This window comes from Pseudomonas sp. LBUM1664, assembly GCF_059695895.1.
The window spans coordinates 3834166-3889003 of the sequence record NZ_CP166791.1 but is presented as its reverse complement, the minus strand read 5'-3'; the positions used below and the strand labels follow the sequence as shown (position 1 = coordinate 3889003).

At 57.4% G+C, this 54838-nt stretch carries 61 protein-coding genes and 7 pseudogenes (2 of these 68 running past the window's edge); 31 read left to right on the top strand and 37 right to left on the bottom strand.

Annotated features, from left to right (window positions below):
* From ACA047_RS18060 to ACA047_RS18010, 11 genes are all read left to right on the top strand, one after another.
* Nucleotides 1-128 carry the final stretch of an acetyl-CoA carboxylase biotin carboxyl carrier protein gene (locus tag ACA047_RS18060; RefSeq protein WP_497351565.1) on the top strand. The gene continues 295 nt to the left of window position 1, outside the view, so the window shows 128 of its 423 coding nt (coding positions 296-423); its start codon lies beyond the left edge, outside the window; its stop codon occupies nt 126-128.
* 31 nt (nt 129-159) lie between these two features.
* Nucleotides 160-1512 carry an acetyl-CoA carboxylase biotin carboxylase subunit gene (gene accC, locus ACA047_RS18055; protein WP_497351563.1) on the top strand — a complete coding sequence of 451 codons (1353 nt, stop codon included), beginning with the start codon at nt 160-162 and terminating at the stop codon, nt 1510-1512.
* The gene (gene pxpB, locus ACA047_RS18050; protein ID WP_497351561.1) at nt 1509-2180 is read left to right on the top strand and encodes a 5-oxoprolinase subunit PxpB; all 672 of its coding nucleotides are present in this window, start codon (nt 1509-1511) and stop codon (nt 2178-2180) included. The genes accC and pxpB overlap by 4 nt, the downstream gene beginning before the upstream one ends.
* On the top strand, nt 2177-3148 hold the full coding sequence (locus ACA047_RS18045) for a 5-oxoprolinase subunit C family protein (protein ID WP_497351559.1): 972 nt from the start codon (nt 2177-2179) through the stop codon (nt 3146-3148). Before pxpB ends, ACA047_RS18045 begins: the two co-directional genes overlap by 4 nt.
* Before the next feature lie 12 nt (nt 3149-3160).
* Complete coding sequence (locus tag ACA047_RS18040) at nt 3161-3559, top strand: biotin/lipoyl-containing protein (protein ID WP_497351557.1); 399 nt, start codon at nt 3161-3163, stop codon at nt 3557-3559.
* 16 nt (nt 3560-3575) lie between these two features.
* Nucleotides 3576-4343, top strand: coding sequence for a LamB/YcsF family protein (locus ACA047_RS18035; RefSeq protein ID WP_497351555.1), 768 nt, complete (start codon nt 3576-3578; stop codon nt 4341-4343).
* A gap of 131 nt (nt 4344-4474) precedes the next feature.
* Complete coding sequence (locus ACA047_RS18030; RefSeq protein WP_497351553.1) at nt 4475-5227, top strand: SDR family oxidoreductase; 753 nt, start codon at nt 4475-4477, stop codon at nt 5225-5227.
* Nucleotides 5228-5345: 118 nt separating this feature from the next.
* On the top strand, nt 5346-6047 hold the full coding sequence (locus ACA047_RS18025) for an amino acid ABC transporter permease (RefSeq protein WP_497351551.1): 702 nt from the start codon (nt 5346-5348) through the stop codon (nt 6045-6047).
* A gap of 6 nt (nt 6048-6053) precedes the next feature.
* Complete coding sequence (locus tag ACA047_RS18020; protein WP_497351549.1) at nt 6054-6797, top strand: amino acid ABC transporter permease; 744 nt, start codon at nt 6054-6056, stop codon at nt 6795-6797.
* A gap of 23 nt (nt 6798-6820) precedes the next feature.
* Nucleotides 6821-7549 (top strand): amino acid ABC transporter ATP-binding protein, encoded by a 729-nt coding sequence (locus tag ACA047_RS18015; protein ID WP_497360430.1) that lies wholly within the window; start codon nt 6821-6823, stop codon nt 7547-7549.
* 56 nt (nt 7550-7605) lie between these two features.
* Nucleotides 7606-8439, top strand: a complete 834-nt coding sequence (locus ACA047_RS18010; protein WP_497351547.1) for an ABC transporter substrate-binding protein — start codon at nt 7606-7608, stop codon at nt 8437-8439.
* Between the two features lie 317 nt (nt 8440-8756).
* Here the strand turns inward: ACA047_RS18010 and ACA047_RS18005 are convergent, their stop codons facing one another.
* The 12 genes and pseudogenes from ACA047_RS18005 to ACA047_RS17950 form a co-directional block, all read right to left on the bottom strand.
* Nucleotides 8757-9488, bottom strand: coding sequence for a TIGR03747 family integrating conjugative element membrane protein (locus ACA047_RS18005; protein WP_497351545.1), 732 nt, complete (start codon nt 9486-9488; stop codon nt 8757-8759).
* A gap of 90 nt (nt 9489-9578) precedes the next feature.
* The gene (traD, locus tag ACA047_RS18000) at nt 9579-11684 is read right to left on the bottom strand and encodes a type IV conjugative transfer system coupling protein TraD (protein ID WP_497351543.1); all 2106 of its coding nucleotides are present in this window, start codon (nt 11682-11684) and stop codon (nt 9579-9581) included.
* A 9-nt stretch (nt 11685-11693) separates the two neighbouring features.
* Nucleotides 11694-12209, bottom strand: coding sequence for an integrating conjugative element protein (locus tag ACA047_RS17995; protein ID WP_497351541.1), 516 nt, complete (start codon nt 12207-12209; stop codon nt 11694-11696).
* Nucleotides 12206-12754: a lysozyme family protein gene (locus ACA047_RS17990; protein ID WP_497351539.1), complete on the bottom strand. Its 549-nt coding sequence runs from the start codon at nt 12752-12754 to the stop codon at nt 12206-12208. Before ACA047_RS17990 ends, ACA047_RS17995 begins: the two co-directional genes overlap by 4 nt.
* Entirely contained in the window at nt 12736-13455 is a 720-nt protein-coding gene (locus ACA047_RS17985; protein ID WP_497351537.1) for a TIGR03759 family integrating conjugative element protein, read from the bottom strand. Before ACA047_RS17985 ends, ACA047_RS17990 begins: the two co-directional genes overlap by 19 nt.
* A gap of 9 nt (nt 13456-13464) precedes the next feature.
* Nucleotides 13465-14136: a chemotaxis protein gene (locus ACA047_RS17980; RefSeq protein ID WP_497351535.1), complete on the bottom strand. Its 672-nt coding sequence runs from the start codon at nt 14134-14136 to the stop codon at nt 13465-13467.
* A pseudogene (pilL2, locus tag ACA047_RS17975) lies at nt 14133-14674 on the bottom strand (PFGI-1 class ICE element type IV pilus protein PilL2). The gene ACA047_RS17980 and the pseudogene pilL2 overlap by 4 nt, the downstream one beginning before the upstream one ends.
* A 106-nt stretch (nt 14675-14780) precedes the next feature.
* Entirely contained in the window at nt 14781-15527 is a 747-nt protein-coding gene (locus ACA047_RS17970; protein ID WP_497351533.1) for a DUF5983 family protein, read from the bottom strand.
* Nucleotides 15528-15579: 52 nt separating this feature from the next.
* Entirely contained in the window at nt 15580-16074 is a 495-nt protein-coding gene (gene radC / locus ACA047_RS17965) for a RadC family protein (protein WP_497351531.1), read from the bottom strand.
* 100 nt (nt 16075-16174) lie between these two features.
* Nucleotides 16175-16432, bottom strand: coding sequence for a hypothetical protein (locus tag ACA047_RS17960; protein WP_497351529.1), 258 nt, complete (start codon nt 16430-16432; stop codon nt 16175-16177).
* Nucleotides 16433-16503: 71 nt separating this feature from the next.
* Nucleotides 16504-17085, bottom strand: coding sequence for an STY4534 family ICE replication protein (locus tag ACA047_RS17955; protein ID WP_497351527.1), 582 nt, complete (start codon nt 17083-17085; stop codon nt 16504-16506).
* Between the two features lie 902 nt (nt 17086-17987).
* Complete coding sequence (locus tag ACA047_RS17950) at nt 17988-18329, bottom strand: helix-turn-helix domain-containing protein (RefSeq protein WP_003174109.1); 342 nt, start codon at nt 18327-18329, stop codon at nt 17988-17990.
* Nucleotides 18330-18538: 209 nt separating this feature from the next.
* On the opposite strand from ACA047_RS17950, the gene ACA047_RS17945 reads away from it, so the two are divergent.
* Nucleotides 18539-18796 carry a hypothetical protein gene (locus ACA047_RS17945; RefSeq protein WP_497351524.1) on the top strand — a complete coding sequence of 86 codons (258 nt, stop codon included), beginning with the start codon at nt 18539-18541 and terminating at the stop codon, nt 18794-18796.
* A 43-nt stretch (nt 18797-18839) separates the two neighbouring features.
* Here ACA047_RS17945 and ACA047_RS17940 read toward each other — a convergent pair whose 3' ends face one another.
* From ACA047_RS17940 to ACA047_RS17895, 10 genes are all read right to left on the bottom strand, one after another.
* Nucleotides 18840-20789: a DNA topoisomerase III gene (locus ACA047_RS17940; RefSeq protein WP_497351522.1), complete on the bottom strand. Its 1950-nt coding sequence runs from the start codon at nt 20787-20789 to the stop codon at nt 18840-18842.
* A 214-nt stretch (nt 20790-21003) separates the two neighbouring features.
* A complete protein-coding gene (locus tag ACA047_RS17935) occupies nt 21004-21474 on the bottom strand; it encodes a single-stranded DNA-binding protein (protein WP_497351520.1) in 471 nt (156 codons plus the stop codon).
* Complete coding sequence (locus ACA047_RS17930) at nt 21471-21989, bottom strand: DUF3158 family protein (RefSeq protein WP_497351518.1); 519 nt, start codon at nt 21987-21989, stop codon at nt 21471-21473. The genes ACA047_RS17935 and ACA047_RS17930 overlap by 4 nt, the downstream gene beginning before the upstream one ends.
* Entirely contained in the window at nt 21986-22741 is a 756-nt protein-coding gene (locus ACA047_RS17925; RefSeq protein WP_497351516.1) for a PFL_4669 family integrating conjugative element protein, read from the bottom strand. Before ACA047_RS17925 ends, ACA047_RS17930 begins: the two co-directional genes overlap by 4 nt.
* A 242-nt stretch (nt 22742-22983) precedes the next feature.
* Nucleotides 22984-24171, bottom strand: coding sequence for an STY4528 family pathogenicity island replication protein (locus tag ACA047_RS17920; protein WP_497351514.1), 1188 nt, complete (start codon nt 24169-24171; stop codon nt 22984-22986).
* Nucleotides 24168-24716 (bottom strand): DUF2857 domain-containing protein, encoded by a 549-nt coding sequence (locus ACA047_RS17915; RefSeq protein WP_497351512.1) that lies wholly within the window; start codon nt 24714-24716, stop codon nt 24168-24170. The genes ACA047_RS17920 and ACA047_RS17915 overlap by 4 nt, the downstream gene beginning before the upstream one ends.
* Nucleotides 24713-26272, bottom strand: coding sequence for a ParB family protein (locus ACA047_RS17910; protein WP_497351510.1), 1560 nt, complete (start codon nt 26270-26272; stop codon nt 24713-24715). Before ACA047_RS17910 ends, ACA047_RS17915 begins: the two co-directional genes overlap by 4 nt.
* Before the next feature lie 14 nt (nt 26273-26286).
* Nucleotides 26287-26496, bottom strand: a complete 210-nt coding sequence (locus ACA047_RS17905; RefSeq protein ID WP_497351508.1) for a hypothetical protein — start codon at nt 26494-26496, stop codon at nt 26287-26289.
* 84 nt (nt 26497-26580) lie between these two features.
* Complete coding sequence (locus ACA047_RS17900) at nt 26581-27423, bottom strand: ParA family protein (RefSeq protein WP_497351506.1); 843 nt, start codon at nt 27421-27423, stop codon at nt 26581-26583.
* A gap of 4 nt (nt 27424-27427) precedes the next feature.
* Nucleotides 27428-27658 (bottom strand): AlpA family phage regulatory protein, encoded by a 231-nt coding sequence (locus ACA047_RS17895; protein WP_497351504.1) that lies wholly within the window; start codon nt 27656-27658, stop codon nt 27428-27430.
* 220 nt (nt 27659-27878) lie between these two features.
* Here ACA047_RS17895 and tnpA (ACA047_RS17890) point away from each other — a divergent pair, with 220 nt between their 5' ends.
* From tnpA (ACA047_RS17890) to ACA047_RS17850, 9 genes and pseudogenes are all read left to right on the top strand, one after another.
* Nucleotides 27879-28196 carry an IS66-like element accessory protein TnpA gene (gene tnpA, locus ACA047_RS17890; RefSeq protein WP_497351502.1) on the top strand — a complete coding sequence of 106 codons (318 nt, stop codon included), beginning with the start codon at nt 27879-27881 and terminating at the stop codon, nt 28194-28196.
* Entirely contained in the window at nt 28169-28528 is a 360-nt protein-coding gene (tnpB, locus tag ACA047_RS17885) for an IS66 family insertion sequence element accessory protein TnpB (RefSeq protein WP_497351500.1), read from the top strand. Before tnpA (ACA047_RS17890) ends, tnpB (ACA047_RS17885) begins: the two co-directional genes overlap by 28 nt.
* 50 nt (nt 28529-28578) lie before the next feature.
* Nucleotides 28579-30104 (top strand): annotated as a pseudogene (gene tnpC / locus ACA047_RS17880) (IS66 family transposase).
* A 146-nt stretch (nt 30105-30250) separates the two neighbouring features.
* Nucleotides 30251-31084, top strand: a complete 834-nt coding sequence (locus ACA047_RS17875; RefSeq protein WP_497351498.1) for an oxidoreductase — start codon at nt 30251-30253, stop codon at nt 31082-31084.
* Between the two features lie 22 nt (nt 31085-31106).
* Nucleotides 31107-32045: an AraC family transcriptional regulator gene (locus tag ACA047_RS17870; protein ID WP_497351496.1), complete on the top strand. Its 939-nt coding sequence runs from the start codon at nt 31107-31109 to the stop codon at nt 32043-32045.
* A gap of 955 nt (nt 32046-33000) precedes the next feature.
* Nucleotides 33001-33612 (top strand): hypothetical protein, encoded by a 612-nt coding sequence (locus tag ACA047_RS17865; protein ID WP_237235708.1) that lies wholly within the window; start codon nt 33001-33003, stop codon nt 33610-33612.
* Nucleotides 33613-33844: 232 nt separating this feature from the next.
* Nucleotides 33845-34099, top strand: coding sequence for a helix-hairpin-helix domain-containing protein (locus tag ACA047_RS17860; protein WP_497351493.1), 255 nt, complete (start codon nt 33845-33847; stop codon nt 34097-34099).
* Nucleotides 34092-34805 carry a helix-turn-helix transcriptional regulator gene (locus ACA047_RS17855; protein WP_497351491.1) on the top strand — a complete coding sequence of 238 codons (714 nt, stop codon included), beginning with the start codon at nt 34092-34094 and terminating at the stop codon, nt 34803-34805. The genes ACA047_RS17860 and ACA047_RS17855 overlap by 8 nt, the downstream gene beginning before the upstream one ends.
* 44 nt (nt 34806-34849) lie before the next feature.
* Nucleotides 34850-35158, top strand: coding sequence for a hypothetical protein (locus tag ACA047_RS17850; protein WP_019579374.1), 309 nt, complete (start codon nt 34850-34852; stop codon nt 35156-35158).
* A 130-nt stretch (nt 35159-35288) separates the two neighbouring features.
* Here the strand turns inward: ACA047_RS17850 and ACA047_RS17845 are convergent, their stop codons facing one another.
* Nucleotides 35289-35696 (bottom strand): DUF3224 domain-containing protein, encoded by a 408-nt coding sequence (locus tag ACA047_RS17845; protein ID WP_265028914.1) that lies wholly within the window; start codon nt 35694-35696, stop codon nt 35289-35291.
* Between the two features lie 195 nt (nt 35697-35891).
* Between ACA047_RS17845 and tnpA (ACA047_RS17840) the strand changes: the two genes are divergently transcribed.
* The 3 genes from tnpA (ACA047_RS17840) to tnpC (ACA047_RS17830) all read left to right on the top strand — a co-directional run bounded on the left by tnpA (ACA047_RS17840) (nt 35892) and on the right by tnpC (ACA047_RS17830) (nt 38185).
* Nucleotides 35892-36224 carry an IS66-like element accessory protein TnpA gene (tnpA, locus tag ACA047_RS17840; protein WP_207203826.1) on the top strand — a complete coding sequence of 111 codons (333 nt, stop codon included), beginning with the start codon at nt 35892-35894 and terminating at the stop codon, nt 36222-36224.
* The gene (gene tnpB / locus ACA047_RS17835) at nt 36221-36556 is read left to right on the top strand and encodes an IS66 family insertion sequence element accessory protein TnpB (RefSeq protein ID WP_201189253.1); all 336 of its coding nucleotides are present in this window, start codon (nt 36221-36223) and stop codon (nt 36554-36556) included. Before tnpA (ACA047_RS17840) ends, tnpB (ACA047_RS17835) begins: the two co-directional genes overlap by 4 nt.
* Before the next feature lie 81 nt (nt 36557-36637).
* Nucleotides 36638-38185, top strand: coding sequence for an IS66 family transposase (gene tnpC, locus ACA047_RS17830; protein WP_201189251.1), 1548 nt, complete (start codon nt 36638-36640; stop codon nt 38183-38185).
* A 973-nt stretch (nt 38186-39158) separates the two neighbouring features.
* Here tnpC (ACA047_RS17830) and tnpC (ACA047_RS17825) read toward each other — a convergent pair.
* The 11 genes and pseudogenes from tnpC (ACA047_RS17825) to ACA047_RS17775 all read right to left on the bottom strand — a co-directional run.
* Nucleotides 39159-40745 carry an IS66 family transposase gene (tnpC, locus tag ACA047_RS17825; protein WP_497351488.1) on the bottom strand — a complete coding sequence of 529 codons (1587 nt, stop codon included), beginning with the start codon at nt 40743-40745 and terminating at the stop codon, nt 39159-39161.
* Nucleotides 40746-40806: 61 nt separating this feature from the next.
* Nucleotides 40807-41103 (bottom strand): IS66 family insertion sequence element accessory protein TnpB, encoded by a 297-nt coding sequence (tnpB, locus tag ACA047_RS17820; protein WP_497351486.1) that lies wholly within the window; start codon nt 41101-41103, stop codon nt 40807-40809.
* A gap of 35 nt (nt 41104-41138) precedes the next feature.
* The gene (gene tnpA / locus ACA047_RS17815) at nt 41139-41456 is read right to left on the bottom strand and encodes an IS66-like element accessory protein TnpA (protein ID WP_497351484.1); all 318 of its coding nucleotides are present in this window, start codon (nt 41454-41456) and stop codon (nt 41139-41141) included.
* Between the two features lie 59 nt (nt 41457-41515).
* Complete coding sequence (locus tag ACA047_RS17810; RefSeq protein WP_497351482.1) at nt 41516-41716, bottom strand: transposase; 201 nt, start codon at nt 41714-41716, stop codon at nt 41516-41518.
* A 106-nt stretch (nt 41717-41822) separates the two neighbouring features.
* Nucleotides 41823-42572 carry a hypothetical protein gene (locus ACA047_RS17805; protein WP_497351480.1) on the bottom strand — a complete coding sequence of 250 codons (750 nt, stop codon included), beginning with the start codon at nt 42570-42572 and terminating at the stop codon, nt 41823-41825.
* A 441-nt stretch (nt 42573-43013) separates the two neighbouring features.
* Nucleotides 43014-43353, bottom strand: a pseudogene (locus ACA047_RS17800) (type II toxin-antitoxin system RelE/ParE family toxin).
* 17 nt (nt 43354-43370) lie between these two features.
* Nucleotides 43371-43661, bottom strand: a complete 291-nt coding sequence (locus tag ACA047_RS17795) for a type II toxin-antitoxin system ParD family antitoxin (protein WP_497351478.1) — start codon at nt 43659-43661, stop codon at nt 43371-43373.
* A gap of 206 nt (nt 43662-43867) precedes the next feature.
* On the bottom strand, nt 43868-44083 hold the full coding sequence (locus ACA047_RS17790; RefSeq protein ID WP_497360428.1) for a hypothetical protein: 216 nt from the start codon (nt 44081-44083) through the stop codon (nt 43868-43870).
* Between the two features lie 51 nt (nt 44084-44134).
* Nucleotides 44135-44740 (bottom strand): annotated as a pseudogene (locus tag ACA047_RS17785) (transposase); the annotation flags it as partial.
* Between the two features lie 150 nt (nt 44741-44890).
* On the bottom strand, nt 44891-45058 hold the full coding sequence (locus ACA047_RS17780) for a hypothetical protein (RefSeq protein ID WP_497351476.1): 168 nt from the start codon (nt 45056-45058) through the stop codon (nt 44891-44893).
* An 11-nt stretch (nt 45059-45069) separates the two neighbouring features.
* Nucleotides 45070-45354: pseudogene (locus ACA047_RS17775) on the bottom strand (pectate lyase family protein); the annotation flags it as partial.
* A gap of 121 nt (nt 45355-45475) precedes the next feature.
* On the opposite strand from ACA047_RS17775, the gene ACA047_RS17770 reads away from it, so the two are divergent.
* The 4 genes from ACA047_RS17770 (at nt 45476) to ACA047_RS17755 (ending at nt 49860) form a co-directional block, all read left to right on the top strand.
* Nucleotides 45476-46738, top strand: coding sequence for a serine hydrolase domain-containing protein (locus ACA047_RS17770; RefSeq protein WP_497351474.1), 1263 nt, complete (start codon nt 45476-45478; stop codon nt 46736-46738).
* A 118-nt stretch (nt 46739-46856) separates the two neighbouring features.
* On the top strand, nt 46857-48194 hold the full coding sequence (locus ACA047_RS17765; RefSeq protein ID WP_497351472.1) for an alginate export family protein: 1338 nt from the start codon (nt 46857-46859) through the stop codon (nt 48192-48194).
* Nucleotides 48195-48234: 40 nt separating this feature from the next.
* On the top strand, nt 48235-49338 hold the full coding sequence (locus tag ACA047_RS17760; protein ID WP_497351470.1) for a polyamine ABC transporter substrate-binding protein: 1104 nt from the start codon (nt 48235-48237) through the stop codon (nt 49336-49338).
* Nucleotides 49339-49380: 42 nt separating this feature from the next.
* The gene (locus ACA047_RS17755) at nt 49381-49860 is read left to right on the top strand and encodes a DUF3237 domain-containing protein (protein ID WP_497351468.1); all 480 of its coding nucleotides are present in this window, start codon (nt 49381-49383) and stop codon (nt 49858-49860) included.
* A 19-nt stretch (nt 49861-49879) separates the two neighbouring features.
* On the opposite strand, the gene ACA047_RS17750 is transcribed toward ACA047_RS17755, so the two are convergent.
* The 3 genes and pseudogenes from ACA047_RS17750 to ACA047_RS17740 all read right to left on the bottom strand — a co-directional run bounded on the left by ACA047_RS17750 (nt 49880) and on the right by ACA047_RS17740 (nt 51410).
* A complete protein-coding gene (locus ACA047_RS17750; RefSeq protein WP_497351466.1) occupies nt 49880-50491 on the bottom strand; it encodes a TetR/AcrR family transcriptional regulator in 612 nt (203 codons plus the stop codon).
* A 172-nt stretch (nt 50492-50663) separates the two neighbouring features.
* Nucleotides 50664-50834: pseudogene (locus ACA047_RS17745) on the bottom strand (serine hydrolase); the annotation flags it as partial.
* Nucleotides 50835-51194: 360 nt separating this feature from the next.
* Nucleotides 51195-51410, bottom strand: a complete 216-nt coding sequence (locus tag ACA047_RS17740) for a hypothetical protein (RefSeq protein WP_497351464.1) — start codon at nt 51408-51410, stop codon at nt 51195-51197.
* A gap of 1031 nt (nt 51411-52441) precedes the next feature.
* On the opposite strand from ACA047_RS17740, the gene ACA047_RS17735 reads away from it, so the two are divergent.
* The 3 genes and pseudogenes from ACA047_RS17735 to ACA047_RS17725 all read left to right on the top strand — a co-directional run.
* Nucleotides 52442-52822: a Chromate resistance protein ChrB gene (locus ACA047_RS17735; protein ID WP_497351462.1), complete on the top strand. Its 381-nt coding sequence runs from the start codon at nt 52442-52444 to the stop codon at nt 52820-52822.
* 67 nt (nt 52823-52889) lie between these two features.
* Nucleotides 52890-54056: an MFS transporter gene (locus tag ACA047_RS17730; RefSeq protein ID WP_497360426.1), complete on the top strand. Its 1167-nt coding sequence runs from the start codon at nt 52890-52892 to the stop codon at nt 54054-54056.
* A 148-nt stretch (nt 54057-54204) separates the two neighbouring features.
* A pseudogene (locus ACA047_RS17725) lies at nt 54205-54838 on the top strand (IS1182 family transposase) (it continues 798 nt past the right edge of the window).

Genomic DNA, 54838 nt, shown 5'->3' with positions numbered 1-54838 from the left:
TGGCGGTCCTCGAAGCGATGAAGATGTTCCACCCGGTCAAGGCCAAAACCGCCGGCCGGATCACCGCGATCCTGGCCCAGGGTGGCGCCGAAGTCGAAGCCGGTCAGTCGCTGTTCCGCCTCGGTTGATCCCCAGCTTTTTCTCTTTCAGGTGAATTCAATGTTCGACAAAGTGCTGATCGCCAACCGCGGCGAAATCGCCCTGCGCATTCAGCGTGCCTGCCATGGCCTGGGGATACAGACCGTGGTCGTACACTCCGAGGCTGATCGCCACGCGCAGTACGTGCAAAACGCTGATCAGGCCCTGTGCATCGGGCCTGCGTCACCTGGCCAAAGCTATCTGAACCAGGCAGCGTTGTTGTTTGCCGCCAAGGTCAGTGGCGCTCAGGCGATCCATCCGGGTTATGGCTTTCTGTCGGAGAACGCCGGGTTCGCCGAGCGTATCGAAGCCGCCGGCCTGACCTTTGTTGGCCCGAGCGCGGCGTGCATTCGGACCATGGGCGACAAGGTCGCCGCAAAACGGGCAATGCGTGAAGCCGGCGTTCCGTGTGTGCCGGGGCCGGACTCTGTGATGCCCACCGACGATGCCAGCATTCAGGCGATTGCCCGTGACATCGGTTACCCGGTGATCGTCAAGGCGGCTGGCGGCGGCGGCGGGCGCGGCATGCGCGTGGTGAAAGAAGAAGGCGAGTTGCTCGACGCCATCGCCCTGACCCGTGAAGAAGCGCGGCTCGCGTTTGGCAATCCCGAGCTCTACATCGAGAAATTTCTCGGCCATCCACGGCATGTGGAAATCCAGGTGTTGTGCGATGCCCATGGCCAAGCAATCTGGCTCGGCTGCCGCGATTGCTCCTTGCAACGTCGGCACCAGAAAGTCCTGGAAGAAGCGCCGGCGCCCGGCATCGATCCCGAACTGATCGCTAAGGTCGGCGAACGCTGCGCCGCCGCTTGCCGGCAGATCGGCTATCGCGGCGTCGGTACGTTCGAGTTTCTGTACGAGGACGGTGAGTTCTTCTTCATCGAGATGAACACCCGGCTGCAAGTTGAGCACCCGGTGACGGAGATGACCACCGGTATCGATATCGTCCAGCAGCAACTGCGCATGGCACGCGGCGAAGTGCTTGAGCTGCGCCAGCAAGACGTGCAGCTCAACGGTCACTCGCTGGAATGCCGGATCAATGCCGAGGACCCGATCACCTTTATGCCGACGCCAGGGCTGATCCAGCGTTGGGAAGTTCCCGGCGGTTTTGGGGTGCGGGTCGACTCTCACGTCACCACCGGGTACCGGGTGCCGCCGTATTACGACTCGATGGTGGCCAAGGTCATCACCCATGGGGCGACCCGCGATGAGGCCATGGCCCGTATGCGCCTGGCGCTGAGTGAACTGTGCGTCGAAGGCATCTCGACCAACATTCCCTTGCACCGCGACATTCTCGACGACCCGGCCTTCTGTGCCGGTGGCGTGGATATCCATCACCTGGAGCGTTGGCTGCAACAAAGGAGTCCGACATGAGTATTGCTTCTGTACCGCTGCGCCCGCGCATCAGCCTGCTAGGTTCGACCGCGCTCTTGTTCGAAGCCCCAGGTGAACTCGATCTGGCGCCGCAACAACGGATTTGGAGCCTGGCCTTGCAGGCTGGCGAATGGGCTGAGATCCACGAAGCGGTTCCCGGCATGAACAACCTGATGCTGACGTTCATCAAGCCGCCGCGTGACCTCAACGGGTTGTGCGAGCGCCTGCTGCAGGCCTGGGAAACCAGTCAACCGCTGCCGCTGGAAGGACGCATCGTTGAGCTGCCGGTGGTTTACGGTGGTGAGTTCGGCCCGCACATGAATGACGTGGTGGCGCACACAGGGCTCGACATCGAGACCATTGCCAACCTGCATTGCGAGCCGTTGTACCCGGTGTACGCCTTGGGCAGCCATCCGGGCTACTGCTACCTCGGCGGCATGGATTCGCGTTTGGTCACACCTCGACGGCAAGTGCCGGTGATCAGCATCGCGGCTGGTTCGGTGTCGATTGGCGGGGTGCAGACCGGCGTCTCTGCCTCCGCTGGCCCCAGCGGCTGGAACACCATCGGCCGCACCGAAATGTCCTTTTTTGACCCGACCCAAAACCCGCCGGCGATGCTCAGGCCGGGCGATATGTTGCGCTTGCGCATCGAGAGGATCATTCGATGATCGAGATTTTATCGGCCACAGCACTGGCCACAGTGCAGGACTTCGGTCGCTTCGGCAGTCTCGGCTACGGCGTCGGCACTTCCGGCGCAATGGATCATTTGGCGCTGGCGCTGGGCAATCTGTTGCTGGGTAATCCCGAAGACGCGGCAGCCATTGAGATTCCGTTGTTCCCGTTCGAAGTACGGTTTACCCACGATTGTGCGTTCGCGTTCACCGGTGCGGCTTGCGAAGCGACTCTTGATGGTCAGCCATTGTTGCCGTTCTGGGTGGCGCAGGCTCGGGAAGGCCAGGTACTGAACCTCGGCTATCCAACCTCCGGCAGTCGGGCTTATTTGTGCCTGGCCGGCGGTGTCGACGTGCCATCGGTGCTCGGTTCACGCAGCACGCAATTACGCGGCGAGTTCGGTGGTTTGCAGGGCCGTGCCTTGCAACAGGGAGACCGGATATCGGCGCTGCGTCCGGGCGTCAGTGTGCTGCCGACGGATTTCGGTGTCGTGCCGCCGAGCCAGGCGTTGCCCATGCAACGCGATGGCCTGCCAGCGATGCGCGTACTGCCGGCGGCGGAATACGAGTGCTTTCTGGAGGAATCCCGTGCGGCATTTTGGGCTGGTGAGTGGAAGGTCACAACCCAGAGCAATCGCTACGGCTACCGCCTCGAAGGCGCGCCGATATTGCCCAAGGCGCCGATGGAAGTTCGCTCCCACGGCATCGTCCCCGGCGTGATCCAGGTGCCTCACGGCGGCCAGCCGATCATCCAGATGCGCGACGCGCAACCGAGTGGCGGTTACCCGAAATTCGGCACGGTGATCGAGGCCGACCTGTGGCGTCTGGGTCAGGCTCCGACTGGCAGCAAGGTACGGTTTATCGAGTGCAACTACGCCGAAGCTGTTACGGCCCTGGAAGACAATCAGTGCTATCTCGCGGAGGTCAGCCGCTTGGTTGACCTTCACGGGCTGGCCTCGCGTTAAGGACATTCAACCATGACAAATCAGGAAATCCGCCAGTTGGCGGTGTGGCTCAGGGAGAAGCACCTGGCTGGCGCGGAGATACGTCGTCCGGGTCTGCATCTGGTGCTCAAGCGCAGTGTCGATGAATTCGCGGCCCCCATCGCTATTCCGGTGGCAGCACAGGCTACGGAAGAACAGCTACTGAAGACTCCAAACCTGGGCCGATTGCTGCTCACACACCCGCTACAGAGTGAGGCGCTGGCATCGGTCGGTAGCCAAGTGGAACAAGGCCAACTGGTGGCGTTGCTGCAAGTTGGCGACCTGCTGTTGCCGGTCCGCAGCCAGAAGTCCGGACGAGTGGCAGCAGTGTTGGTGCCTTGTGGCACGACAGTCGGTTATGGCGAGACGTTCATGCGTCTGGACGCAGCATGACGAGGGAGGGCAAGTGATGAAGATCGATTTAAACGCTGATCTGGGCGAGGGCTTCGGCCCGTGGCGCATGGGCGAGGATGAAGCGTTGATGAGCCTGATTTCATCGGCCAACGTGGCGTGCGGTTTCCATGCCGGTGATCCGCTGATCATGGACAACACCGTGCGCCTGGCCAAGGCCGGTGGCATCGATCTGGGCGCTCATGTGGGTTTCCCTGATTTGATCGGCTTCGGTCGGCGGCAGATGAACATCGAAATCAAGGAGCTGACGACTTACGTGATTTACCAGCTCGGTGCGCTGGCCGGGATGGCCGCGGTCAATGGCCATCGCATGACGCACATGAGCTTCCACGGGGCGCTGGGCAACATGGTTGCAGCCGATGCAGCGCTGGCCGAGCCATTGGTGTGTGCGGTCGCCGCATTTGATCCGACACTGATCATCAGTTCATCAAGCAGCCGGGCCATCGAAAATGCCGCTGATAAATGTGGGTTGCGGGTTGCGACGACGTTTCTCGCCGACCGCGCCTATGACGATGACTGCCTGCTGGTGCCGCGCAAGGTGCCGGGCTCGGTGATCAAGGAACCGGCGGCCGTGCTGCAACGGGTTCGGCAGTTGCTGGAGGAGGGCACCGTGACCAGCCTGAACGGCAAGCAACTCACGGTGCAGGCGCATTCGATCCTGTTGCACGGCGACACGCCGGGCGCTGTGGAACTGGCGCGCACCATCCGTCGAGAAATCGAGCTGGCAGGCGGGTGCATCACACCGATTTCGCAGCTTTTGGCGTAACGGTTGCACGGTCATAAGCAGGGCTTATTGCCACACAGTCATTCCGTCTTGGTCCACGGCTTCAGGGCTGGATAGAGTCGAAGTCATCGCGATCACCGAGTGATCCGCACACGTAATACGAGGACAACTTCATGCCATTTTCAGATTACAAAACCGCGCTGGTGACCGGTGCCTCTTCCGGGATTGGCGCCGCCGTCGTCGAGCGCCTGTGTCAGGAAGGCGTGCAGGTGCATGCCTTGGCTCGCAGCGCTGACAAGCTCGAAGAGCTGGCCGCGAAAACCGGTTGCATCGCGCACGCCATTGATGTCATTGACCTGGCCGGGCTGACCCGTCTGTTTGAAACCCAGCAGTTCGACATTCTGGTGAACAACGCAGGGGTCGATAAACCGGGTTCGATTCTCAAGGCGGACGCCGAAGGCATCGACTTGCTGATCGACGTCAACCTGCGGGCGGTCCTGCATCTGGCGCGTCTGGCGTTGCCGGGGATGGTCGAGCGTGACTGTGGCCACATCGTCAACATCAGTTCGATTGCTGCCGCGTACAACTTCGGCGGCAACTCCACTTATCACGCAACCAAAGCCGCGGTGAGCATGCTGTCGCGGCAGTTGCGTATCGACGCCTTTGGCAAGCGGGTTCGGGTCACCGAAATTTGCCCAGGCCGAGTGGCCACCGATATCTTCGCCCACGTCCACGGTGACTCCGAAGAGACCTACAAGCGCTTCGTCGAAGGTTTCGAGCTGCCCCAGGCCAAAGACATCGCCGACGCCATCGCGTTTGCCATCGCCGCACCGATCGCAGTCAACGTCGGGCACATGGAAATCACCCCGACCCTGCAAGTGCCCGGTGGTCTTTCCACGGCTCGCCCGCAGGATTACCAGGGCTGAGATTTTCCCTGCGAAGCACGCACCAGAAGAACGGATCAATCCGTCATGCGGTACCCACGTCATGGCTCGCCAGACGCTTTTTATTTCTGCCCTAGCCCAATGCCCGTAGGGATTGACCATGAAGCATGACTTCGATTTGGCCGCGGTTCTGCAAGGCGAATATGCCGAGCTGATCGTCAAGGGCATCGAAACGACTCTACAACTGGCGCTGTTCGCCTGGCTGCTGGCGATGGCCCTTGCGCTGTTGCTGGTGACCGTGCGCCTGACGGGCAGCAAGCTCGCTGATCGTCTGGTGGCCGGTTACGTGTCCTATCACCGCAACGTGCCGACGCTGGTGCAACTGATGCTCTGGTACTTCGGCGTACCGACTTTGCTGAGCGAGTCCACTCAGCTGTGGCTGGCCAACTACAGCACCGAATACCTGTTCTCGGTGATTGCCTTGGGTTTGTGTCAGGCCGCGTATTTTTGTGAAGACATCCGCAGTGGCCTGCGCGCCATACCGACCGGGCAGACCGAAGCGTCCCGAGCGCTGGGGCTGGGGTATGTGCGTTCGATGCGCTACGTGATCCTGCCGCAAGGCGTGCGTAATTGCCTGCCATCGCTGATCAACCACACGGTGCTGTTGTTCAAGAACACCAGCCTGGCCATGGCCATCGGTGTGGTCGAGCTGACTTACGCCACCCGCGAAGTCGAGAACTACACCTTCCGCACGTTCGAGTCCTACCTGGTCGCCACGGTGTTCTACTTGGTCTTTTCACTGCTGTTGATGGGGCTCGGCGCGCTGTTGGCACGACGCTTCAATAAAGCGCTGGCGAGGTAGACGGGCATGTTCGATCTCTTCTCGATTGTGCAAAACAACTGGACCCTGTTTCTGATCGGCCAGTACCCGCACGGCCCGCTGGGCGGTTTGGCCAGCACCTTGATTCTGGCGGCACTGGCGTTGTTGCTGGCATTCCCGTTTGGTTTGCTACTGGCGCTGGCTCGGGTTTCTCCGTGGCAGGGCCTGCGGTGGGCGGCCACGGTGTGGGTCTATGTGCTGCGGGGTATTCCGCTGCTGATGGTGATTTTCTGGACCTACTTCCTGGTGCCCTTGCTGATCGGCCACAACATCACCGGGTTCGTCACCATGCTCTGCACATTGGTGATCTACCAGAGCGCCTACCTGTGCGAAATCATTCGCGGCGGTATCCAGGCGTTACCGCCGGGTCAGTACGAAGCGTCCCGCGCACTGGGCCTCGGTTACCTGCGCACGACGATCTGGGTGATCTTGCCGCAAGCACTCTACAACGCGCTGCCCAGCCTTATCAGCCAGTTCATCTCGATCATCAAGGAAACCTCGCTGGGCTATGTGATCAACGTCCAGGAAGTGACCTTCGCTGCCAACCAGGTCAATAACCAGCTGCTGACCAAGCCGTTTCAGGTGTTTTTTATCCTGGCGATCATCTACTACCTGCTCTGTTTTGGCCTGACCCATCTGGCCGGCTGGGTGGAGCGCCGTATCGCTCGCAAGCGTCTGGGCAACGGCGGTCCGGCCGTGGCTGCCGACCCCTTGCTGGCCATCGATAATTGAAGAGGGTTGCGTTCATGCATCCAATGATCATGTTTTCGAACATCAACAAATGGTACGGCGAGTACCACGCACTGACCGACATCACAGCCGAGGTGAAACCCGGCGAAGTGGTGGTGTTGTGCGGCCCGTCAGGGTCCGGCAAGTCGACGTTGATCCGCACGGTCAATCGTCTGGAAGATATCCAGAAAGGCCAGATCCTGTTCGACGGCCAGGACGTGCACGGCACGGATGCTCACATCAATCGACTGCGCAGCCGTGTGGGGTTCGTGTTCCAGAGCTTCAATCTGTTTCCACACCTGTCGGTGCTGGAAAACATCACCCTGGCGCCGAGCAAAATCCGCAACCTGAAAGGCTCGGTCGCCAAGCAACAAGCCATGCAATTGCTGGATCGGGTTGGCCTGGCCCACAAGGCCGGGGCCTATCCGGCGCAGTTGTCCGGCGGTCAGCAGCAACGGGTGGCGATTGCCCGGGCGCTGGCGATGGAGCCGCCAGTGATGTTGTTCGATGAACCCACCAGTGCCCTTGACCCGGAAATGGTCGGTGAAGTGCTGAGTGTGATGAAAGGCTTGGCCAAGGAGGGCATGACCATGATGTGCGTGACCCACGAGATGAACTTTGCCCGTGAAGTCGCCGACACCATCTGGTTTATGGACGCGGGTCAGATTCTGGAAAAGAGCACGCCCGAGAGTTTCTTCAATCAGCCCGCGCACCCACGAGCACAACGCTTTATCGCCGATCTGCGGGCTCATTGAGTCGCAGCGGTTTTGCTCACTCTGCCATCCGACTTTCCCATTCCCGGAGTTTTTCCATGCGTATGAAGCATCTGTTTGTCACGCTGGCGTTAGGTCCTTTGGCTGTTGCGGTCGCTCAGGCCGATCAACTGAGCGACATCATGGCCAAGAAGTCGTTGAGCTGCGGCGTATACGCCGACGTGCCGCCGTTCTCGGCGCCGGATCCGAAGACCCGCGAACTGGTGGGCATGGACGTCGATTTGTGCAAGGCCCTGGCCAAGACCATGGGCGTCGAGTTGGAGCTCAAGCCGCTGTCGGTAGAGGCACGGATTCCTGAAGTGAAAATGGGCCGTGTCGATGTGATCTTCGCCAACCTGGCCTACACCAAGACCCGGGCCGAGCAGATCCAGTTCAGCGACCCGTACTACATCGCCAAGGAAACCCTGGTGGTGCGCGCGGTCAACGCCGATCAACCGAAAAGCTTCTTCAAGGACAAACGCATCAGCTCGACCAAAGGCTCGACGTCCGAGCAGTCGATCCGTATCGCCGGGGCCACGCCGGTAACATTCCAGGACACCGGCTCGGCCTACATGGCCTTGCAGCAAAACAAGGTCGTGGGCCTGGTAACCAACACCATGACCGCGTTGAAACTGGTCGGTCAGGCCAAGGAAAGTGGTATCGAACTGGCGCTGGCCAAAGAGCCAATGGCGCTGGAACCGATTGGCGCGGGCATGCGGCGGGACGAGCCGGCCTTTCTCGCTAAGGTCAACGAATCGCTGGCGTCGATGGAAAAGGCCGGCGAGATCGATGCGATCTGGGATCGCTGGATCGGCCCAAACACCGCTTACAAAATGGTTCGTGAGGACAAAGTGCAGAGCCTCAGCAATTTGAAGTTCGATCCTTTGCCTTGAGCTTAGTGAGTTGTTGCGCGGAAATCTTCTGGAGCGATCAGTTGTCCAGTTGAAAAGTCAATCCCGATGAATGTCCGCTATGTTGTCTAGCTAGAAAATTTGACTAATCCCTGCGCATCGGGGAAGGCCGGAATCTGATAAGGGTTCCGGTTTTTTTATGCCCCTCCATTAGCCATCGAAAATCTTCCTCTGATTAAGCTCAACGATTCGTGATCGGCATAGCTTTATTCGAGCGCAGAGATGGCCAAGCAAATCCCGGATCGCTTGTAATAAACTGTGTAGTAGTACAGATACTTTGGAACACCGATTAGTAGCCGTCAAAGATATTTTTTGAATGTTGCTGCGGTAATCGCCATTGTCACTCCAAGTAGCATGGCGCTAGGCAAAAACACAGCCATAGGGTTAAGCGTAAAGGGAAGAGACAAGTAAATGATCCAGGGCGCGACTAACAGTGGCACCACTGCTCGCTTGACACGGTGATAAACAAAGCTGCTTTCCCGCCCAGCGCCAAACTTGCGTAGGTCGCGGCGCATCAAGCCATCGACAAAACCGGTGAACGAAGCCAACAAAAAAAGTGGTGTGGACAGGACCAGAATAGTCAGGCGCACTACAAAGGTAAAAGTCACAAACACCGCCGCTAGCACGAAATCCTCAATGCTCACGTAGAGCTGGTTGATCCAGCTCCAGAAGCCGTTGCCTTGGCTCGACACCCCCGCCTGCTGGGAAAAGTCCGCAAAGCCAGTCTTGACCAGCAGCCACTGATTCAGGAAATCCAGCAAATGGACAATCGTTGGCGCGGGCTGTTGGATGAGAAGTGAAGACTTGAAGTGCTCGCTGAGCCAGGCCAACTCACTGGTTAGCATGGCCTGACTATGTCGCCAGCCCTGATCACCCCAGAACAGCAGGAGACCGGCAAACTCGATCAGGATCGAGAACAGCAATGAGGCCATCAGCAAGCCGATGATGCGTAGGAACAGACTGATGGTCGAGACGATCATTCCCGGACGCGGGATCGGCTGTGGCGGCGTGTTCTGGGCGGAAGTAGTCATCGTTCATTCCATTGCGCACCGTAGAGTTGGTGCCGCCACGGCGCCTGCCGAATGCGTGTTTGCTGAATCGAAACCTAGGTCAGGGTATGGCTACTTCACCTGATCCAAATCGAAGTTAATTGTTGGGCCGCCACCGCTGGCGCTCCACCATTGCCCCGCTTGCTCGTTGTAGGTGGCCCGCATTCGCTGGGTGAGCTCCTGCAGGTCCTTGGGCATGGCATCGTCGTTGGAGGGTTTTGGCAACGGCATGCGGACTTTCCAGAGCTGCCCACCAGCCTGGAAGGAGAACATTTGCCCCTTGGGCAAACTGACGATGTGAGCAGGCTCGATCAACGGCACGCTGGTACTGCTGACGCGATCCTGCGAGGACGAGGTGAAGTCTGTATTGGCCTCTGGATCGGAGGTGTCGGTGGCCCCCGAGACTAGGGTTTTGGTTAGCACGTTGACCTTGGGCAACTGCTGGGTGAGCAGCTCCGCGGTGGCGGTTTCTCGCACCCGCAGCATCTGCAGGGTGTTGAAGTTGCCGATGACCTGGCCAGCTTTGGCGCGGTTACCGATTCGCGCTTCGATATCGCTGAGGGTCTGGGTGTAGGCTGTCACCTGGATGCCGGCGCCACCGCCCTTGTTGATTAGCGGAATGAACTCATCGCCCATCAACTCGTTGAACTCATCGGCATGCAGGTTGATCGGCAGCTTGTCACTGCTGCTGCCCGATGCGGGCAGGCCATGGTCAATGCCATGTTTGTAGATGTGGCCCGCGACCGAGACCAGGTCGGCGAACATGGAGTTGCCCACAGCGGCGGCCACCTCGGCGTCGGTCAGCGCATCCAGGCCGACGTAAACGATGCCGCGCTTACGGATGATCTGCATCCAGTCGAAGATTGGCCGAGGGTCATTTAGGTCTGTGTAGTTGGGGGCCAGTAACTGGGCGGTCTTGCCGGTGGTGAGTTTCTCCAGCAGGGGCAGTAGCGAGGCGACAATCTTGTCGAAGTAAGTACGGTCATATCGGACCGCCGAACGCAGTCCGTCCATTACCGGATCAAATACCCGCTTCACCGCCAGGTACTGCTCGATGGCCACCACACGCTTTTCGCGCCCAACCATGTGCCGGGGAGTGTTCTTCTCGGTGAGCTTGCCTTCAAGCTGGACGATCACTTCCCACGCTTTCGGATCGGTTTTGGCGAAAAACTGCTGGGCGTATTCGATGAACAGCGCGTCGATGTTGACCACATGTCGCTGGATCTGCAGGTAGTCCGGGCGTCGGCCCAACTCGATCAGCGCGCGGGCAATGATATTGACGAAGCGCCAGGCGAACTCACGGAAGGCCGCCGAGTTACCTTCACCGCTGAGCTGCCCAGCAATGCGAGACGCCACCTCAGAAATGCGTCCGAAACGTCCCACGGCGTTGTAGCGAGCGGAGATCTCCGGCCAGCCTAGATGGAAAACATAAAACTCCTTTTCCCGACCAGCGCGTTTGGCTTCGACGTACATCCGTTTGAGCAAGTCGGCATCGCCCTTCGGATCGAAGACGATGACGACCTCATGTTCGATGCGATGAATGTCCTGAGTGATGTACACCTCGGCGAGTCGCGTCTTGCCGACACGGGTAGTGCCGAGCACTAGGGTGTGTCCGACCCGTTCGCCCAGCGGCAGACTGACTTCCGTTTCATCGGGCTCGACCCCATGCAACAGTGGCGACCCGCCTACCGGGGGCAAAGGGCGCAACGGATTGAAGGCACTGTCCCAGGCCGTGACACGGGTCAGTATCGAGAGTGGAAATGGTGCATGCTCCAGGCGCCGTTCGAGACCACGGGCCAGGCGGTAGCTGGTCGGTTGGTCGACATAGTGGGCGACCGCCGGATCCTGCGCCTCGACCAAGCGCTGGGTGTGCAGGCGGCTCCAGCGAAAGCCGCGACCCATGAACAGACGTCTGCGGCTGATTGGAATCTGCCGGCTGGTCAGTTCGTAGCGGGGCAGCCGGCGGATATTGCGCCGATAACGCAACACCTCCCAGGCTTGTCGCAGGCGGATCAGACCGAACAGGGCATAGGCCAGCGCTGCAACCAGCCCGATCTCAGGTGACAGGGCCACAGCCCAGGGCGAATACACGCACAACACCGCGGCGGCGATGCAGATCGCTACGGTGTACAGCTCCACCGCTGGCCGGAGCTTGGATTCCATCGCATGCTCGGCCATGGCTTGGACTCACTGTTCCAGTGAGGTGGAGGTGATCAATACGGGGTAGTGCTCTATCTGCAGGCGAGTGGCGATGTCGTTGCCGTTGACCGGCAGTATGGTGATGCCCGGAGCGGCTGCTCGAATCCGGGCCAAAGCTTCGGTGTTGGTCACTTCGACGGCGAGGCCGGCCGCGCCCATTTCGTTCAGTTCAGCCGCACGTTGACGCAGCCAAGCCAGCGACTGGCGATCGTCGCCCACCAGAAAGAAGGGTTGTAGGCCAGGCATGCTCAGGGAGCGAGGCTTGACCGAGCCGGGGCTCAAGTGAGAGCTGCGAATGGGCAGTATCCAGGCTTCATCGGCAAAGGTGGACAGGTCCGCATGCATGGCCCGATCAGGCTGGATCTTGTTGTTTATTTGCGGCCTGGCTGCTTGAAAATGGGGTCGAGTAAAGTCGCTAGGCTGATCCCCGGCTACGGTCAATTGCGGCTGGGTAAAAGGTGCCAGGAGTAGGATGCAATAACAGCCAAGAGATATTCGCTTCATGGTGGTGTGCCCTGTGTGAAGGAAACCAGCAAGCGTTCGAGTTGCCGGGAAAATCCGGCGCGGTAACGCACGGCCGGCGTTCCTCCTGCCGGGCGGTGATAGCGTCCGGCAGCTGACACCCAATCACCGGTTGCGGCGTGATGCTCCTGCAACAGCTCGGCGGTCACCGCGAGATTTCGGTAGGGATCAAGGTATTCGCAGGGGCTGGAAAAACGTTGCCCGTGATAACCCAGGTTGGTTTGGCCGAGTCCGGCATCGACCCGCTTGGCGTCATGTCGGGCGAGCGCCTGAAGTAAAGCGTGACAGGCGGTCTGGCGAGTGGCGAAGCGGTAGGGTGTTCCGGCGATGTTCAGGGTCCAAGGCCAGGGCAGTAGTCGACCACGGACGCGGATACCACTCTCCTGCAGGGCAATCGCGAACAGCACTGTAGAAGGGATACTGGCGTCATGCGCGGCCAGTTGGTAGGCAGGAGGCGGAAGTTCGTCAGCCTGGACGGCGAGCACCGTCAGCAGGAGCGCAATAACACTCAGTCGAGGTGTTGCCATTGTCCATTCACCTGTTGAAATGTGGCAGGTAGTGGCTCCGGGGCACCCAGGCTGAACCAGCGTCCACGATCATGGTTCAAGGTGATCTGCCGACGTTGGACCTTGGCCGGATCGATGTCCGCTTGTCGGGCCCAGCTACGGACGCGTTCATCCTCGCCTTGGCTGCCCACTAGGTAGACATCGAACGCCGTATCACTGTTTTGCAGACGCTGCGCTTCGGCGGTGCACGCTGGGCAGTGGTCCTCCACAAACAGGGCCGGGCGCGGCACGACAGATGAGCTGGCAGGGGACGGGAATGCCATGTCCTGGATCGGCAGCAGCCCGGGAAACAGCTTGGCCCAGGCCGCGGTGTAAGCGTTTTGGTAGGCCAACTCGCGCTCGGCGCGTTTGGCTTCCAGCGCTACCTGTAATTCGGCATAGCGCTGGCGCTCTTGGTCGGTCTGGGCCTCGACCCCGAGTGCGGTCAACGGATCGACACTCGGGCTCCAGAAACCGCGCGGGCCGGCTTGGATCTGTTCGAAGCGCGTCCACTCCTGCTCCGTCAGCCCCCAGCTCGCCGCCTGTTCAGAGTGAGATCGTCCCAGCGGAGCGGACTGCGTGTCCTGGATCTGTGACTGTGCCGTGATGGGGTTACCCATCGCAGCACTCGTGATCAGTAGCGAAACCAGACAGACGACGGGGAGTAGTGGCGCTCTGTTCATGATCGCTTCTCAAGGGAGGTGCACGGTCTGGTCTGGCTGAGCGGCCACCGAGAAGATGGCTGAGTTCGGCTCCAGCACTTTCAGGCGCCAGGCCCCGAGCTGCTCGTCGCTATGCAGCAACCGAACATCCATGAGAGCGCGACTGTTATGAGGTACGACCGCCAGAAAGCGCTCACCCCCGCGGGACTCGACCCCCAACACTGAGAACGGTGGCGAAAGCGGGGCGGACTTGGGGGGAGCGGCTTTTTTCGATTTGGTTGCGGAAGGCGTCGGCGGTGGAGGGGATGGCTGGGTCCTGAGGTCCAGGAGTTGCTGCTCGACCTGTTCAAGGCGTGCGCGTAGCGCTGTCAGGTCTCCCACGGTGGCGCGGGCGGCCAGACCATCGCGCAGTTCCTGTATCTCTTGTGCCCATTGGTCCAACATCGGATCGAGGGTATTGGCCTGTTGCTCACCGGAATCGACCATCTGCTTCAGATTTTTCAGCGCGTACTGCAGCTTCTCCTGCGTATCCTTGAGGGCGTTTGAATCACGTTGCAGGATGTCCAGGGTTTGTAGGTGCTGAGTGTTCGTGCTCTGTAGCTCGGCCATGCGTTGATATTGGTTGTACAAACTACCGCTCAGGCCGGCGACCGCCAGGCAAAGCAGCCCAATGATGAGGGTTTGAAACGTCGAGGCTTTCATGGGCGTGCCTCCGACTGATGGGGCGAGGCAGGGGGGGCAGCGCGCCACCGACCTCTGTTCTCTGCAGTTCGAAGCAGACCGAACGGCCGACTTCATCGGTCGTGAGTCGCCAAGCCGGGCCAGCTAACACCTGTAGCGCACTGCATAAAGAGATGGGGCCAAGCCGGTAATGGGCTGCTGGCAGGGGGCGAGTAAAGAGCACCTTCAGCGAAGCGGATACTGGACAGAGCGAATAGCCCGAGCGCTGCAATACGTACTGCAATGCATCCTGCACCGAAGGGCTCAGATTGGACGGGATACTCACGTCGATGATTTGGGCGAGAAGATCGCGTTGTTCCGTGGTGGGCTCGGTGCTGACCAGCGTATAGCGGCCATAACGGAGTTCTGCCGGATGATGTTCTTCGGTTGTGCCCCTCGAGGCCTGTGCCCGATTGGTGCCACTGTCGATCTCTGGAGTGGTCGGCAATGGGTTGGGGATTTGCGCGGTGCAGGCGCTCAACAAACCCAGCAGGCAGACAGGCGCAAAAAAACGCTCCATGGAAAAAACCTCATGTCAGATTCAGTGCAGAACCTGACATGAGGTGAAGGAGCGATTCAGTGAGAAAGTTGATTCATGGTGGGTCGTGTTAACGCTGAATGCGTTGTTATTCGTCATAAATGGCGAGCCCATCCAAAACGGTAGCGTCGGGGTCGAAGATCAATAACCGCACATCCGCCAATGCCGCCAGATACAGTACGTTGACCAGGGCTTCCGGTGTGCCGGCGTCGAGCTGCTTTTGCCTCAGCGATGAATAAGGACGGCCCTCGATCTTCACCAGGTTATCGTCGGTCCAGGGCGTGCCGATCAGTTTACACCCGACGCCATTGCAGTCTGTCAGGGCAAAGGGTTCGAACAGCAGACCGGTTGGTCTGGATTCGAAATTGTCAGTCCGGCTTTCCAAGTGGCGCAATGCTTCTTCAGTGAGGTGTGCGGTACTGATCTCCCAGGCTCGACTGTAGTGTCCCGTTTCGAAGCTCATGTGATGGACCATGGCTTGGGCCTCTTCCAGAGAGTACAGGTCACCGACGTGATGCCGTTCGTAGAGTATTTCGCCAATCACGGCGTAGATCACTTGGCGCACCAGTCCGCTGGACTGGCAGCGTTCATCCAAATCATCCGCAATGGACTGGCCTTCGCTGATCAGGGCGAAATCGTCATTGAACAGGCAGGGGAACAGTTGCAGCTCATCGTCGGGCAGATGAGCCTGTGAGTCGTGCACGGGGAGAAAGCTGGGAGGGCAGTCGTTTTCGTAGGTGATCAGTAGCAGCCGTTCGATATGAAGGTTGTCGTAACCGCGAGCAAATGGGTTTGAGGCCGTCAGCAGGGCTGGGGCTTGGTGTGTGGGGTTCATGAGGGTTCTCCAGAATGAAAATGAACAAGGCGCCCGAAGACGCCTGTGAGGGTTAAAGCCAGCCATGTTCGGCAAGGGAGAGAGGACGACCTTCACCCACGATGAAGTGATCCAGTACGCGCACTTCGATCAAGGCCAAGGCCTCTTTCAACCGTGCGGTCAAGACGCGATCCGCCTGGCTAGGTTCCGTACAACCTGAGGGGTGGTTATGAACCAAAATGGCAGCGCCCGCGTTATGGGCCATGGACCTCTTAATGACCTGTCGGGGGTAAACGCTGGCGCCATCAATGCTGCCGTGAAAGAGGACTTCGAACGCCAGCACCCGGTGATGGGTATCGAGGAAGATCACGCCGAAGACTTCATGTTCTTGTTGCGCAAGGTGCAGTTTTAGGTATGAGGCCACGGTGTCGGGCGACGTCAGGTTGGGCCCGCGGGTGAACAGCCTACGATCTAGAATATGCAGCGCTTCGTCGATCACCTGGTTTTCTTGGACGATACGATCAGCCTCGAAATCCGAGGTTTCAATCCGTACGAGTTGGGTGCTCATGGTGGTACCTCCGAAAGGAACAATCAGGGGTACACGCCCGAGGGGAGTGGTGTCCCCGAGGTGGGTGTGAAGTTGCGGGCGTTAGCCGATGCAGTGTCGTTTACAGCCGAGTGAATCGGTGGCGTTGACCGTGTAGGTGTGAACCACAACCGTCGCAAGGCAACGGGGAAATGGCTCTTATTCCCCAGCCGGTTTCGGGATCGAAGTCGGCACTGATGGGCATTAAGCGAACCAGCCCACGTTCCATCGCGGCGATGCGTTCCTCGGTTTCATCCGTCGTGTAGTAGAGCGATAACGTGCTGTAGTCCTCGTAAGCCGCCGCGAACAGGCAGTCGTCGCAAAGCCAGAAGGATTCCATGTCAGTTCTCCTGTGCTGATTGAAGAAAAGGCGCTCGAGGGAGCGCCTTGATGTGGAACATCGTGGACTGTTCAGGCGGACTGAACGGTACGGGTGGCATCACGGCGGGCCGTGCGGGGAGCGGGCGGAGATTCAGGTTCGACCCGAGCCTCTGTTGGGATTTCGGTCTCCTCTGCTTCGGCATCAACCGATGGTGGAGAGGGTTCATTGATCGGCGCTTGCTCAGCAGGTGCTGTTGCTTCCTGCCTGGCGGGCGCTTTGTACTCGTACGTGCCGTTGACCTTGATCCAGTCGATGAACAGCAAACGACCTTTCAGGCTGGCGCCCGGTTGACCTTGTTTATCGCCTTTCTCGTAGAGAAACGGATCGATCCACAGGTCGCCGATACGGAACGACAGTAAGACCTTTTTCTCGGCGTTGACGGCGTCCATATAGAGACGAATTAAGCGTTCAGCTTCGCCCCCAGCGACTTTGCAGTCGAAGCGGGTGTATTCCACCGCATCGCTGGCTCCGTGCAGCGCTGCGACATCGCAGGCCAGGAATGGTTGTCCACGGCGGACTTGCACTTCACGCACACGGTTGAGATAGCCGATACCGACGGTGTGCAGATTGAAGTAAGTGATCACTTCTTGGGATTGGTTGGCGTGGGCCATGGTGGTTCTCCTGTTTCAAGGGAAAACGGTGACGCACAATCCCCGGCGGGAGAGTGAGCCCCGTCAGGGTGGGTAAGGTGGAGTCGAACGATGAACGACTAGACACCGGCAAGCCGATGACGAGCAGAACAATGGGCGTGGAAAATATGGGTGTGGCAGAGAGACGTCTGCGGTGATGATCCGCAGGCATGGGGTAGTGGGCATTCATTACCGCTGAAGCGGTAACCGCGCGAGCTTCCGAACGCTGATCGCACTTGGGTAAACCACCACGAACGTGGCGTAGCCTTGAAGGTTCAAGCTATCTGGGCTGGGCTGTCAACGACAGCGAACCACGCCCTTTGTATAAGCCTGTCACAGGGGAGCGTCAAGACGCTGCAACCCGATTTTTTATGGCTGGAATACAGTGGTAGTCAGTGGACTGAAGAAAGTGAAGAGTGGGCCTGGCGGAGTGCCAGGCGAGGAAGAGAAAAGCCACCTTTGGCGGTCCTCCGCAGTCGACAAGCTCCTCGCAAAACTTGGTTTAACTGCGCAATGATTCGCCAACCGACCCTTGTCGTGGCCAGGGTCGGAACATGCTGGCACGCATCCGCGCACAAAGGGTGCCCATTGTTTCCCCGGTGGGCTCCGGGACTGAATACGATCGCTGAAGCGGATGACCGTTATTGCCTGGTAGAGGCAACAGTGGTCATCCGCCACCGTGATCAGGTCGAGCACAAATCAGGAATGAAATTCCGCAGAAGAGAAGGCTCCGAACTCTAAGAGTTCGACCGAGCTACCCGGAGCAAATCGGTCTTAGGTCGCCGTTGGCGATGATCCTGAGGCACTACAGCAGAGAGGGTGGATGACGTCAAGGCAGAGAGCCTCCCCTCAAAGGCCACTATATCGAATGCGAGCGCATGAGCTCACTTGTTGGCGAGATGAGCGGCCAATTGTTCGACGGTTGCCAGGATAAAGGCGCGGTCGCTTTCTTTCAGTCCGCTCAGCAGACCCGCGATCATCTGGCCCTGGTCATTGGGACGATTGCTCGACTCCGTCAGCAGTTCATCCATCCGGCAGTCGAAAATGTCCGCCAGTTGCATCAGCTTGACCACGGAAAGCTCCACCACACCCCGCTCCAGGCGCGAAATGGCTTCGCTGCCGATCCCCAAGCGTTCAGCCACCTCTTCCTGGGTCAGATTACGTTCGGTCCGGTGCTTCGCGATCATGCGCCCGATTTGGGCTTGGGTTGGATGTTTATGTGCCAAGTGATGAGTTCTCCAATTCAACCCGAATGGTTGAGCAAAGACCCGTTGACATGAACATCCTTAATGGTTGAGCATCGACTTGTAAGGTTGATATATTGACTGAAATAGCTGTGTATCGCGACGTGACTTCTATTCCTCCAGGAATCGGAGCCCGAAGTGACCAGTGAGAATGAGCGGTCTGATAGGGTCAGACGGAGGAAAGGTTGAGCATGGAAGAGCAGAGCGAGAACGTCATGGATCTGATCTGGGATCGAACACTGGAGCTGTTCATCAAGATCCATGATTGCCCTAATAACCCCGAACACTTCGACAGCCTTGTTCATTGGCTCAACGAAAATCCTGCTCACCTGAAAGCGTTTAACGAACTAGGGCAGATATGGATTTCGACAGGCATCGCCTTGGCCCGTGAAATCGGACAACCGCTAAGCGACTTAGAGAAGGATCAGCCGCCGTTGATGATGCACTGACCAGTACATCGCCTCAACAGTCCTGTTGACTTTCAATGGCGCGTCATGGGCATCGCGAATCTTTTCTGATGGGCGGGTAGTGGGAGCACGACAAAAACGGCCCTGATTTCTCCTTTCGTCTGAGTGTTGAGGCATTGCAAATAGGGCAGGTCGGACCGGTTTCGACAGGTACTGCCAAGGTGAGCGTTCCGCAGTGTGCGACCAACTGCGCAATCCAGTTCGCCTGCTTGGCGACGAATGCATCCAGGGACAGGCGTCCCGCTTCGATTTCGTCCAGGGCCTGTTCCCAGATCGCGGTCATACCTGGATCTGCGATTGCAGCGGGAACCGCCTCAATCAGGGTATGGGCCGCAGCGGAGGCCATTAAGGTGCGTTTTTTCTTCAGCAAATATCCGCAATCAATCAATCCCTTGATGATGCCGGCTCGCGTGGCTTCGGTACCAATACCGGTGGTGTCCCGAAGTTTCTGTTTCAGGCGTGGGTCGTTGACCAGCTTGGCCACATTTTTCATCGCCTTGATCAGATCGCCCTCGGTGAGAGGTTTGGGAGCGGCAGTGCGCATGGACTTGAGTTCGACGTCAACCACTGCGCACTGAGTACCCTGTTGTAAGGCTGGTAAGACTTGGGACTTTTGACTGGTCTCATCGACTTCGGTGTTGTCGGAGAGCAAGCCTTTCCAGCTCTGGACCAGGATCTGTTTGCCAACAGCAGTCAAACGCTCTCCGCCGCACTCCAGCTCGACCTCGGTTCGATCAAACTCATGGTGTGGAAGAAATTGCGCGAGGTAGTAGCTACGAATCAGTTCGTAGACTTGGCGTTCTTGTTCGGACATCCGTGCAAGGTTCGCCGGCTCGGTGGTGGGGATGATGCCGTGGTGCGCGGAGACCTTGGTGTCGTTCCACACACGGGAGTGCAGTGATTGATCGAGTCTCCCGAATGTGGGCTGCAGCGTGGGATCCGTTTTGAGCAGAGCATTGAATACCGCGGGTACCTCGTCGAACATACTCTTTGGCAAATAGCGGCAATCGCTGCGCGGATAGGTGGTGGCTTTGTGGGTTTCATACAGAGCCTGGGCGATGTTCAGGGTTTCCTGAACACCGAGTCCCAGCTTGCGCGAGCCGACTTCTTGCAGTGTGCTCAGGTCGAAGGGCAGGGGCGGCGGTTCGCGGCAATGTTCAGTCTGCAGCGAGAGTACTGTGGCGGTCTTACCGCTAGAGATCGCTTGGACGGTCTGACTGGCAAGCGCCTGCTGCAGGCAACGACCCGCCTCATCACGCCCGGAGCTTGGTGGTTGCCACGAGGCGATGAATGGTTGCCCCATTGAGGACAGGTGCACATCCACGTCCCAGTAGGGTACAGAGATGAAGCTGGCAATCGTGCGATCCCGATCGACCACTAGACGTAATGTGGGTGTCTGGACGCGTCCAACCGACAATACGCCGTCGTAGCCCGCCCGCCGTCCGAGGAGGGTGAACAAGCGGCTGAGGTTCATACCGATCAGCCAGTCAGCACGGCTGCGGGCGAGGGCTGAGTGATAGAGCGCAAAGGTCTCCTGGCCGGACTTCAGCGACGACAATGCTTTGCGTATCGAGGCCTCGTTGAGTGCGGATAGCCAGAGGCGCTGGACGGGGCCTCGATACTTGCAAAGCTCCAGTAATTCGCGGGCAATCATTTCACCTTCGCGGTCGGCGTCGGTCGCGATGACGACGGTGGTGGCTTCATTGAGCAGGCGCTTGATGACTTTGAACTGTGCCGCAGTTTTGGGTTTGACCTCGACCTGCCACTGTGCGGGAATGATCGGTAGATGACCCAATGACCAGGATTTGTACTGATCACCATAGACTTCAGGTGGGGCCGTCTCCAGAAGATGACCGATACACCAGGTAACGGTAGTCTCGGATCCGATCAGGCAACCATCACCACGGCGATTGGCCCCGAGTACTTTGGCGATGTCCCGACCCTGGGAAGGTTTCTCGCAGAGGAAGAGGTGCATAGAACTGCTCCGGATTGAGTTCGGAGCAGAGTCGTTGGAAACAGCAAATGCGAGATACGAGAAACCTGAAATGCAGGCTCCTCATATTGTTGGTGAGGGCAGGCTTAAATGGGCTGGCCTGCCCGCTGCAGTTAAACCCAATGTGGATGCTCACGAGGAGCGTGTACAAACACGCCTGCAACTTCGCGCAAGGTCGCAATTTTTATGCCTGAAGTCAGTCAGTCGGTGACGGTCCTCTGCGCTTTTTTTGTTTCGACGTAGGTGAGCTGGCCTGCTCTGTGTTTTGTTCGACGTGATTCGCAGGTACCGGCGGCTCTTTGGAGCGTTCCCGCATCCCCACGCTATGCACCCGGTGAGGCAGTATGCCCACTCGACGGGCCTCGATCTTGAAGGTCACCCGCGCGTTATCTTCGCTATCCTCCCACTCGTCACGCACGGTGCGGCCTTCGACCAACACACGCATACCTTTCTGGTACAACGTGCTCCAGTGTTCAGCCTCACGGTGCCAGAGCTCGACCGGCGCCCAATAGCCGCCTCGATCTTCATAGCCGCCCTCGCGTGGCACCGGGTTGTCGAAGTACACATTCAGCCGCAGCAAACGCCGTGGCTCGTCATTGCCTGACGGGAACTCCTGGAACTCTGGCGCACTGCCGATGTTGCCTTCGCCGACGAAAAAGGTACTCATCGTGATATCTCCGCTGCTGGTGTGAACTGGCGCAGCAGCCGTTCGGCGCTGGCCATTTTGATCGCGCAGGTTGAAGCCTGGCGGTAGAGGGAATGCACCACGCTCATCTGCAAGTTCAGTGCAATGCGCTCGCATTCGAAACGGTGCAATCCCTCGCGGACAGCCTGGGGTAGGGCCTTGTTGGATACCTGGCGTTCCCAGACCGCAACCCCCATACGGGCGAAGTCACGAGTGCGCCAACGCAAAAAGGTGCTGCCCGCACTGGTGTGCTGCAGCACCAATCGAATATCCAGCAGTGAGTAAGGGGGCTGTCCGGCTTGCTGCACAACAGCCTCCATCAGGTGACATAACTGCGCCTCGATTTCCCTCGCCACCTGCGCCAGGTATTCCAGCTCTCCCTTACCCTTAAAAGGTTTTAAAAGGCCTTTTAGGGAGGCTGCGTGTTCGAGCTGTCGATAGGCATCTGGTGTTAACGCTTCAAAGGACTTTGGGTAACCCGTGATCATGGGATTCATGCTTCGTCCTCCGAATCATCCGCTGCCACAGATGACATTTCCGCCTCCTTTACCAACGCGTCAGCGTCATCCACTGCCACAGCATCGCGACGAATGATTGGCGGCGCGAACTGTGAGCGGCGATGTCCCTCCAAGATGTCCATCGGAGGCATGCCCATTTTCTCGATGGCTGCCAGGGCACGGGCGTTGTTCGCTGCCATGTCATCGCGCGTGACGCCGGCATGTCGATAGCGCTGTGCCTGACCGAACAGGCTGCGCAGCAGATGGGCACCGTCGTCGATCCAGGCTTCCATATCTCGGCGACCGATCAACGCGGTGTGATGGGCCAATAGGGTTCGGCGCACCAGAGTGTCGTAGTCAGTCAGCAGGTAGACGGCGAGAAACCCCAGTTGGCTGCCGATGTACAAGGGTAATGTGACGGGGTGGATATTGAGGTTGTCGCCCATGTCGATCTGAGTCGGCAGGTCCTGTCTGATCCGATCCAGCTGTTGGGTCAGTTCCAGCATCCCAGCCTTGGCCTGCATCAGTTTTTCTTCGAGCTGCACGATGGCCCAATCGGCATAGGGGTCGTCTTGGGCTGCGGTTTGTTTGATCAGGTTGGTCACGCTGATGTAGCCCGCCATGCCCATGATCGAGTGGACACCTTCGCGTGCGGTCCGGCCTTGCCAGATTCGGGCGGCGTGGTGAGTGTGCAGGGTCAGGGTGATGCTGCTGCGCAACGAGCCCAGGTTGAGTTGATAGTGATCGGCCACGGTATTGTCCTCGCATAGGCTTGGACAGAAACGTTGCGACAGATGAGTGGCAAGGGCAGTCAAAAAGCTGAATGCAGTCTGTTCGGTTTGGTTTGATAGGGTTACTTTCGGAGGCGTTCAGGAGTGACTCTGGTGGAGCCATCTCCATGTATGGCGATGGCCGTATCGCTCGGATTGCGCAGGTACGACGCTTTGCGAGCTCACCTTAGACGTCAGTAGATTTGATGCCACTGGCATCAAATCTACTGACGTCCAGAACGTTTTTCGCGCAGTTGGCGTAGCTCATCCAGGCACGCTTGGGCAACGGCGGAAGCGGGTTCGCCCTGTTTTCGAGACGGGCGTGACGGTGCTGATGGGAGCGATTTTTCAACGGGTGGGGGCTCTGTCTGACCCGCCCAAGGACGAAAGTCGCCTTTCAGTGCTCGCTGGATCAGACCCATCAGATAGGCCGCCGGCCTGCGGATACCTCCGGCCGCACAACGTGCACCGGCTTCGTTGAGCACCGCCCGCCGATCCGCGGGTTTGAGCTTGTTCAGCGCCACGGCGGCGGCCAGACGCTCGCTTGGACTCAGGTGCAGCGGCTCGGGCCAATGCAGGTTATCCACCGCTGGGGTCGCGCGCGGTACAGTACAATTACTTTCTTTTAATACAGTACAGGCGGCGTCCGGATTCCGAACGGTGCCGGAAACATTGACGTTCAAGCCTGGTTCGGATTCCGAACGAGGGTCTGCATGATTCCGAACGAGGTGATTTTCCCCTCGTTCGGAATCGTGCAGCGTGGCATCGGTTGCCTGATCCAATCCTTGGCGTATCCAGCGATCACCCCAACAGTCGAGCCGCGTGGGTAGCCGACCAAAATCGATACGGGTGTCCTGGCGAATTTCTTCCAGAACATGCTGAGCGACAATACGCACAGCCTTAGTCGCATGATCGAGCGCATTTCCGACCAGCTCCAGGTAATCCTGATCCAGCTCCATCGCTTCGGCGGGGGTTAACGGCTCGTCGTGCAGGACGTACAGCGAACCTCGTAGACGACCGCTGAGCTGATCGCGGCCACGACTCACCAAGCTAAGCCAGCGGGTTAGTCTGAGCATCGTCAAAACGCGAGCAATGGTTTCGCGGGAGGCTGACGCGCCATAGGGCACGCTCGACAGGTAAGGCTGCAAATCCTCATAGCGCGGAGTCACTACACCCTGGCCTTGCAGCATGAGTCGAAACACCTGCCAGGCATTGCGTTCCAACGGCGTCAGACGATTATCCAACAGCAGCCGACGCGGCACAACTTCGTGTGATTGGCCACTGAACAGAAAGCCAGCCTGTAGAGCCTGGTTGGAGGGTTGTTCAGTGGTAGGGCGTGCGGGCCAGCGCTCACTCAGTTGCTGGGTGTATTGCTGCAGGACACGCTGCCAGCGACAAGGGACAGCGTTCATGTTCCGTTGCTGTACTGGTCGATCTGCTGCCAAACGATGGTTAAGCTGATCTGCTGCTCTTCGGCAAGCATCATCATGGCGTCGAGTTTATCCTCGGTCCCGTCCTCTGTTCGTAATTGGCACCAACGCTGCCAAAGCGCATGTTCCTGCGATTCGCTCAAATTCTGCGGGCGGCCCTTACGGGTTTCTATCTTGAGCAGACGCCGACGCAGCGCAGTGTCCGAATGCGCCAAGCCGAAGCACTGATACATGATGGTGCTGCTGGCGCCGAGCTTGAGCGCTCGGTTGATCAATCGCTCGTTCTGTTCGTCGCGTTCGGCTTGCTCGATCAACCGACGCAGCACCGGCGAGTCAATCTTGACCTCAACCCAGGAGACGGTGGCATGGGCCAGACGCGACAGCGTGGTGGGCGGCAAGGATTGCAGCAGGTAGATGTCGTCTTCACCCAATCCGAGTGCCTTGCAACGCTGCAGATTGCCCAAGCGCAGCTCATGCAGCACCTGAGTCAGCATGGCCTGATTGAGTACATTGAAGGACAGGTTCATGGCAGCTCCTTCTGTGAGTCGTCTTCAGGGGCAAGCGTTAAGTCGATCAGGCGCCTGGCTAAGCGGATCAAGCGAAACAGTTTGATTAAGAGACTGTCGGGCAGTCGCTCCAGTCCTACGTCCACGGCGGGACGTTCCGCCAATGGGAGTTGATAGACTCCCAACAGCAGCTGCCCAAACAGGGCTGAGGGTAGTTGTTTGCGATCCTCCCAGTTCACGTCGTCTTGAGCACGCAATAGGGCCAGGAGCAGTAGGTGAACGCCGGTTGCGCGAGGTGCTGCAAGATAAAGTTGCTCAATGTTCAGGGCGAAGCCTAAGCCATGCGTCAGATCAATGATGCTTTCGGGGTGTCCGGCATAGGCCGCCATTTCCCGAGCCAGTCCGGCAATGGCTAAACGCAGTTGTTTGGGGGCATCCAGAGCTGGGGTAATGGTCCAGATATCGTCGACCGTGCAGGTCTCGGCGGTTAGTGCTGCGTCGGATGATGTCTCACGATCGATCTGTTCGCGAATTTGCTGGACACGTGACTGAGGGTTGGCTGCTGATAGGGCATTCGTTTCGGGCTGTATGAGCGGCTCTTCTCTGACTGTTTCGAGAGGAGGCTCGGGGGAGGGAGGTTCTACCGCAACTTCATCGACGCTCGGAAGAAGGGTGTTCTCCGTGTGCGTGGTAACGACAATATCAGGCGTCGAGACGGCCCGATGGGTATCGCTCAGTACCAGGGCCAGCATACGATAGGACTGTCCAAGTAAGCGGCTCATGCGTTCGAGCAATTCATCCTGGATTTGCTCCAGATCGAAGGACTCGGGCTCGTCATTGAAGTAGCCCAAGGTATCGAGCCAAAACTCGGCGAACGTAATGCCGGCGGTTGGATAACGGTTCCACGTTCGCTCGGCCTGACTACGCAGAGCGATCAGGCGTTCGATTTGGGGTTTACCTAATCCGGCATACAAAGTTTGCGGAATGGCAGGCAGTAGGTGTTCAAGAGTGTCTAACATCCGGCTGATGTGCGACTGCGAAATGGGATAGCCCCCGGCAGCAAGACGTCGTGCCAGTTCACGTTGCGAGAGCAAAGCTTCACCTGCTTCGAGCATGGTTTTGAGTTTGGCTACCGCCAGAGCGCGTTCGATGAAGGTGAGTTGGCCGTGCAAATCGCTCTCGGCCAAATGGCCGAGTAGGGCGGTGATCTCATTGCTCCAAGGCCGGAATAGGCAATGAATCTGAAAGAAGCGCTCGTCGCGGGTTTCTTGCCACAGTTCGCCGAGAATCGCCAAGCGAGTATTACCGCCGTTACGGATGATGAAATAAGCTTCTCCCGGGCGGCGAGTAATCGGCGGCGGTTGATCCAGCCCGCGTTCACGCATCGAAGCTTTGATATCGTCATACAGCGGATTACGGATGAAACGCGGGTTGTGTTCGTAGGGCCGCAACTGCTCCAGCGTGACCAGCATAGGCGTGTCGATGAGTGGATCGGACAGTTGCTCCAGTTCCCGGCATCGAGGGAAGTGGTCCTGGTGCAGCTTGTCGGTGATCTCCTGCTGGCTGAGCTTCTTCATCTGAACAACCTCAGTTAACCCAGGTTACGCAAATGGTCACCGACCTCGAACTTGATGATCTCGGCAGTTCCCGGACCCTCTAAATGTCCGGAGAGCTCTGCGAGGAACCAACCCATGGCCGAGCGCCCGCCCTGCAGACGAAAGACCACGGTGCAGTACTCCTCGTAAGTTGGGTGGTGTGGTCGAGTTGATGGTTGAACGATGATGGGAAACTGATCCAACATCAAAACACTCCTTGCCAAATACGGTTGGCTTCAAGGTCGATCAAACTAAATGACTCGTGAGAAATGCCTGCGCGGCGATTCGTCTCATTGAACCTCCGCGTACCTGCTTACCGTGGAGATTGCTTCCCACCACTCCGGAAACAGTTCGGTGCCCAGCGCTTGCATGGTTTCAAGTGCTGATAACGAGCGTCGTTCAAGTGACTGGCGAGTCTCAATTCGGTGCACCGGTAGTCCGAGCGATGCGGCGTTGAGATACGCCACTCGGTCTGGTACTACCGTGTCTAGGACCGAGATATTGGTAGCCGTAGCGAAGGTATCGCGCAGTCCCCGGATGATCATCCGGGTGTCCATCAGCCGGGCGTTCACTTGGTTCAGTAGCAGCCGCAACGGTGGCGGTGTAATGCCCAGGTGACGGAACGGTTCTAGTTCGCTGAACAGCTTAAGGGTGCCGCGACGTAGCTCGCGTGCAGCGAGCATTTCTGGAGTGATGGGAGAGACGGCGAGATCGGAGGCCAAAATGGCCATCTCCAGCAGCACGCTACGTGCGCCTTGGGTGTTGATCAAAAGCAGGTCATAACTGGATCGGAAATTGTCGAGCAAGTTGCGCAGCCGTAATCGCCCATCAGGGGCGTGCAGCAGCAATGTACTCAGCTGGCCTTGATCGTCGTTGGAGATGATCAGGTCGAGCCCTTCGACCACCGTCGTGGAAATTATCTGTGCAGGATCTGTCTGGTTGACCGCAATGAACTCGTACGCACCGGCGATAGCCTCGTGACTCAACGCGTAGTAGCTGGAGAGGGTGGGTTGGTTATCCAAATCGAGCAGTAAGACGCGTAGACCCGCATCCGCCAGCAGACCGCCGAGGTTGGCTGCTACTGTAGTTTTGCCTACCCCACCTTTGGTGGAAACCACCGAGATCACGCGCATGACATCAGCCCTGCTGCGCCAAGCGTTCGGTAACCCACCGGTCGATCTCCAGTGAGTCCCAGCCCACAGCACGCAATCCAATACGCTTGGCCTGAGGGAATTTCCCTTCCTTCATCAGGTTGTAGATGTGAGCCCGCTTGAAGCCGGTTTTTCGTTCAACTTCTTCGCGCCGCATGATGTGGCGTTCGACCTGCGGTTGACGTACTTCAGTAATGGCGGCGGATTGGCTGGACATGCTGGTCACTCCTGGCGCCGATTGGCGCGTGATGGGAAGTGACCTGAATTGAATAGCAGAAAAGTGGGGGAGTCATTGCACTGCAATGGGGAGAACTGCAGTGCAATATTGCGGCCTATTGTAAGCGTCCGGCCAAGTCACCTACCGAACTCCAGCATTAAGGGCGATGGTGTCCGCGTATATTTAAGCGGACGCGATCGCCCTTATCGCCAGGATTTCCATGCGCCAACGAAGCTCTTACCCCAAACCGTTCAAAGCCCAGGTCGTCCAGGAATGCCTGAAACCAGGAGCGACGATCTCCAGCGTAGCCATCCACCACGGCATCAACGCCAACGTGATCCGCAAGTGGCTACCGATTTATCGGGATAAATCACCCACAACCCTGCCAGCTTTCGTTCCCGTAAAAGCAGTACCAAGGCGCGCATCAGAAGAAATGGTGATCATCTCGCTGCCTCTGGGCGATAAATCCATCACAGTTAAATGGCCAGCCTCGGATCCGGACGGCTGCGCATGTTTTATTCGTGGCCTGGCCCAATGATTCGCATCGACTCCATCTGGCTCGCTACCGAGCCCATGGACATGCGGGCCGGCACTGACACTGCACTGGCCCGGGTGGTTGCCGTGTTCGGTGCGGCGAAGCCGCACTGCGCTTATCTCTTTGCCAATCGACGGGCCAACCGAATGAAAGTGCTGATTCACGACGGAATTGGTGTCTGGCTGGCGGCACGGCGCTTGAACCAAGGTAAGTTTCATTGGCCAGGCATCCATCGTGGGACGGAGGTCGAACTCGACCCCGAACAACTCCAGGCGCTGGTACTTGGATTGCCTTGGCAACGAGTAGGTGCAGGCGGCGCAATTACATTGCTCTAATACCTGGCTTTTAGCTGTGACCGGAGGACTGCTTTGGTAAAATCCACGGCATGACTTCCTTGCCCGAACTCGACCAAATGCCCCCTGAACAACTGCGCGCGCTGGCTGCGCAGTTGATGTCCAAGGTCGACACCATGGGCAGAAAGATCCATCGTGATGAGACGATCATCGAGCAGCTCACTCACGAAATCGCCATTCTCAAGCGGCACAAGTTCGCCAAACGCAGCGAGCAGATCAGCCCGGCGCAAGGCAGCTTGCTGGATGACCTACTCAATACCGACCTCGAAGCCATTGAGGCCGAGTTAAAAGCACTTCATCCCCACCCGCGCAGGCAGAGCCACGCCAGCAACCCAAGCGTGCGCCGTTGCCACCGCAGTTCCCACGCACTGTGATCCATCACGAGCTGGACAACACCCAGTGCGCGTGCGGCTGCCAGCTTCAGCGCGTCGGTGAAGACGTCAGCGAGAAGCTGGACTACACGCCGGGCGTGTTCACGGTTGAGCAGCACGTTCGTGGGAAATGGGCCTGTCGGCAGTGCGAAACGCTGATCCAGGCGCCGGTACCACCACAGGTGATCGACAAGGGCATCCCCACCGCCGGCCTGCTGGCGCATGTGATGGTGGCGAAGTTCGCCGACCACCTGCCGCTGTATCGACAGGAAAAGATCTTCGGCCGGGCCGGCCTGGCCATACCGCGTTCGACACTTGCACAGTGGGTGGGACAAACCGGCGTGCACCTCCAGCCGCTGGTCGATGCGCTGCGCGAAGCGGTGCTGGCCCAGCGCGTGGTACATGCCGATGAAACACCGGTACAAATGCTGGCTCCAGGAGAGAAGAAAACCCACCGTGCTTACGTCTGGGCCTATAGCACAACGCTTGTTTCGGCGCTCAGGGCCGTTGTTTACGACTTCAGCCCGAGCCGAGCGGGCGAGCATGCCCGCAACTTCCTGGGCACGTGGAACGGTAAACTGGTCTGCGACGACTTCGCCGGTTACAAGGCCAGCTTCGAGCTGGGCATCACCGAAATCGGTTGCATGGCCCATGCGCGCCGCAAGTTCTTCGACCTGCATGTGGCGAATAAAAGTCAGTTGGCGGAGCAGGCGCTTCACTCGATTGGCGGGCTGTACGAAGTCGAGCGACATGCCAAGGAAATGAGCGACGAAGACCGTTGGCGATTACGCCAGGAAACAGCGGTACCCATCGCTGAAAAACTGCATGAGTGGATGTTGGCTCAGCGTGAACTTGTGCCCGAGGGTTCGGCCACGGCCAAGGCTCTGGATTACAGCCTCAAACGCTGGGTAGCGCTGACGCGTTACCTGCAAGATGGTGCTGTGCCCATCGACAATAACCAGATCGAGAACCTGATCCGGCCGTGGGCGCCTGGGCGGTCTAACTGGTTGTTTGCGGGATCGCTGCGCAGCGGCAAGCGGGCGGCGGCGATCATGAGCCTGATCCAGTCGGCGCGCATCAATGGGCATGATCCGTATGCTTATCTCAAGGATGTGCTGGCGCGGCTGCCGACGCAACGGGCGAGTGAAATCGAGCAGTTGCTTCCGCATAAGTGGCAGCGGTTTTAATCACGCAAGACGTCATGCCCGGATGCATATTATCATCCATAATTGTCGATCCTAATAGGAATAGGCAATGCGCCAAGACAAACCGGCGTAGGTGACCTAGTTCTAGACAGATATCATCGCTCCGTACCTACTTATCGGAGTTCACCATGAACAGCAGAAAAACCCTATTCATCACGGGCGTCAGCAGTGGCTTTGGCAAAGCACTGGCGCATGAAGCTCTTGCTGCGGGCCACCGTGTAATAGGTACCGTGCGTAGTGAAGCCGCGTTGCAGGACTTTCAGGCGCTTTGCGTGGATCATGCTCATGGGGTAATTCTGGATGTCACTGACTTCGCTCGTATCGACAGCGTAGTCGCTGATGTTGAAGCAACCCACGGCCCAGTCGACGTGTTGGTCAACAACGCCGGCTACGGTCACGAGGGCATCTTCGAAGAGTCGCCACTGGAGGACATGCGTCGCCAATTCGACGTCAACGTGTTCGGCGCGGTCGCGGTGACTAAAGCTTTCGTGCCTTATTTTCGTAAGCGTCGCGCGGGTCACATCCTCAACATCACCTCCATGGGCGGCACAATTACGATGCCGGGTATTGCGTACTATTGTGGTAGCAAGTTTGCTCTCGAAGGTATCTCCGATACCTTGAGCAAAGAGCTTTTGCCTTTTAACATCTTTGTGACCGCCGTAGCGCCTGGCTCGTTTCGCACTGACTGGGCCGGTCGTTCGATGCAGCGCACCCCACGGAGCATCGCCGATTACGATGCCAGCTTCGATCCGGTGCGCAAAGCGCGCGAAGATAAGAGCGGAAAACAGCTTGGTGATCCGCACAAGGCTGCGCTAGCAATGTTGCAGGTTATTGCCAGCCCGACGCCACCGGCACACTTACTCTTGGGTAGTGACGCGCTGGGTCTGGTACGTAACCAGCTGAATCGGGCGGCTAGTGAGATTGATCAATGGGAAGCACTAACCCGTTCAACTGACGGTTGAGCAGTAAGCATAGGGGACGTCAATGGCTCAGGCCGATCCAGGGAGTTCAGACATGGTGCTTTTGATGGAAAAGCTCGCGCCGGTCGAGGGCTACAATCTGAGCGAGTTGGAGGAGATTCGCTTTTTGCGTTCAAACCGGCCGCTGGCCCGCACTCCGGTTTTGTACGACCCCGGTATAGTGATCCTGTGCCAAGGGCGCAAGCGCGGCTATTTAGGCGATGACGTCTACATTTACGACCCTCAGCACTACCTTGTGGTGTCCGTACCCGTTCCTTTCACCATGGAGACCGACGCCAGCGAAGCAGAACCGATGCTAGCGGTCTACATGCGCCTGAATTTCCAGCTTGCCAGTGAACTGATGCTTCAAGTGGATGAAGCGCTGGGGCCAAGTTGTGCCCAGCCCAAGGGCATGTACGCCTCGCCAATGGACGACTTGCTGCGCGCCTCGACGCAGCGATTTCTCGAGGCGATGAGCAATCCGATAGAAGCACAAATACTTGGACCGTCGCTGGTGCGCGAGATCTACTATCGGATCTTGACCGGCGCTCAGGGTGGCTCAATGCGAGCTGCGCTAAATAGTCAGGGTCATTTCGGTAAGGTCACTCGCGCGATCCGCAAGATCCACTGTTGCTATCAAGAGCGCTTGGATGTGGTGTCACTTGCCCAAGAGGCGAATATGAGTGTGCCCAGTTTTCATCTACACTTTCGCAGAGTGACGGACTTGTCGCCGATGCAGTATCTGAAGTCGACGCGCCTGCACCAGGCACGATTGCTTATGCTACGCAACGCGGTGACCGCTTCGACGGCAGCGTTCAATGTAGGCTATGTGAGCGCCTCTCAATTCAGCCGCGAATTCAAACGTTTCTTTGGGCGAACTCCCCACGCAGAGATCGAATGGATGAGGGAGACTTATGCACTGCCTGCGCCGTCCACGCCATCTATTTACGTCTCGTCGCATTAGCGATGGTTCTCCCCCGTTGCGCCACTTTTGGCATCGAGGTCAGGAAGGTGTGTCGGCCGGACGCATATTACGAAACGACTGGCTTTGGATGGAATCCTCGTCTGTTTCGAAGTAAGCGTTCAGCGATCACACCTTCCCAGTTTGCAACTGCTAGCGTCGTTGGTTGATCCCGCTATCATGCAGGGCGTATTTCACGAATGTAGATAACGCTATGCCAAGATTGTCATTCGCCGTCAGAATTTTGTTCGCATGCTGCCTTTTCATCGCAACCGCTAATCACATCCGTGCAGACGTTTCGTATGGATTGTTCTGGGACTACGGATACGGGCCTAGCACTTACTTGGCCAGCCGTATTTTCTGGGGGGCGCTTACGTTTTTTGACCCGCTTGCAGCACTGCTACTTTTCATCAAACCAAGAGCCGGAATCGTGCTTACGGTAGCGATTATTTTGGTCGACGTAGCCCATAACACTTTTTACGTCGCATTGAAGCAACAGTGGCTGGAGCCGTTCTACCTGTCCCAGGTAGCTTTCCTTATCGTAGTATTCCTACTCTCACCCATCGCTTGGAATCGCCCTATTCGGGACGTAGCGCTCACCAATCCAGTCCGATTGTGATTCGCTCCATTTATGAGTATGAGTAACCGTCAGGTGAAGGCGCCTACCTGTACTGAGCAGGATCTGCGATGAGGTGCAGTCGCCCCGAACCTCACCGTGCAACGGTCAAGATAGGATCCTGAACATTGCTGGCTGGGTCAGCTATGGATGCGTAGGACGTCCCAAGGTAAGGTACGGCGTCACGCTTGGGTAGATAAGGATTCGCCAAGCAGTGAGTAAGGATAACTTCACAAGGAATAGTCAGTGTACCCACCCGCGTTCCCCCATGACCCTATCACTCCTATTTTCCACAACGTTTACTTAGTTCATGGCAGCATCAGGATCGGCCCTGGAATGCGTATGAACCGAAACATGGTCATTGTCAAAAGTGGCGATGAATTGACCCTCATCAACCCAGTGCGCCTGAGCGATGCCGCACTAAGTCAGCTGGATGCACTAGGTAATGTTCGCCATGTCCTGCGTCTAGGAGATTTCCATGGCCTAGACGATCGGTTTTACGTTGACCGATATCAGGCGGAGTTCTGGTGTCAATCTCGACCGGAGACTTACAAGGTGCCTATGGCAAACCATGTGATCAACGCCGCAGCGTCTCCGCCGATGCCTGATGCACAGTTTTTCGTGTATGAAGCGGCCAAATACCCTGAGGCGTGCCTTTTGCTGAAGAATCTAAAACTGCTCATCGCCACGGATAGCATTCAATATTGGGCCGACTGGAGTTACACGACTTTCCTTAGCAGATGCGTACTGCGAATGATGGGTTTTAAGCTGACGCTACTTATTGGCGGCCCTTGGCTGAAACGCGTCACGCCGGAGGGGGGCAGCCTTGTCGCCGACTTCGAGAGGCTTCTGAGGCTTGATTTCGAACATGTCGTAGGCGCTCACGGCCAGCTCTTGCATGACGCAGCCAAACCTATGCTTGAAGCGGCAATTGCTAAGGCATTGCCAGATTGAGCAGGCGATAGTTTGCTTCCGACAAGCGTGCGACCGAATCGCTCTACTTTAGTCAGGCCGGTATCCACCGATGCGGCAGCAAATGCTCGATCTCACTCGCGCGCTGGGTTGGCAGCTGCATCGTAAGTGTCTCCTGATGCCTGCGCTTAGGGCGATGGAGCCATCTATTGAGATGCCCTCTCCCGTCGGGCAAACTCCGGGTGCTTCATTGGCCGATAAAAGGAGTTTACGGATGCCATTTCCACTGACGGAACATAATGCCTTGTTGGCCCTAAAGGGCGTAGGGCCGGCCGTTATCGCTCGCCTTGAGCAGATGGGCATTGACTCGCTAGCTGTGCTCAGCAAAGCGAATGCTTGTGACATCCTGGCTCAGGCATCGGCAGCAGTGGGATCGACTTGCTGGAAGAATAGCCCCCAAGCTCGGGCCGCCATTAACGCGGCCATTGAGCTTGCAAAGGAATCTCAGTTGAGCACACCTAGTGCGTAAAGCTGATCGCTTATTTCAATTGGTAAACCTGATTCGTGTCCATCAGCCAATCTCTGCTGAACGACTGGCTAGCCGAATTGGCGTTTCCGTTCGCTCAATCTATCGATACATCGACGACCTTTCCTTCAGTGGAATCCCAATCTATGGTACCGCTGGCGTGGGGTATGCCTTGGATGCCGATTTTGAGATGCCGCCTTTAACGTTGAACAGGCTCGAACTGGATGCATTGATGCTCGGGATGGAAATGCTTTCAGCTTCCGCCGATAACGATCTAAGTGCTGCTGCAAGGATGTTGTTGAGCAAAATCTCAGCGTCCATAGTCCATCACAAGGTTGACCCCAGCACGGCAAAAATCAGGGCACTTGGAACAACACCTTCCTCGACGCGTGGCCATCTGGCAACCCTTCGAAATGCCATCGAAAACGCTCAGGCGCTGAAGATAACTTATACCAGCTTGGACGGTGCGGTTTCGCAACGCCTCATTTCCCCCCTTGGCCTTTTCTACTGGGGAGGAAAGTGGACAGTTGGAAGCTGGTGTAGTGCCAGGGCGGCTTACCGTGATTTTCGGGTCGATCGCATAGCCTCCATCGCTATTGCCCAACAACCATCACCCGACAATCCTGCCCTTGATCTCCAAGCGTATATGAAGCACCAGGCAAGCCAGTGGAAAGCTATCACCACTACTGACACTACGCTGTCAGTATGAGCCACTGATAATTGGGACTCCTTAACACACAGAAGGTCATCCCTATGCAGCACTCATCTCATGTACTCGAATTAGCCATTTTCAAGGTCAAACAGGAATGCGTTGCGCAAGTGCCTGTGCTCCGCGCAGGGCTTCGTGAAACGTTAAAGACCTTTCCTGGTTTGATCGAGTACCGTGCCTACTGCCCTATGAGCGACGACCGAATCTTCGCGGACTTAGCAATGTGGGACAGTCTTGAGAACGCACAAAAAGTGGCAAAGGCGTTCAACGATGGAGATCCGAGATTCTCTGAGTATATGTACGCTATTGAAAACCTGACGTTCATGAGTCACCTCGTTCCAGAGATGAGTTGACCCCGACAGACTGCCAGAGCAGGCAAGAGACACCGATGCCTTTGCTGTCAGGTATCGGTGTCGTCAGTAAGCACCTAGCGAAGACACCTGCCTGATGCGTCAGGGGCGATGCCCTTTACGGTTTGTTAAATTATTCGAGGTGGTAATTCAACCAAATATGGTGCGTTCCATCGGTGTCAATTGTGATCCCTCCTGACCCTGATATCCCTTTCAAACCATCCGTACCACTGCCTCCAACTATGCAGAAAAACTCATCTGCACGATCAATTCCGGTAGTGGAGGCGGAATGAATGAAGTTAAAGGAACCCTCTACCCCATTCACCGTACCCTTGAAGCTCTCCATCGCGATGTAGCTGCCCCTTCTTGACGCTTGGTCGAACGCCGCAGTAAAGGCTGTTGAAGAAATACCATCGATAGCTCCTGTATAGGACTTTTCCATGGAGCTGATCGACACTGGTAAGCCTGTTGTAATTTCGGGCGTGGGAGTCAGGTCAGTTGGTTTGAAATTCTTGGCGGAAAAAGTGGCTCGCGCTTCCATTCGGATCAGTCCTGTTCCATATGAGTTGAGCGGTCATTCTAATGCAAGAGCACCCTCACGTTGAGGACGTCAGGCCGAGACCCAATGCTGTGGGTATGCGTCCGGCCAACACACCTTCCTGACCCCGACGCCAAAGGCGATGGTGTCCACCTGATTTAAGTGGACACCATTTCTAGCCTTTTAAGCGGGTCTTTCATGCAGCCACAACGCCGTTCCTACTCCAAATCCTTCAAGGCCCAGGTCATTCAAGAGTGCTCCCAGCCCGGGGCCTCGATTGCCAGCGTTGCGCTGAGCCACAGCCTCAACGCGAACCTCGTCCATAAATGGATTCGAGTGCAAACGCAGAAAGCCATGGCGCTGCAACCTGCTTTCATTCCGCTGCCCTTGCAGTTAGCCGGAGCAAATTCGCAAGCCGCGTCATCGACTATCTGCCTCGAAATCCCACACCCGCGCGGCACCGTGAAAGTGAACTGGCCGACCGAAAGCGCCGCTGCCTGCGCCACCTTTCTGCGAGACCTGTTGCGATGATCCGCATCGACTCCATCTGGCTCGCCACCGAGCCGATGGACATGCGCGCCGGCACCGAAACCGCGCTGGCGCGGGTGGTTGCAGTGTTCGGTGCGGCGCAGCCGCACTGTGCTTATCTGTTTGCCAATCGCCGCGCCACGCGCATCAAGGTGCTGGTGCACGACGGGTTGGGTATCTGGCTGGTAGCGCGCCGCCTGCATCAAGGCAAGTTCTTCTGGCCGGGTTCTCGACACGGCTCTCAGATAGAATTGGGTGCCGAACAGCTACATGCCCTGGTGCTGGGTTTGCCTTGGCAAAGAGTCGGGCCTGGCAGCGCGATTTCCATCGTATAACACCTGCCATGGCCACCCAGGCCGTGCAATTGTCCGATGAGCCTATCGTCGGTTTTAGCCTGCTCTGGCAAAATCGGCGGCATGACTTCACTGCCCAATCTCGACCAACTAAACCCTGAACAACTGCGTGCTCTGGCGGCGCAGTTGATGCAGCGTGTCGAGAGTCTCGATCAGAAAATCGAGACAATGGGTAAGAAGATCCACCGCGACCAAACGGTTATCGAAAAGCTGACCCACGAGATTGCGCAACTCAAGCGCTTCAAGTTTGCCAAGCGCAGCGAGCAACTGAGCCCGGATCAAGCCAGCCTGCTCGATGACCTGATCGACACCGACATTGCGGCCATCGAGGCTGAACTTGAAGCGCTGAAACTTGCTCCCGCTTCGACCGAGGTTCGGCAAAAACCTAAACGCACCGCCTTGCCGCCGCAGTTTCCGCGCACTCTGATCCACCACGAACCCGACAACAGCCATTGCCAGTGCGGCTGCGCTCTCAAGCGTATCGGCGAGGATGTCAGCGAGAAACTCGACTACACGCCGGGCGTGTTCACCGTTGAGCGGCACATCCGTGGCAAGTGGGTCTGCGATCAGTGCGAAACCCTGATCCAGGCACCGGTTCCGGCGCAGGTCATCGACAAAGGCATCCCGACCGCGGGGCTGCTGGCCCACGTCATGATCGCGAAGTTCGCCGACCATCTACCGCTCTATCGCCAGGAATCGATTTTTGGTCGAGCCGGTTTGGCTATCGCGCGTTCGACCCTGGCGCAATGGGTCGGCAACTGTGGCGTGCAGTTACAGCCGCTGGTCGATGCCCTGCGTAATACTGTCCTCGAACATGGCGTAATCCACGCCGATGAAACGCCGGTGCAGATGCTCACGCCGGGTGCGAAGAAAACCCATCGAGCCTATGTCTGGGCCTACGCCACCAGCCAGTTCTCGGAATTGGCGGCGGTGGTTTACGACTTCAGCCCTAGCCGCGCCGGAGAACACGCCCGCAACTTCCTGCAAGACTGGAAGGGCAAGCTGGTCTGCGATGATTTTGGCGGCTACAAGGCCAGCTTTGAACTCGGCGTGACCGAGATCGGCTGCATGGCTCATGCGCGGCGCAAGTTCTTCGAGCTGCACGCCACCAACAAGAGCCAGCTTGCCGAGCAGGCCTTGAGGTACATCCAGCGGCTGTACGAAATAGAGCATGAAGTCCGCGACCTGGAACCGGATTTACGCCGCCGAATACGGCAAGAAAAAGCCGTACCGGTGATGGACGCTTTGCATGCCTGGATGATCGCCCAGCGCCAGCTCGTGCACGACGGCTCGGCTATTAGCAAGGCTCTGGATTACAGCCTCAAACGTTGGACGGCGCTGTCGCGCTATCTCGATGACGGTGCCGTACCCATTGACAATAATTGGGCCGAGAACCAGATTCGGCCATGGGCGTTAGGTCGCAAAAATTGGCTGTTCGCTGGGTCACTGCGCAGTGGCAAACGTGCAGCCGCGATCATGAGCTTGATCCAATCGGCACGGCTCAACGGACATGATCCGTATGCTTATTTGAAGGACGTCCTCACGCGCCTGCCGACGCAGCGGGCGAGTGCGATTGCCGAACTGCTGCCGCATAGATGGCAACCGGTTTAGTTGCGCAAGACGGTATGCCCGGCCGCACTTTCATCCGAAACCTCCTGCACTTTATTCAGCGCATCGAGCATCTGTTCTGCACCCGCCTGGCCAATCAATGGAATCAATATGCGGATAGCTGCCCCGTTTCGATTTCCATCAGCCAGGCCAACGAGTCTGTGCCACCACCTTTGCTTCTGAGCGCAAGGTAGAGATTTCCCGGCGCTCCTGGTGACCTTGACGGGGTAGCGAAGCCCTTCGCTAACAACGGGGAAGAGGTCGATAGCCTTTTGCAAACTTGAGGCGGCATCCTCCGCCCGTTGTCGAAGGTTCGCCGTATGTAGTGGTCAATCAGGTGCAGCAACGTGTCGCCTCTCGTGATGATCGACACACGAAACTGTTCCGCAAAATTCTCGGACAACTCAGCTATTTTCGGAGGGAACCGAGCAGGCTTCCCTCCGTCAACATCCTTCTTGGCAGTTTGGGTGCTTTGGGTGCGCGCTCTGCCCCGACCGGCACCATCACCGATCCATATAAACCCAGGAACGCCCCGCACCACACTCACCCAACCCTTATAAGCACCCACTGAGCACTCAGCGAGCCCTAATCCGCACCTAAAAAACACCGTCTATTTCTCGACGACTTTCAAACTGAAAGCACCGTAGACGCACCTACGCCACACCATCTCAACCCGGACGCCACCCCTAACGCCCCGACACAACCCAGATCAGCACTCATATCGCACCGAAGGCGATATTGTCGTGGCGCACATGGACCCAATTCAGGTTCATTCACGCCTGCACTGGTCAAACCAGCATGGGGCTCCGGTTGCCTGGTCACGCAAGGGGGGCCAAGCCAAAGCTAAAACATGGCCAATTGAATTCCGGCAAACCGATGGAGGGTGGCTGAAAACACTCTCGAATCAGTGCCAAATTTGGGGGACAGAAATCAGTTAAAACACCGTCTAATGTAATTATACGAACTGACCCATGTGTTACCTCTGTTTTCCTGCTCTCCCAGGGTGCAAGACGGGATGCCCGGACGCATACTGCTGTGGCAGCAGTTGGTCGATCTCACTCGCTCGCTGCGTCGGCAGGCGCGTCAGCACATCTTTGAGATACGCATAAGGATCATGCCCATTCATGCGGGCTGACTGGATCAAGCTCATGATCGCAGCTGCCCGCTTACCGCTGCGTAGCGACCCGGCGAACAACCAGTTCGAGCGTCCAAGTGCCCACGGCCTTATCTGATTTTCGACAGCGTTATTATCTATGGGCACAGCCCCGTCCTCGAGATATCGAGTCAGTGCCGTCCAGCGTTTGAGGCTGTAATCCAGAGCTTTCGCGATAGCCGACCCTTCGGGCACAAGATCGCGCTGGGCCAACATCCAGGTATGCAGTGCGTCGATAATGGGGGCCGCTTTTTCCTGGCGTATTCGCCAGCGATTTTCGTCGGTCATTTCCCGCGCTTGCCGTTCAATTTCGTACAACCCGCCAATTGAGTGCAGCGCCTGCTCAGCCAGTTGGCTTTTATTCGTCGCGTGCAAATCGAAAAACTTGCGGCGGGCGTGGGCCAGGCAGCCGATTTCGGTGATGCCTTGCTGGAAGCTGGCTTTGTAGCCGGCAAAATCATCGCAAACCAGCTTGCCATTCCACTGGCCAAGAAAGTTGCGTGCATGTTCGCCCGCACGGCTTGGGCTGAAGTCGTACACCACTGCCTTGAGCGCCGAAAAAGGCGTAGTGCAGTAGGCCCAGACATAAGCGCGATGGGTTTTCTTCTCGCCCGGCGCGAGCATCTGCACCGGCGTTTCGTCAGCGTGGATCACGCCTTGAGCAAGCACTGTTTCGCGCAGTGCGTCGACCAAGGGTTGGAGCTGCACGCCAGTTTGGCCGACCCACTGCGCCAGTGTCGAGCGGGCGATAGCCAGGCCGGCGCGGCCAAAGATATTCTCTTGCCGATACAGCGGCAAATGGTCGGCGAACTTGGCTACCATCACGTGAGCCAGCAGCCCAGCGGTCGGGATGCCCTTGTCGATTACCTGGGCCGGAACCGGAGCCTGAGTCAGCGTTTCACATTTGCGGCAGACCCATTTCCCGCGCACATGCTGCTCGACGGTGAACACGCCCGGGATGTAATCCAGCTTCTCGCTGACGTCTTCGCCGATGCGCTGGAGCTGGCAGCCGCAGGCGCACTGGGTGGTGTCGGGTTCGTGATAAATCACGGTACGCGGAAACTGCGCTGGCAAGGAAACACGCTTGGGCTGCTTGCGTGGTTCGGCCGGCGCAGCCAGCGGATTCAACGCCTTCAGTTCGGCTTCGATGGCCGCGATGTCGGTGTCGAGCAGGTCGTCGAGCAGGCTGCCTTGGGCAGGGCTCAGTTGCTCACTGCGCTTGGCAAACTTGTTACGTTTGAACCAGGCGATTTCGTGGGTGAGCTGCTCGATGATGGTTTGGTCGCGGTCGTTCTTCTTGCCCATCCGGTCGACTTGCTGCCCGAGAGAATCAACCTGGGACAGCAACTGCGCCGCGAGGGCACGCAGTTGGTCAGGGGACATTTGGTCGAGATTGGGCGATGAAGTCATGCCGCGAATTTTGCCAGAGCAAGCCGTTTGCGGCGATAGACCAATGGGCTAATGGCGGGCGTTAGAGCAGTGTGATTGCACCGCCAGCCCCAACGCGTTGCCAAGGCAGACCGAGCACCAAGGCCTGAAGTTGCTCTGTATCCAGCTCCACATCGCAGCCATTTCGAATACCGGGCCAGTGAAACTTGCCTTGGTTCAACCGGCGAGCAGCCAGCCAGACGCCAATCCCGTCATGCACCAGCACTTTCATACGAGTGGCGCGGCGGTTGGCGAACAGATAAGCACAGTGCGGCTTCGCCGCACCGAACACCGCGATCACCCTGGCCAGCGCAGTTTCAGTGCCGGCACGCATGTCCATGGGCTAGGTGGCGAGCCAGATGGCGTCGATGCGAATCATTGAGTGAGTCCACGGACAAAGCGGGCGCAGCCGTCAGGATCGGACGTTGGCCATTTCACTGTGATCGATTGCTCGCCAAGCGGCAACTCAATGGTCGCCAACGCTTCCACCTGCCGTTTAGGCGTAGCTTTCAACGGAACGAAAGCCGGCAACGCCGCTGGTAGCTGATCTCGATAAAGCGGTAGCCACTTGCGGATAACGTTGGCATTGATGCCGTGGCTGATGGCAACGCTGGATAGTATTGCGCCTGGTTGCAGACATTCCTGAACAACCTGGGCTTTGAACGGTTTCGGGTAAGAGCTTCGTTGGCGCATGGAAATCCTGACGTTAAGGGCTATCGCGTCCGCTTAAAAATACGCGGACACCATCGCCCTTAACGCTGGAGTTCGGAAGGTGTGTTGGCTGGACGCTTACCCAGGTTTTTCTGCGCATGCACCCGAATCCATTTATGGACGAGGTTGGCATTGAGGTTGTAGGTCAAGGCGACATTGGCAATCGAGGTGTCAGGCTGCGCACATTCGGCAATGACCTGGGCCTTGAAGGACTTGGAATAGGAACGACGTTCTTGTGGCATGGGCGTCCGCTTAAAAAGGCTAAAAATGGTGTCCACTTAAATTTAGGTGGACACCATCGCCTCAAGCGACGGTGTCAGGAAGGTGTGTTGGCCGGACGGTTACGGCCTATTTGCTTTTTTTGAGGCTGCGATTAGCGGCGGCGAACTTTTCGTCCAGAGTTCGCTTGCTGAGGCCGGGCACATCTCTATAGCGTGCGATAATAGCATCGACGATTGCAGCTTGATTCTTGAATACGGAGAGAGGTTTTCCAGCGGGTGAGTGGTCCAGGAAGAGGTTGACTAAAACACCGATGATATTTTGATATGTGAGTTCGCTACGCTCGCTGAGTTGCCCATGCGTTTTGACCAATGCTTTGAGCTCATCTCGTTCAAGCCCTATCGCTTGAAGATCGTCTAAAACATCTCGATGGTGATGCTGTAGTGTATTCAGCTCTCGCAGGACGGCATCCCGCTCTGCTTGTAGCGCGAGGAAGGTTCCTAAACTGACTTTTTCATGAGCGTCTCTGCCTGCCTCAAACAGAAAGCCCGGCTTCTGATCGGGATAGTAAATCTGCATCCACTGGCGCAAATCGGAGTGGCGTATCGTTAATTGATCGGTCTCCACGTAAGTACCCATAGGAACCGAAATGCCGAGGCAACCATACGGTAATTCTCCATTACGTACCGCATCATAGATTTTTTCCGTAGTTGCGTGAAGAGCTGGCCATTGGGGGAACAGGGAGGCAAGTTTCTCGGGACAAGACCATGCAGCTTGCACTATCTGTGTTTCGTAACGGATGAGATTGCACCAACGTAGTGCCGCATCTATGGGCCGATAGAAGGTTCTAGTATGAGGATTGAAAACATAAACGGACATGTGCAGATGGACCTCCATTCCTAATGGATAGGCCTCCCGCGGAGCAGCTTTATATCAACGCAGCTGATTGCAGTAGCTGTTTACTCCGTTTTTTCACTCGGTGAGGTCATTCCATTTACCTATCACTAATATATGGTCTTCATGCATGGTCTAATCTTCGGCTGGAGGGCTGGTACCCGCCACCTAATTTTATTTGCCCACTTCTAGATTCAGAAGAGCGTTTTCTCTATTAGGTAAAATGCTCAGTTTGGAGACAATCGATTTCGCGTTAGGTTCAAGCAGTAAGCCGGGCGCCCATAATCATCATGGCCGCTTCACACGGCCTCCCTTTCAATTTATCGCCGAATCGGGCGACAGTGCTGGGTGCTCAGGTTCAGATGTAGAGCGTGTGTTTCACATTCGCTCTTCATGGGCACTGAAGCCTCTTGGCCAGTTCTGTGATCAGTCGTTGGGCAGGTGCAGTTGCACTTCCATGGCGTCATGAAGAAGTCTGACGACCTCGATCACGTCGTCGCTTGCCACGCGATAAAACACGATATGGCGTGGGCTTTTGACCATTCCATGGGGGTGTCTCGCTTGCTGGCGTGAATAGATAAGGTGATAGCTGCGAAGGCCCGGTGCAAGCTCATCACGGTCGTGGCTGCCAATGCGATAAGGCGTGCCGAATAGCTTGCAGCGCCGCGAGGATCAGCGCCTGGTAGCGCTGGCGTGCTTGATCGCCGAACTGCGTCTGGGAGAGCCTGAGGATGTCGACAATGTCGGCGCGCTCCGCGTTGGAAATCCGATACTACGACATGCTCAGTGTTTCTCTCTCGCGGGGATCGTTGCCTCCAGGCTCAAGCCCTCGAGGTAACGCTCCAGATCCCCTTCGTTCACCTGAGTAAAGCGCCCGTGCTCAAGGTCCATGATGCCGATCGAGGTCGCCTGACGCAGGGCCTCAATTTTGGCGGTGTCTTCGGCGACGCGCTGTTCCAATAGACGCAAACCTTCTCGCATCACTTCGCTGGCATTCTGATAACGGCCGGACTGCACCAGGTCCTGGATAACCTGTTCCTGGTGAGGGGTGAGCACAACGTTTCGCGTCGCCATAATGAGCTCCAGCTTTTGGCAAACAGGTTCTTTCGATCATTGGCATATTATGCCATTTTACCCGCGAGCACATCGTTTGGGATTTGTATCTTATGAACTGTGTCGTACGGGGTCATCCTTTGCGCCGAACAGCGCGTGCTGACCCGGACTGCATGCGCACAAAATCCAAAAAGGCTGTTGCAGGCGGGACGTAGAGGACAGCTTGGTTAGTGTGGGCCTTGTGCCTTCAGTTTGGCCAAGCCTTGTTTGATGTGTCCGGCGTTCTCCCCGATCGTTTGCAGCGCACCTCGGACATTGTCGCCAGTGTCCGTCGCACCCTGGCGCTCAGCCCTCAAGGTCAACTCCATCACGGCCGCCTCTAAGGCGAGCTGGTTTTGGTACAGACGCTCAAGGACATCAGATAGTGAGTATTCAGTTGGCATTGCTTCGACTCCAATCGAGGAGTCCAAAGCGTAGCAGCGGGGAGGGCGGACTATCTTTTCTTTAAGCCGCTCTGCTTTGGCCTCGGCCACTTCGGGCGTTGCCCGATCCGCCGAATCCATCGCCGCCAGATAGCGATCAATGCTCTGCTCGATCTGCTGCATGCGTGCCTTCACCTTGCCCTGAGTGAAGTTGCGGTCGCGATTATTGACGGCTTTGAATTTGCTGCCGTCGATGGCGATGATCGACTGAGAGAAGAGATTGAGGTTGCGGCAAAGAACTACGAACTGGCGGCATACGTTGCGAATGGCTTTGCCGTTGTCTTTGCGAAAGTCGGCAATGGTTTTGAAGTCCGGAGCCAAACGTCCCGTTAGCCACATCAACTCGACGTTGCGCTCGGCCTCACGCTCAAGCCGGCGGCTGGACTGAATCCGATTGAGGTAGCCGTAGATATAGATCTTCAGCAACACCGTTGGGTGGTAGGCCGGACGACCAGTTGCGGCAGGATCAACACCTTCAAACCCAAGTGCACCCAGGTCGAGTTCATCGACGAAAACGTCGACCACCCGGACTGGATTTTCTTCGGTTACGTAATCGTCCAGACACTCCGGCAGCAAGGTGACTTGCGTCCGAGCCTCACCTTCAATAAATCGCTTCATGATCGCCCCCGCTACGATCTCGACGATCAGAAGATTAGACAATTGCAGGTGTTTTCACACAGCCTGGGTCGTTTTCAGCCGGTCGTGACAGGCTGAAATCGGCCAGAAGCCGACCTTCGAATGAATCTATAAAACGAGGGGCGATTCAATTTACCGGTTGCAGCCCCGCAGCGTGTCAACGTCCAGCCACCAGCGCACACGCTGCAAACCGTTTTCGGGCAGCGCTGCGTTATGAATGACATTCAGCTGAAAATCGTGCTTGTCGGAGCTGCGAACGCTGATTGCCGAGAGACCGTCGGGCTGCTCGTCATCGCTCAAGCTTGGTGTTCTCAGTTCGCGCCGGCCTTGGCCTTGACGTCGGCGGCGACCTTATCGGCGGCCAGCGGGGTGCAGCTGTACGGCGGGCTCCAGCCGATGCTTGAACTCCACGAGCAGCTCAATGCGCTGCCGTTGAGGATTGAGCCGGTGTCAAGGTAGACGCTGCCACCGTAATCGCCGGCGATCTTGTCGCAACCGCTGATACCGCTGATCTCGAAGGCATTGCGCTCGGAAAAGATCTTCGAGTTCTTGCCCACGCCATGGGCGTTTCTCGAGGGAACCTCCTTGCCACTGGTTTGCTGTCGTACAATTGATCGTATAGATAACGAGTAAAATGTTTTATTGACTAAAATAAAATATCGGATAATTATTCCTGTGCATCTGCTCTCATGCAGAGTCATTTTCAGGGTTATCCCGATGAGTCTTAAAACCCCGTCTGTACTGGCGACTCTTTACGTCGAGGCCAATGATTCGTCCTTTGCAACCCGCGTGGCACCTGTGCTGATGCAGGGCTTCCCGGCGGAGCCGAAACACCGAGTAACGTGGCACAACTGGATGCGCGCGCCCTTCAGTCAGTGGGGGTTCCGTCATCTGGCACGGCTGCGTCCCACGATTGATGTGGCGGCGGGTTCAAGGCCTGCCGGTCAGCTCAAGGAAGCGCCCAAAGCGCTGGACCGCCTGTATTTCGACAGCGAGTGTGGGCTGAGCATCAGCGTTATCGAACACCTTGTGGCCAGCCAGACCGACGCCTTTTTGGTGATGCAGGGCGACACGGTGTTGTTCGAGCGCTACTTCAACGGCCAGCGCGCGGATGACCGGCACATCATGTTCTCGGTGACCAAGTCGCTGATCGGCACCCTCGGCGAACAGCTGGTTTCCAACGGCATGCTCAAGCCCGAGCTGCCCGCCGCGTACTACGTGCCTGAGCTGGTGGGCAGTGCATTTGGTGATGCCACGGTGCGTCAGTTGTTCGATATGGCGGTGGGCATCGACTACAGCGAGGTGTATGACGATCCCAGCTCTGAGAGCTCGCAGTATGGTTATGCCTGCGGCTTTCAACCGGCACCGGCGCAGTACGCCCAGTTCGACTCGTTGTACCAGTACTTGCCGTCTCTCAAGAAGCGCGGCAGCCACGGTGGGTTTTTCCATTACGTGACCGCAACCACCGAAGTCCTGGCATGGGTCATGGAGCGTGCCTCGGGCAAGGCGTGCAGTCAGATGCTGGAAGAGATCTGGGGGCGTTTGGGGTGCGACCGCGACGGTTATTTCATGGCCGATCCCTGGGGCCGTAACGTTGCCGGGGCGGGCTTCAGTGCCACCTTGAGAGACATGGCACGTTTCGGCCGCCTGCTGGCGAACGACGGTCGCCAGGACGGAGTTGAGCTGCTGTCGCCCGAGACCGTGGCCCGTATTGCCGCCGGTTCTAATCCGGCGATCTACGCGCAAAATGCCGAGTTCTCTAGCTGGACGCCGGGTGCGTCCTATCGCAGCCAGTGGTACGTGTTCAACGACCACAGCCAAGCCCTGATGGCCGGAGGGATCCACGGCCAATACCTGTTCATCGACAAGCCGTCCGGCGTGGTGATCGTCAAGCAATCGTCGCTCACCGATGCGGTCAGCCCGTTCGATACCGACAGCGTGCGCATGCTGCGCGCGATCGCTGCCCACCTGAGTCACTGATCCACGCCAAAAAAATAAGAGTCTTGCGTTCTATTCACCTGGCTTGCCCAGGTGTTGTGCGGCGCCCTGCGTCGCCATTGACTGCCCTGTAACAACAATAATTCCACAGGAGCTTCTTATGGTTTTCACCAAGCGTTTTTCCCGAGCGCTGTTAGCGCTCGGCTTACCCTTGACCACCCACGTCGCGCTGGCGGGCTACACCTTTGAGGACGGCAACCTCAAGGGTGAAGTCAATCTCACAGTGGGAGGGGCGACGCTGTTTACCCGTGGCGTCAACTTCGGCAGCGGCCAGGTCGATGCGCGCAACGGTAAAAACGGCGGCGCCAGGATCAACTGGCAAGAGGTCTACGTAAAACCGGGGGTCAAACTCGAGTATGCGCTGCAACCGGATTTCAGCCTGCTGGCGGGCGGTTCCCTGGTGGGGGCGAGCACGTTCGGCGATGGCGATGCGGGTGGCTTCAGCCGCAGCTCCGACGGCAAGGTCGCAGCCGAAGAACTCTACGGCGGTTTTCGCGCCGGCGAGTGGAAGTTCACCGCCGGCCGCCAGAACTACATGATCGGTACGGGGTTCATCGTCATGGACGGCAACCTCGACCAGTACAAGGATGCCGCCTACTGGCTCGGCCCGCGAACCGCCTTCAAGGATTCGGCGATCCTGGCCTGGGATCATGGCGCGCTGAAGTCTCAGGCCTTCACCTTGCGTACCGATGATGACTTGGGCGATTTCCGCATGACCGGCGTCAACGTCGATTACACCGTCGATGACCAGGTGACGCTGGGGGCCATGGCCATGAAGGTCAATGCCCTTGGCCCCAGAGGCAGTACGCTCCCGCGCCGTCGGGACGGGATGCAGGTGTACAACCTGCGGGCGCTCAACGCCAAGGTGCCCGGCGTACAGGCGCTGACGCTGAATGCCGAGTACGCGCTGGAGCGCGGCAGCGGCGAGGGTGTCGACTACGATGCCAACGCCTGGTATGCCCAGGCCGACTATGCCTTCAATACCTTGCCGCTGACGCCGGTCCTCGGCTACCGCTACGCGAGCTTTTCCGGCGACGACAACCTCACCGACAACCGACAAAAAGCCTGGGACCCACTGAGCAAAGGCTTCGTCGACTGGAGCACGTGGCTGGTCGGGGACGTGGTCGGCAACTACCTGCTGTTCAACAGCAACGAAAACGTCCAGCAGTTCTCCCTCAAGACCCACCTTAACGAAACCCTGACCCTCGGCGCGATTCACTACCAGTTCTGGCTGGACGAGAAAAACTACATGGGCGCACCGGTCAGCGATCGGCGTTTTGCTGACGAAAGTGTGGTTTTCCTCGACTGGACGCCCACGCCGTCGTTCTATACGTCGCTGTCCTACAACTGGGTCAAGCCACTGGCCGCCGCCAAACAGGTATTCGGCGATGACCAGACGTTCAGTGCGCTGGAACTGTATTTCACCTACCGCTATTAAGTGCTGCGAGCCATCGCGGCCGCGCTGGAGTGTTTTGATCATGAACAGATTTTTGCGTAATACCTTGCTGGGCACTGTCGCCTCGTTGCTCATCAGTGGTTTTTGCCTGGCTGAAGAACGCACCGTACGGATCTACAATTGGATCGAATACCTGCCACCCGAAGTGCTCAAGAGTTTCCAGGAAGAAACCGGCATTCGCCCGATTTACGATGTGTTCGACAGCTCCGAAACCATGGAGTCCAAGCTGCTGACGGGCAACTCCGGGTATGACGTGGTGTTCCCCGGCACCGCCAACCTGGGGCACTTGATCACGGCCGGTGCCGTGCAGCCGCTGGACCGCAAGCAGTTGCCGAACTGGCAGCACCTGGACCCGCAGTTCATGCAATCCCTGGAAGCCGTGGGTGATACCGGCAACCGCTACGCCGCGCCTTACCTATGGGGCACCACATTGATCGGCTACAACGTCGACAAGGTGCGCAAAGCCCTCGGCCCCGACGTGCAGATGAACAGCTGGGACATCATCTTCAAGGAAGAAAACCTCGCCAAGCTCGCCAGTTGTGGCGTGGGTTTCCTCGACGCCGGCAACGAGATCCTGCCGATTGCCTTGCACTACAAGGGCCTCGACCCCAATAGCCAGAAGCGTGAGGACTATGTGCAAGCCCAGGCCGTGATGATGAAGATTCGCCCTTACGTCACTTACTTCAACTCGTCGCGTTACGGTATGGACCTGGCCAACGGTGATATCTGTGTGGGCGTGGGCTGGTCCGGCGGTGTGGCGCTGGCCAAGCAATTGGCGGATGCCGCCGGCAAGGGCGTCAAGGTCGAGATGGCACTGCCCAAGGAAGGCGCGCCGATGTGGTCGGATGTGATGATGATCCCGGCCAATGCGCCCGATACTGTGGAGGCCCATGCGTTCATCAATTACATCCTGCGCCCGGAGGTGATTGCGCGCATCAGCAACAAGATCGGCTATCCCAACCCGAACAAGGACGCCACTGCGCTGGTGGACGCCAGCATCCGCAACAACCCCAACATGTATGTGCCAGAGGAAGCGCGCAAGACCCTGTTCGCCCTGGAGCCGATCCCGGCCGCCGTGGAGCGCATCCGTACCCGCACCTGGACCGCCATCAAGAGCAACCGCTGATCAGTATGGCCCGGTGCGTGCGCGCCGGGCTTGGAGCTTGCCATGACTGAACTGATGGACATTGCCCCCAACTTGCAGCGGGTGCTGACCCTTCGCGTCGCGATAGGGCCGGGTGTGATGCTGGGCGACAGCGTTGAAGGCCTGCGCTGCAACTGCCCAATTGTGGGCGGGGATTTCGATGGGGTCGGCATCAGCGGCCAGGTCCTGGCGGGCGGAGAGGATTGCTTTCTTTTGCGCCCGGATGGCATCGGTCAACTGGATGCCCGCTACAGCGTGAGGACCGGCGAAGGCGAGGTGATCAACATCCGTAACCGGGGAGTGCTGACCATGACTGAGTACGGGCGCCAGCTGGAGCGCGACGGCCAATGGCCGATTCCTGAGACGGAGTACCGCTGCACTTGCACGCCGGTGTTCCAAGTGCCTAAGGGGCGGCTGGACTGGCTCATCCGTTCAAGTTTTATCGGCCTGGTGCATTACCCGGGCGCCGACCAGGTGGTGATTCGTTGCTATCGCTTTTACTGAGGCCCGACCCTGGAAGCTGTCAGGCCTGCATGCCGTAGAACAGCAGCTCGGTGATACGCCTGACCTGGGTAGAGTGCACGTCGATATCCGGGTGTTCCTGGTTCACCAGCCTGAACAGTTGCAGGTGCGAATAGTCGTTCAACAGGAACGCGGCCAATTCCACATCGAGTTGCGGGCGCAGCTTGCCGGCCCGTTGCAATTCCCGCAGCAATTCGCTGATTTCGGCCCTGAGCGCATCGTTCATGGCCCGATAGCCTGAGGGCAGTTCATTGTTGCCCCCGAACAGGATCAGCGGCAGCAGTTCACGCCACAGGCTGGGGTGCATGACTTCCAGGGCATAGCCCGTGAGCAGGCGTTCCAGGTTGCAGAGCGCTTCGACTGGGTCGTCTATTTCGTGGATCAGGTTGCGGGTGTCGGTGATCGCGCGTTGATCGGCGTGGTGCAGGATTTCCAGGATGATTTCCTGCTTGTTGCCGAAGTACTTGAACACCGTCGGCGGCGACACCCCGGCCTGGCTGGCTATCTGTTCGATGGTGGTGTTCTGGAAACCCTGGCGCTCAAACAGCTCGATCGCGGCCTCGCTGATAGCTTGCCGGCGTTCGGCTTTCTGACGTTCACGCAGTCCGCTCACAGGAGATCCTTGTCACGAGTAAAAAGAGGGGCGTTTATCACCCCGGTACCCCTGCAAAATACTTAATTGAGTAAATTTTTTAAAGCACTAATTGCCAATCATTCCGTGTGCCACTGCCGTTTGCATGAAAGTGTGGTGGGCACACTATAACGGTGAGTGCCTGCATCGGGGTTAACGTGAAAGGCTGATCAAGAATTGGGTCGTCCAATCTGATCAGCCCGTCACGTACCAACGATAAGGCTGTCGCAGCCAAGACTGTTTTCGTAAAACTCCACCAGGGGGCCATCAGTTCTAATCGGTCAGGCGTTTGTGGCTGACCATTTGATACGAGTGAACTGAGCATTGGCTTCCTTGGGATGTTGAGCGGATCTACAACTCGACAGGATATCTCATTCACTCTTCTTCATCAGAGTGAAAAGTCAGCCGTTTGTACTGTCCTGAACGACTGCTATTGGCCCAGAGTGTGTAAAAACGCTTAGTCAAAATTGAAGTCTGCGCTTCTATGTGAAATCTGAAGTTTATCGGCTGGTTGGCAGACCTGGATTTTGCGTAGATGCGCGACTTTCAACCCTGATTTGGGCGTCAATCTCGCTGAAAAACGTTTTTACACACTCTGGGCCGATAGCTGCCTGTGAGGTGAACCGGACTCGTTCCCCGAATCTACTTCGACATGACTATCGACGGGCCTTGAGTATGCAATCGGTTAACCAATGTCCAATTTTTTCAATCGAGCCAGGCCTTGTTTGATTTGGCCAGCGTTTTCAGCCATGGTCCACAGTGCGCCACGGACATTTCCGCCCACTTTCCGTGCCCCTTGCTCCTCAACCAGCAGTGTCAATTCCATAATGGCCGCCTCCAGGGCCTGCTGGTTTTCGTACAGCCTTTCCAGTACATCTGGCAGTGAATAATCGCTTGGCATTGTGTCGATTCCTTTCGAGAGAGCTCAAGCATAGCAGCGACAGTGCCCACAGTTGGAGCCTGGAAGAAGTTGCCTACAAGGCGAAAGAGTTATGTGGTTGAGCCCAGCAGATTTGGGGATGGGGGGACAATGCTGAATGGGGCAAAAAAGGGGCAAACCGTACGCCAAACCATGCCATTCAGTGCCCACTATGCATTTATGCAAGCAGGCAGAAGCGGGCGTTACAGCCAGCAAACACGGGCGTCTAGCGCCAAAGCCGCTACATACCCCAGCACAATCGGGGTAAGCCCGGGAAGCGTAAATTATGTTCGATATTTGCTGGCAATAATGATATTGCCATCTATGCTCCCAACATTCCGTCTCAGAGTGATAACGGAAAATATGAAAGCAAGTCCGGCAGACCCTCATTCGAGATCCGGTCAGTTGTCGAACCTTATCATAAAATGTTTGGGTTGTTTTTCAATTAAAAGGTGATCTGTATGGCGACTAGAAGTTGCGAGATTAGGCTGGTTAATCAGACTGGTTTCATTTTGAAATATGATCCTAGTAATTCTGGTGTTATTCACGGAGTGTGGAATCCGAGTCCGCCAACTAACATTCAGTTCGCCAGTTCTGGAAGTTGGGAAAATGAATCTGGATTCCCTGAGGGCGGCGCTGAGGGATATGCCACGTTTATTATTCTGGACGAAGATGGCGATAATAATACATTGAGGTTGCATTGGAGTGACCCTCATGACGGGAGCAACATGTGGAGCGGGACGGTCAGTAATGGGAGGAAATACAAAATCTCGTATCCGCCTGTTGAAAGAGGTGTTGATATTTCAGTTACATATACACTAACTTGTATCGGCTAATTGCACTCCCTATTAATCTTGGCGTGGCCGCGGGGCGTCCTAAAAGCGCGAGGCCGCGTCAAACAAGGATTTTCGTCATCGGTAAGATTTTCGGCTGCCACCGGAAACCCGATTCGATCACGCTGGCCTCTGCTTAGGGGGAAAGGTTAGACCGATGACCATATTCGCCGACTGAAGATGATTGAAAACGACATCGCCGGCATGGCTGGCGATTGTGTGATCCTAGAGACTGTGGCGCTGGACCGTGCTCAGGAAGATAAAGTCATTGCTCGTTTCAAAGCTGATCGGGACGACCAGTATCGTGAGTTCCTAGGCCGCTGCGCGGACTTCGAGGCCGAGATTGCTCACGAAGTGGCGATCCAGAAGTTCACTTACGCGGAACTGGAGGAAGAGGATTCCGACCTGAAGAAATTGCAACGCTGGCTCGAAAAGATCCGCAAGCTCGATTTCTATGGAGCGGAACTGGCCGAGGTAGCGGCGACGCGGTTGCAGGAGTGCGAGGCGATTTTGGATGCCTATGCCAAACAGGTTTTCGAGGCTCATGATGAAAACCACTGACAAGCCTGGCGATGTTTCAACTACTGCGCCAATCCAGAAGGCCTCAACCGGGAATGCCTGGCGCACCATGCCTGGCGGTATCTGGGCGCTAGGCTTCGTCTCGATGCTGATGGACATCTCCTCAGAGATGATTCATGCATTGTTGCCGCTTTATATGGTGACCGTACTGGGTACCTCGGTTTTGGCCGTGGGGCTCATCGAAGGCATAGCCGAGGCTACGGCTTCGATCACCAAGGTATTCTCCGGGGCACTCAGTGATCGATTGGGCAAGCGCAAACTGCTCGCGGCGCTGGGTTATGGATTGGGGGCACTGTCCAAACCGATCTTTCCTTTGGCGGGCTCGCTGGACTGGCTGATCGGGGCTCGCTTTATCGACCGCATTGGCAAAGGTATTCGCGGCGCCCCGCGCGATGCCTTGGTAGCCGACATCACGCCGCCCGAGATACGGGGGGCAGCTTTCGGCCTGCGGCAAACTCTGGATACCGTGGGTGCATTCCTGGGACCGTTGCTGGCGATCGGATTGATGTGGCTAACCGCGAACCACTTTCAGACTGTGTTCTGGGTGGCCGTCATCCCGGCCTTCCTTGCCGTCGCGGTGCTGCTGGTGTTCGTTCATGAGCCCAAACAAGTGGAAGGGACGCGCCGGGTGCGTGCGCCTTTGAGCCGGCGGGAATTGGCCCGACTGGGCGCTGGCTACTGGTGGGTGGTGGGTGTCGCTGCGGTGTTCACCTTGGCGCGCTTCAGCGAAGCCTTTCTGATTCTGCGCGGTCAGGCCGTCGGGCTGGCGCCGATGTGGGCGCCGGCGGTGCTTGTCCTGATGGGGGTGGCGTACTCACTGTCAGCCTATCCCGCCGGAGCCTTGTCGGATCGTGTCAGCCGCGTGGCGGTGCTCGGTGCAGGTCTGATATTGCTGATTGCTGCCGATCTGACGCTGGCGTTCGCACCTGGCATCGGTGGCCTGGTCGCAGGCGTCGTTCTATGGGGGCTGCACATGGGGTTTACCCAAGGGATATTCGCTGCCCTGATCGCCGATTGCGCGCCGGCTGAACTGCGTGGGACGGCATTTGGCATGTTCAATCTGTTGACTGGGTTGGCCTTGCTGCTGGCTAGTGTCATCGCGGGGGCGCTGTGGGATACGGTAGGCTACCAGGCTACCTTCTTGATGGGAGGGGGCTTTGCTGTGCTGACTTTTCTGGGGTTGTGGGTGATCCAGGCAAAAGTTCAGGTTCGATAGCAACTCAGTTACTACCGATATGACGGCAGGTCCGTCTACGTGGTCGATTGCAGGCCCTCACGACAGGCAGCTATTGGCCCAGAGTGTGTAAAAACGCCTTCGCAAACACTTGCTATGATTTCTGAGGATTTCATCGCAAGGATCGCCCATGAAGCGCTTTATCCAAGGTGAACATCGAGGCCAAGGCACCTTACTTCCCGAGAGCCTCGACGATTACGTCACGGATACCAATCCGGTGCGAATAGTCGACGTCTTTGTCGACGAACTCGACCCGGTCAAGCTGGGTTTTGAAGGTGCGATACCGGCAGATACTGGTCGGCCTGCTTACCACCCCGCGATCCTGCTGAAGATCTACATCTACGGCTATCTCAACCGCATTCAGTCGAGCCGACGTTTGGAGCGAGAAGCCCAACGCAATGTCGAACTGATGTGGTTGACCGGGCGTTTGATGCCGGACTTCAAGACGATCGCCAACTTCCGAAAAGACAACAGCAAAGCCATCAGAGGCGTCTGTCGCCAGTTCGTTGTGCTGTGTCAGCAGTTGGGACTGTTCGGAGAACATCTGGTCGCCATCGATGGCAGCAAATTCAAAGCAGTCAACAACCGCGACCGCAATTTCACCAGCGCCAAACTGAAGCGGCGAATGGAAGAAATTGAATCGAGCATCAACCGTTACCTGACGGCACTCGATGCTGCCGATCGGCAAGAACCAACAGCTTCCGAGCCCAGTGCCGTGCGGCTGGAAGAGAAAATCGCAAAGCTCAAAACTCAAATGAAAGAGC

What these genes read in the sequence shown, in the direction of transcription:
- ACA047_RS17805 (WP_497351480.1), bottom strand. Translation starts at nt 42,572, where the DNA reads ATGTCCGTTTATGTTTTCAATCCTCATACTAGAACCTTCTATCGGCCC.
- ACA047_RS18040 (WP_497351557.1), top strand. Translation starts at nt 3,161, where the DNA reads ATGACAAATCAGGAAATCCGCCAGTTGGCGGTGTGGCTCAGGGAGAAG.
- ACA047_RS18020 (WP_497351549.1), top strand. Translation starts at nt 6,054, where the DNA reads ATGTTCGATCTCTTCTCGATTGTGCAAAACAACTGGACCCTGTTTCTG.
- traD (WP_497351543.1), bottom strand. Translation starts at nt 11,684, where the DNA reads ATGGCCGAGCATGCGATGGAATCCAAGCTCCGGCCAGCGGTGGAGCTG.
- ACA047_RS17945 (WP_497351524.1), top strand. Translation starts at nt 18,539, where the DNA reads ATGGAAGAGCAGAGCGAGAACGTCATGGATCTGATCTGGGATCGAACA.
- tnpB (WP_497351486.1), bottom strand. Translation starts at nt 41,103, where the DNA reads ATGGACATGCGTGCCGGCACTGAAACTGCGCTGGCCAGGGTGATCGCG.
- ACA047_RS17810 (WP_497351482.1), bottom strand. Translation starts at nt 41,716, where the DNA reads ATGCCACAAGAACGTCGTTCCTATTCCAAGTCCTTCAAGGCCCAGGTC.
- ACA047_RS17735 (WP_497351462.1), top strand. Translation starts at nt 52,442, where the DNA reads ATGATTGAAAACGACATCGCCGGCATGGCTGGCGATTGTGTGATCCTA.
- ACA047_RS17900 (WP_497351506.1), bottom strand. Translation starts at nt 27,423, where the DNA reads ATGCGCGTGATCTCGGTGGTTTCCACCAAAGGTGGGGTAGGCAAAACT.
- ACA047_RS17870 (WP_497351496.1), top strand. Translation starts at nt 31,107, where the DNA reads ATGGCTCAGGCCGATCCAGGGAGTTCAGACATGGTGCTTTTGATGGAA.
- tnpC (WP_201189251.1), top strand. Translation starts at nt 36,638, where the DNA reads ATGACTTCACTGCCCAATCTCGACCAACTAAACCCTGAACAACTGCGT.
- ACA047_RS17915 (WP_497351512.1), bottom strand. Translation starts at nt 24,716, where the DNA reads ATGAACCTGTCCTTCAATGTACTCAATCAGGCCATGCTGACTCAGGTG.
- ACA047_RS17930 (WP_497351518.1), bottom strand. Translation starts at nt 21,989, where the DNA reads ATGAATCCCATGATCACGGGTTACCCAAAGTCCTTTGAAGCGTTAACA.
- tnpC (WP_497351488.1), bottom strand. Translation starts at nt 40,745, where the DNA reads ATGACTTCATCGCCCAATCTCGACCAAATGTCCCCTGACCAACTGCGT.
- ACA047_RS17985 (WP_497351537.1), bottom strand. Translation starts at nt 13,455, where the DNA reads ATGAACAGAGCGCCACTACTCCCCGTCGTCTGTCTGGTTTCGCTACTG.
- ACA047_RS17865 (WP_237235708.1), top strand. Translation starts at nt 33,001, where the DNA reads ATGAACCGAAACATGGTCATTGTCAAAAGTGGCGATGAATTGACCCTC.
- ACA047_RS17755 (WP_497351468.1), top strand. Translation starts at nt 49,381, where the DNA reads ATGACTGAACTGATGGACATTGCCCCCAACTTGCAGCGGGTGCTGACC.
- ACA047_RS17935 (WP_497351520.1), bottom strand. Translation starts at nt 21,474, where the DNA reads ATGAGTACCTTTTTCGTCGGCGAAGGCAACATCGGCAGTGCGCCAGAG.
- ACA047_RS18035 (WP_497351555.1), top strand. Translation starts at nt 3,576, where the DNA reads ATGAAGATCGATTTAAACGCTGATCTGGGCGAGGGCTTCGGCCCGTGG.
- ACA047_RS17990 (WP_497351539.1), bottom strand. Translation starts at nt 12,754, where the DNA reads ATGGCAACACCTCGACTGAGTGTTATTGCGCTCCTGCTGACGGTGCTC.
- ACA047_RS17905 (WP_497351508.1), bottom strand. Translation starts at nt 26,496, where the DNA reads ATGTTGGATCAGTTTCCCATCATCGTTCAACCATCAACTCGACCACAC.
- ACA047_RS17875 (WP_497351498.1), top strand. Translation starts at nt 30,251, where the DNA reads ATGAACAGCAGAAAAACCCTATTCATCACGGGCGTCAGCAGTGGCTTT.
- ACA047_RS18010 (WP_497351547.1), top strand. Translation starts at nt 7,606, where the DNA reads ATGCGTATGAAGCATCTGTTTGTCACGCTGGCGTTAGGTCCTTTGGCT.
- ACA047_RS17920 (WP_497351514.1), bottom strand. Translation starts at nt 24,171, where the DNA reads ATGAACGCTGTCCCTTGTCGCTGGCAGCGTGTCCTGCAGCAATACACC.
- ACA047_RS17790 (WP_497360428.1), bottom strand. Translation starts at nt 44,083, where the DNA reads ATGCCAACTGAATACTCACTATCTGATGTCCTTGAGCGTCTGTACCAA.
- ACA047_RS17770 (WP_497351474.1), top strand. Translation starts at nt 45,476, where the DNA reads ATGAGTCTTAAAACCCCGTCTGTACTGGCGACTCTTTACGTCGAGGCC.
- ACA047_RS17860 (WP_497351493.1), top strand. Translation starts at nt 33,845, where the DNA reads ATGCCATTTCCACTGACGGAACATAATGCCTTGTTGGCCCTAAAGGGC.
- ACA047_RS17895 (WP_497351504.1), bottom strand. Translation starts at nt 27,658, where the DNA reads ATGTCCAGCCAATCCGCCGCCATTACTGAAGTACGTCAACCGCAGGTC.
- tnpA (WP_207203826.1), top strand. Translation starts at nt 35,892, where the DNA reads ATGCAGCCACAACGCCGTTCCTACTCCAAATCCTTCAAGGCCCAGGTC.
- ACA047_RS17955 (WP_497351527.1), bottom strand. Translation starts at nt 17,085, where the DNA reads ATGGCCCACGCCAACCAATCCCAAGAAGTGATCACTTACTTCAATCTG.
- ACA047_RS17960 (WP_497351529.1), bottom strand. Translation starts at nt 16,432, where the DNA reads ATGGAATCCTTCTGGCTTTGCGACGACTGCCTGTTCGCGGCGGCTTAC.
- ACA047_RS18005 (WP_497351545.1), bottom strand. Translation starts at nt 9,488, where the DNA reads ATGACTACTTCCGCCCAGAACACGCCGCCACAGCCGATCCCGCGTCCG.
- ACA047_RS17970 (WP_497351533.1), bottom strand. Translation starts at nt 15,527, where the DNA reads ATGAACCCCACACACCAAGCCCCAGCCCTGCTGACGGCCTCAAACCCA.
- ACA047_RS18015 (WP_497360430.1), top strand. Translation starts at nt 6,821, where the DNA reads ATGATCATGTTTTCGAACATCAACAAATGGTACGGCGAGTACCACGCA.
- pxpB (WP_497351561.1), top strand. Translation starts at nt 1,509, where the DNA reads ATGAGTATTGCTTCTGTACCGCTGCGCCCGCGCATCAGCCTGCTAGGT.
- ACA047_RS17850 (WP_019579374.1), top strand. Translation starts at nt 34,850, where the DNA reads ATGCAGCACTCATCTCATGTACTCGAATTAGCCATTTTCAAGGTCAAA.
- ACA047_RS18025 (WP_497351551.1), top strand. Translation starts at nt 5,346, where the DNA reads ATGAAGCATGACTTCGATTTGGCCGCGGTTCTGCAAGGCGAATATGCC.
- tnpA (WP_497351484.1), bottom strand. Translation starts at nt 41,456, where the DNA reads ATGCGCCAACGAAGCTCTTACCCGAAACCGTTCAAAGCCCAGGTTGTT.
- ACA047_RS17940 (WP_497351522.1), bottom strand. Translation starts at nt 20,789, where the DNA reads ATGCACCTCTTCCTCTGCGAGAAACCTTCCCAGGGTCGGGACATCGCC.
- ACA047_RS17845 (WP_265028914.1), bottom strand. Translation starts at nt 35,696, where the DNA reads ATGGAAGCGCGAGCCACTTTTTCCGCCAAGAATTTCAAACCAACTGAC.
- ACA047_RS17980 (WP_497351535.1), bottom strand. Translation starts at nt 14,136, where the DNA reads ATGAAAGCCTCGACGTTTCAAACCCTCATCATTGGGCTGCTTTGCCTG.
- ACA047_RS17760 (WP_497351470.1), top strand. Translation starts at nt 48,235, where the DNA reads ATGAACAGATTTTTGCGTAATACCTTGCTGGGCACTGTCGCCTCGTTG.
- ACA047_RS17765 (WP_497351472.1), top strand. Translation starts at nt 46,857, where the DNA reads ATGGTTTTCACCAAGCGTTTTTCCCGAGCGCTGTTAGCGCTCGGCTTA.
- ACA047_RS17995 (WP_497351541.1), bottom strand. Translation starts at nt 12,209, where the DNA reads ATGAAGCGAATATCTCTTGGCTGTTATTGCATCCTACTCCTGGCACCT.
- tnpB (WP_201189253.1), top strand. Translation starts at nt 36,221, where the DNA reads ATGATCCGCATCGACTCCATCTGGCTCGCCACCGAGCCGATGGACATG.
- ACA047_RS17730 (WP_497360426.1), top strand. Translation starts at nt 52,890, where the DNA reads ATGCCTGGCGGTATCTGGGCGCTAGGCTTCGTCTCGATGCTGATGGAC.
- ACA047_RS18030 (WP_497351553.1), top strand. Translation starts at nt 4,475, where the DNA reads ATGCCATTTTCAGATTACAAAACCGCGCTGGTGACCGGTGCCTCTTCC.
- tnpB (WP_497351500.1), top strand. Translation starts at nt 28,169, where the DNA reads ATGTTTTATTCGTGGCCTGGCCCAATGATTCGCATCGACTCCATCTGG.
- ACA047_RS18045 (WP_497351559.1), top strand. Translation starts at nt 2,177, where the DNA reads ATGATCGAGATTTTATCGGCCACAGCACTGGCCACAGTGCAGGACTTC.
- tnpA (WP_497351502.1), top strand. Translation starts at nt 27,879, where the DNA reads ATGCGCCAACGAAGCTCTTACCCCAAACCGTTCAAAGCCCAGGTCGTC.
- ACA047_RS17740 (WP_497351464.1), bottom strand. Translation starts at nt 51,410, where the DNA reads ATGCCAAGCGATTATTCACTGCCAGATGTACTGGAAAGGCTGTACGAA.
- ACA047_RS17910 (WP_497351510.1), bottom strand. Translation starts at nt 26,272, where the DNA reads ATGAAGAAGCTCAGCCAGCAGGAGATCACCGACAAGCTGCACCAGGAC.
- accC (WP_497351563.1), top strand. Translation starts at nt 160, where the DNA reads ATGTTCGACAAAGTGCTGATCGCCAACCGCGGCGAAATCGCCCTGCGC.
- ACA047_RS17795 (WP_497351478.1), bottom strand. Translation starts at nt 43,661, where the DNA reads ATGGCGACGCGAAACGTTGTGCTCACCCCTCACCAGGAACAGGTTATC.
- radC (WP_497351531.1), bottom strand. Translation starts at nt 16,074, where the DNA reads ATGAGCACCCAACTCGTACGGATTGAAACCTCGGATTTCGAGGCTGAT.